This window comes from Saccharothrix sp. 6-C (assembly GCF_016695385.1).
Lineage (GTDB): Bacteria > Actinomycetota > Actinomycetes > Mycobacteriales > Pseudonocardiaceae > Actinosynnema > Actinosynnema texasense.
Window position 1 is genome coordinate 8,641,298 of sequence record NZ_CP064192.1, and the last position, 55,812, is coordinate 8,697,109.

The following is a 55,812-nucleotide window of genomic DNA, read 5'->3' on the forward strand; positions in this document are numbered from 1 at the left end:
ACGTAACCTGGTGTCCTGTCCCACCGCCACCGCCACCGCCACCGCTGGTCGAAGGGCCGGGCACCTCGCGAGGTGCCCGGCCCTTTGCCATGTCGTCCAGTCGTCGTCTCAGTTGTACGTTCCAGGCTCGTCCAAGCGGTCCCTGCGGCATCTCCCAGACGTTCCGTCGGATGACCACGGCGTGGTTTCGACGGTGTCGGGCATCGCGCCGATCAGGCCGATGAATCGGCAGAGACGGGCAGGTTTTCGTCGATGGCGGGTGTCGACGAATACCAAGTGGTGGTGTGTCGAGTTCGGCGGGATGGTGTGACTCCGCGGTGCCGCCTTCCTCTGATCGCTGTACGAAGCTGAGGGTGGTTGGCGGTGGCTATTGTGGGTTGATGCGTGAAACACCTGAAGAACTCGATGAGCTCCAGGCACTGCTCGACGCCTCCCTGTCCCGCTCCACCGATCACCTCCGGTCGATCGTCGCCGAGCGCACTGCGACCGCCGAGCAGCTCACCCGGGTCCTGGTCGGCATGTGCACCCTCGCGCTGTCCACCGTGACGGCGAAGGGGGAGCCGCGGATCAGCGGTGTGGACGGGCACTTCCTGCACGGCAAGTGGCACTTCGGCACGGCTCGCAGCGCCGCCAAGGCCCGTCACCTCGCGGCCCGGCCCGCCGCCAGCGCCGCGCACATGCGCGGCGAGGAGCTGGGGGTGTTCACGCACGGCACGGTGGAGATCCTCAACCCCGAGGACGGCGAGCCGGCCGCGGACTGGCCGGACCTGCTCACGTACTTCAAGGACTTCTACGGCGATCACACCGAGTGGGAGAAGGACGTTTTCTACTACCGGCTGCGTCCGCACTGGATGACCGTCTACGCCCCCGACGCTGCGAAACTCATCGCCGAATGACTGCCGGCTCGTGGAGGTCCGTATGGGTCAGTGGGGAGAATTGATCGCTGCCCGCGAATTCGCTTGAGGAATCGCGGTAGAAGAAGGGCTTGTCATTGGCACGGCGGGTGGGGCTCTCGGTGCTCGACGCGCACGGGCGCCGATCCGGGCCTCGTCAGGTCCGGGCCGGCGCCCCTGTTGTGCATGTCGTGTCCGCGCCGGCGCTGGGAGGGCCACCGGAGGGCACGGCCATGACCCTACCCTACGTTCGAACACACGTTCGAGGGCGGGCGATGGTCAACCGTTAGTGACGGTGTCTTCCGCCGTTCACTCGATCCGGGGAGGATGCGCGCACCCGCCAATTACCGGAGGACCCGTTGAGACCTACCCCGCTCCGCGTCGGGCTGGCGGTCACCGCCGCCTCGGCCGTGACGTTCGCCCTCGCCACGCCGATCCACGCGGCCCCGAGCCAGGACGCCCTGATCGCCGAGGTCTACGGCGGTGGCGGCAACTCCGGTGCCACGTTGACCCAGGACTTCGTCGAGCTGGCCAACGCGGGCGCCGCGCCGGTCGCCGTCGACGGCTGGAGCGTGCAGTACCTCCCGGCGAGCGCGAGCGCGTCCAGCCAGTGGCAGGTCACCCCGCTGACCGGCTCGATCGCCCCGGGCGGGCGGTTCCTCGTCGGGCAGGCGAAGGGCGCCGGCGGCACGGTGGAGCTGCCCGCGCCGGACGCCACCGGCACGACCGCGATGGGCGGCTCCGGCGGCACGATCGCCCTGGTCACCGCGACCTCCGCGCTGACCTGCAAGACCGCCGCCGACTGCGCCGCCGACGCGCGCGTGCGCGACCTGGTCGGCTACGGCACGTCGACCGTCGTCCGCGAGACCACGCCGACCGCCAACCCGGGCAACGCCACCTCGGCCGCCCGCACCGCGTTGACCGACACCGACGACAACGCCGCCGACTTCGCCATCGGCGCGCCGACCCCGGTCAACGCCAAGGGCCAGGGCCCCGGCGACCCCGATCCCGACCCGGAGCCCGAGCCCGGCGACAAGCGCGTCCGCGACATCCAGGGCACGACCCGCGTCTCGCCGCTGCTCGGCCAGAAGGTCGCGGGCGTCCCCGGTGTCGTCACCGCGACGCGGGCCGTCGGCGACCGCGGCTTCTGGCTCCAGGACACCGCGCCGGACGCCGACCCGCGCACCAGCGAGGGCGTGTTCGTCTACACCGCGGCCCTGGCCCCGACCGTCGAGCCCGGTGACGAGGTGCTGGTCTCCGGCACCGTCGCCGAGTACCGGCCGGGCGGTGACGCGGCGAGCAACTCCAACCAGACGCTCACCGAGATCACCGGCGCCACGGTCACCGTGAAGTCCAAGGGCAACGCCCTGCCGACCCCGGAGACGCTGAACCCGCCGGCGGGCTACCTGCCCACCGCGAACGGCGGCAGCATCGAGGGCCTCCCGCTCGACCCGGCGACCTACGGCCAGGACTACTACGAGTCCCGCGAGGGCATGTACGTCCAGGTGACCGACGCCCGCGTGGTCGGACCCACGAACAGCTTCGGCGAGACGTGGATCACCACCGTCCCCACCCAGAACCCGACCGCGCGCGGCGGCACGATCTACCTCGGCTACGACCAGCCCAACAGCGGCCGGATCAAGGTCAAGCCGGGCGCCGCCGCGCCGCAGACCAGCAACGTCGGCGACGTGTGGCGCGGCGCGACGGTCGGCAACGTCGAGTACACCAACTTCGGCGGCTACACCCTGGCTGCGAAGACCGTCGGCGAGCACGTGTCGGGCGGCATCAAGCCCGAGGTCACGGACGCGCAGCGGTCCTACGAGCTGTCGGTCGCCACGTACAACGTGGAGAACCTGGCCGCCACCAACGACCAGGCCAAGTTCGACCGGCTCGCCGCCGCGGTGGTGCGGAACCTGAGGAACCCGGACGTCGTGGTGCTGGAGGAGATCCAGGACGACAACGGCGCCACCGACGACGGCACGGTGACGGCGGGCGCGACGTTCACCAAGTTCACCGACGCCATCGCCGCCGCGGGCGGTCCGCGCTACCAGTGGCGCCAGGTCGACCCGGTGAACAAGGCCGACGGCGGCGAGCCGGGCGGCAACATCCGGGTGGCGTTCCTGTTCAACCCGGCCCGGGTGTCCTTCGTGGACCGCGCGGGCGGCGACGCCACCACGCCGGTGTCCGTCGTGAAGCAGCACGGCCGCGCCGCGCTGTCGGTGTCGCCGGGCCGCGTCGCGCCCGCCGACCCGGCGTGGAACAGCAGCCGCAAGCCGCTGGCCGGCGAGTTCAAGTTCCGCGGCCGCACGGTGTTCGTGGTCGCGAACCACTTCAACTCCAAGGGCGGCGACCAGGCCATGCACGGCCGCTACCAGGAGCCGGTGCGCAGCTCCGAGCAGCAGCGCGTCCAGCAGGCCGCGTTGCTGCGCGGTTTCGTCGACCAGGTCAAGGCCGTCGACAAGGGCGCCAACGTGGTCCTCGCGGGCGACATCAACGACTACCAGTTCTCCCCGGCGGTCGGCACGCTGACCGGCAACGGCGACGTGGTGGCCCTGATCGGCACCCTGCCCCCGGCCGAGCGGTACAGCTACGTGTTCGAGGGCAACTCGCAGACCCTCGACCACATCCTGATCAGCGCGAACATCACCCGGTACCGCTACGACGTGGTGCACGTCAACGCGGAGTTCGCCGACCAGGCCAGCGACCACGACCCGCAGGTCGTGAAGCTGCGCCCGAGCACCGGCAACGCCAACGTCGACCAGCTGGTGTTCCTGCTGGAGGACATCGTGGAGTACCTGCCCAGGCACTGACCGGCGGCAGTGGGAAGGCCCCCTCGGACGCGTCGTCCGAGGGGGCCTTCGCCTGTCAGCCCCGGGCGGGCTCGGCCCTGGTCGTGGTCACGAAGGTGGTGGTCGGGGTGGACGGCCTCGTGGTCGAGGTCAGGTCGGCGGTGGTCGTGGGCGCCGGCCGCGTCGTGGTGGTCTGGCCGGGGGTGGTCGTCGGCATGGGCCGCGTGGTGGTCGACGGTGGCGTGCTGGTGGGGTCCGGCCTGGTGGTGGTCGGCTTCGGGGTGGTGGTGGGCGGCTGCGGCGCGTCGGCGCACCGCGCGTCCTGCGGCAGGTTCGCGTACTCGTCCCCGGCGAAGTAGATGGCGCTGGACCACTGCGTGCCGCCGTCCTGCCGGCCGATGTTGAGCCACACGTCGTTCGTGTAACCGAAGTCCGTGACCGACTCGCCGTGCACCCAGCAGTAGACGCCGACCGTCCAGCCGGCCAGGACCGGGCTGCCCGGCGCCTGCGTGCACGACGTCGACGGGCAGTGCCGCACGTTGACGTCGTGCCACGCGGTGGCGGAGTACTGCGGCGGCCCGCCGGCCGCGACCTCGGCCGAGGCCGTGGCGATCCCGCCGGCGAGCAGTCCCGCCCCGGCGGCGGCCACGGCGACGGCGGTCGTGAAGATCCTCATGCGTGTCCTCCCAGTGATCACGGTCGATCACTGGTTAAACGCGGTTGGTGACCTCCGGCGTTGCACCGCGCCGGAGAACGAAGGCCACGAGGACGATCGCCGGGAGAACCAGCAGAGCCCCGACCACCTGACGGTGACCGGGGCTCTGGTCTGCGGAGGATACGGGATTTGAACCCGTGAGGGGGTTAACCCAACACGATTTCCAGTTCCGTTGCCGACCGTTCGCGGGGGTGTGCAGAGGTCCGTTTACGCTGCTCAGCGCTATTGCTGCAACAGTTCGGACGGGGCCGGACGGGGCCGGACTGAGACCCACTCCGAGACCCTGCGGCCTGCTCTTCTAGGTCTAGGCCGTCGCATCCGACATCGTGGCGGGGAGCCTCCGTGCCCCTGGCCCGCCCCACTGGCACCCACCCTCACCCGTGGGGCTGAGTCACTCTCGGAGTATCGGACTCCGGGTACTCGATCCAACCGTCACCCTCTCGAACAGCCCTAGCGCGGACCGCCCTGGTGGTGACTGCCTCGGTTAGCGCCCTTCAACGCCGTAGGACTACGGCGCTCAATTCAAGGAACCAGCCGCTGTTATCTACCCACCATACGAATCTGCCTCTTCGCGCTTTGGCTCGCCGTCGTCGTAGTGGTCCATCGGCTCGATCTCGTCAGCCTTGTCTTCAGGCTTGGGCTTGGCCATGAAGATTCCCTTCCCATTCTGTGGTTGGCATCTGGTTAGGGCTGGCGCACTAAGACCCACTTGGGACGTTGTGCTACCGACACCACTTTCCCGCCTTGCAGGCATACGTGGCCATCCCCTGGCCGGGTGTCAGCCGTTCGGGTTGTCAGCCAAGGGCCGCTAGCGGCTCTAGGCCTAGACCCTGCCCCCTCTAGACCTAGACCCCCGTCTAGAGCCCCGAAGGGCGTCTGAGCTGGCCCCTAGGCCCTAGACCCCGGCAGGGAAGCAGCCAGGGAAGGACCGGGAGGCAGGGATTTTCCCCTGACCGCTTCCCTGGCCTGGTTCCCTGTGCCTACCTCGGACGATGTCCGGCAGGGAAGATCATCGGGGGTTCGCGGTGGCCGTCGAAACCGCCCTCTACGCGCGGTGTTCCTCCCCTGCGCCCGTCCTCCCTGACGAGTTAGGTCCGGCGGGGCGAGTTAGGTTTCTAACTCGCCCTGCGGTAAGGGCTCCGAGGGCGGTGAGCTGCGACGAGTTAGGTGGTTAGCCGAGTTAGGTCGGTGCGGATCGGCCCTGTTCGAGGCCGGTATCCGCGCCAACGGTGTCGACTCGACGGACCTAACTCGCCGTGACGGAAGCGACCGGGGCGGAACCGTCACAAGCGGCTGGACCACTCCCTCATGTCCAGCGGGGTTGGGCGACGTCGTGCCGCGCCGGTCTGCTGTCCCGGGCCTGTGGCGCACCGCCACTGTTCGCCCCGACTCGACCTGGACATAAGCGTCCAGCCGCTTGTGTCTTACGCCTGTTAAGCGCTGGTCACAGAAGGGACGTGACCGTTTTAGTCACCATGCACGAGCCGGTTGTAGCCGCGTTGACCGTCCAAGTCGAGCCAGTCCTCAGGAGCGGCGGCCGGAGTGATTCCGAGGTTGCGTAGCAGCATGCTCGCCGCCGTCTTACGCTCCATGGCACTGCCGCTCTCAGGACTGGGTTGCAAGCCGCGCTCAGCAAGAAGCGCGGACACATCTTCAATGAGACGGCGCGGGTCGTAGGTCTGAATTTTTTCCGACATTACGCAGGCTCCTTGCTTGTCCACTGGTTGCCGGTAATTCGCTCGTACACCTCAATGTAGCGCGCACGGGTTGCCCGCACGATCTCTTCCGGCATTTCCGGCCCGGGTGGAGTCTTGTCCCACCCGGTGGTCAATGACCAATCTCGCACGAATTGCTTATCGAAAGCATGTTGCGAACGTCCGGGCTCCCATTCGTCGGCAGGCCAGAACCGGGAGGAATCTGAAGTCAGCACTTCGTCGCCTAGGGTCAGGGTGCCGTCTTTGTCAAGGCCGAATTCTAGTTTGGTGTCGGCAATGATGATGCCGTTTTGCGCGGCATGCTCAGCGCCCTTGGTGTAGATTTCGATTGTCAGTTCTCGGAGCTGCTCGGCAGTCTCGCGTCCGATGTCGTTTACCACGTCGTCAAAGGTGATGAACTCATCATGACCCGTGTCGGATACCTTCGTGGTCGGCGTGAAGATGGGCTCAGGTAGGCGGCTACCCTCCAGCAAGCCTGAAGGTAGCGGAACACCAGACACAGCGCCGGTCGCTCGATACTCGCGCAATCCGAGTCCCGCCAAGTAGCCGCGTGCGATGCACTCCACCTGAATCATCTTCAGAGGCTTGCAGCGAACCGCCCGCCCCTGGAATTCTTCGGGGACATCATCGGTCGAGATGACGTGATTCGGCACAACGGAGCTAAGTTTATCGAACCACCATGTCGATAGCTGCGTGAGAAGTACACCTTTGTCGGGCACTGGAGTGGGTAGGGAAACGTCATATACGGAAACCCTGTCAGTTGCGACCAGTAGGATATCGCCGTCGATTTCGTAGAGGTCGCGTACCTTGCCACTGTGGATGTGCTTCATTCGGCTTCCTCGTTGGTGTACTCGTAAAATACCCAGTGGTCAGGCAGCGCTGTTGATTCTCCATATTCGAGAACCAAGCCCTCACTGTCCACATACCTGTTACGACTGGTAAGCACAGCCGATTCCGCCAGTACGCACAACTCGGCGGCGTCATCCTCGGTAGCGAAACCAGCGGCATGTTGAACGTATGTCATTACCGCTTTCCGTCCGGTCTGTTCTTCTACGTACCGGGCGGTGCCTTGCATGATGCGCTCAGTAGACAGCAGCAACGGGCAGCTGGCGGCTAGCGCGCCGTCAAACCATGACACCGAGGTGGACACCGGGGTGTCCTCTGCGGTGTACGTCGTTCGCTGGCGTCGAATGGCCGGTGCTCCCTCCTGGATGCCCAGCGCATCGGCCACCAGACCGGGCGCGGGGCTGAGGGTGGCTGTGCGAATCCTGGCGTAATGGCCAGGTGGGTAGATCTTGCCTGTGCGGTGGATCGCTACGCTGCGGTCACGGGCGGAGTGGTGAAGTGCCCCCTTCGTCTGGACAACAGTGCCTACGCCGCTCACGGCGCGAGTCAAGCCCTCTGAGCGCAGAGTCGCCAGCGCCTTTGTGGCGGTTGCCAAGGCAACACCCCAGGTGCGCGCAATCTCTCGTGCCGAGGGCACCAGGTCGCCATCCTTCAGCGCCCCGGCCTTGATCTGTTCGCGGATGTGTCGGGCGACCTGCAAGTACGGAGGTTCCGCACGTTCGATGGTGGGCACTGCTGACTCCTCTACGGACGGACCGCGTCCTAGCACGCGCACTGTATCAGCACACCATCACAGCAGGTCAGAAGCGATCTTCGAAGCTGTACTATGACACCACTTGCAGGTGTACTAGGACGCTGCTACTGTTCCTCGTGTCGCACCGGTTGCACGGACTGCGGCAGACAGCAGAAAGCCCCGGCGGTGTTGGCGCACCGGCCGGGGCGGTGGATCACATCGAGCCTTGGAAGGGCCACACGATGCAGACCGAGGGTACCCGGATGTTCCGGGTCAAGGCAGTGGCGGAGATGTTCGACGTGCACCCGGCCACGATCTACCGGGCGATCAAGGCCGGTGAGCTGGACGCCTACAAGGTGGGCGGTTCGATCCGTATCCCGGAGTGGTCGTTGCGGGTGTTCCGGGAGGCGTGCGCGGAGGCCGCGTACCAGGAGTTCGTGGTCGAGGGGGCCGACCCGGCGGCGGCGGACAACGCCGCTGGTGAGGGTGGGGACGTGACCGTTGCGACGGTCACGCCGATCACCGCCCGGCCGCAGGGTGCGGAGGCGGTCCGATGAGCGCCCCGACCCGCACCACGCCCACCGTTCCCGCCGTCCGTACCGCTCGTGAGGAGTCCGTCGTGACCGCGTTCGCCGTCCCCGCCGTCTCGACCAGCCCGGCCGCGTCGGTCAACGGCGTTCCGGTCGCCGGTTTCCTGACTTCCACCCGCAGCAACCACCCCGACCACCCCGCCCCGGCGACGGCGGCCACCATCACGGTGTCGGTGCCGATGGGTCGTGACGAGCTGGTCGCGGCGCTGTTCTACTGGGACTACGTCGACGCCGAGGACCTGGCCGATGCCGACCACGTCCGGCTGCTGGTGACCGAATCGGCGGTCAACGTCGGCATGGGCCGCATCGCAGAGCTGGTCGGAGAGATCGCGACAGGCGACCTGGGGGAGGACGGCCGCGCGTGGTTGGCCGACTGCCGCGCCACCATCGACACCCACTTCGGTCCGGCCGCGCCGGTCGGTGCGATCCCGGTCCAGCGTCCGGCGCTGCGCCTGGTCGCCACCGACACCCCGGCGGTGACCCTCGGACCGTTGGCCGGTAGGGAGCTGCGCGAGGTGACGGCCGGTCTGTACTTCTCCGACTACCAGCCCGGCGACCTCAACCGGTTCGGCCTGGAAGCGGTCGAGACCCACGCCCTGATCGGCATGGACGGGCTCACCCCGGCGCACGTGGATTGGGTCCACAACACCGCCCCGGACCGCGCCCGGATGACCGACTGCCGCGCCACCGCGCGCACCCTGCTCGACGCCCAGTAGGCCCACCCGGCGGGGGCTACCGGGAGGGTTACCGGCCCGAAGTAGAGGGCGGACACCCTCCCCCACTACCCCCGCCGACAGGGGCGGCTAGTAGGGCAGGCAGTAGCCCTGACTGCCCGATCGTTCAGGGCGAACGCTCCCGGTCCGGCCGGTCCACTTCCGGCCGCCGCGCCTCCCGCCAAGACCGCACCCAGCCCCACCGGGCGCGCGTCAGGCGCGGTGAAGAACCACCGGCCGGACCGGGCACCACCCACCCCGCGCGGCGGGTCCGGCGCGCACCTGCCGGGAAGACGTTTCCCCTTTTCCCGGCCGGTGTGCGCCCACCCGGACCCGCCCCGTTCCCGCTCTTCCCGACCGGTGCGCGCCGCTACCGCGTGACGTAAGCGCCCAGGGCGCAACCGTCACAACGCGCACACCGCGCGCACGCCGCGCCGGACCCGTTCCCGCTGTTCCCGACCCGTGCGGACCCACCCACTCAGACCCGCTTGGAGACCACGCCCGTGAAGCACCGCCACCCCCACCGCAGCGACCGCCGCGCCACCCCGCGCACTACGACGGCGCACCCGGTCGACCTGGACACCGTCACCACCCTGATCTACCTCGCCGGGATGGACCCGGCCCTGTGGGAGCAGGTCGGACCCGAGCGCGTGGCGCAGATGGTCCGGCGCAGCTGCGCCGACCCGCGCGTGCGCGTCCCCGAGCTGGTCGCCCTCGTGCGCACCGCCCGCGCCGCCGGACACGTGCTGACCGACTACTACGACCAGGCCGCCGCGTTCGCCCCCGCCGTCCTGGCCGCCCTCACCACCACCGCCGCCGCGACCACGACCGCCGCCCACTAGCCACCGGGGGAACCGCTCGTGACCCACATCAGCACCACCCCGCACCCGGCCCGCCGGTTGCACGCGGTCCCCACTGCGCCCACCGACAAGGACCAGGACCGAAAGGAGCCCTACGGGCCGACCCTTGGCGACACGGCCCCCAGCCCTGCCGCACTCGCGTCGGTCACCGCCGGAACCGTTGCGCCACAACAGGAAGGGGACGTGACCATGCCGACCGCCGCGCCCGACACGTCCGCGCTCGACCACGGCAGGACGGCTGTAGTCGCAGGCGGGCAAGGGGACGTGACCACGCCCGGTGCCGCCCCCGGCGACTACAGCACAACGGCTGGAACCGGGCGGGGCAACGGTTCCGCGCCCCCCTCCGGCTTCAGCGTCGTTGAGGTCGCGGAGCTGGACCGGTTGCACGCCGCCGCCGCCGACCAGGTGGCCCGCGCCCGCCAATGGCTCCCGGTGGTCGACCCGGCCGCGTTCGCCTGCTACCTCGGCAACCTGGCCCAACGCATCGACCCCCACACCGAAGGCGACCCGGTCGGCGTGCTGGCCACCCTCGTCGGCGCGGCCGGTGTGCACCTCGGCCCCAACCCCCACGTCCAACTCGGGTTCGGTGAACGGCATCCGTTGCTGATCTGGCCGATCCTGATCGGCGCGACCGGCATCGGTCGCAAGGGCACCGCCACCAACGCCGCCCTGGCGCTGTTCGGCGCGGCGGACCCGTACTTCCGGGCGGAGAACGTCCACTCCGGCCTGTCCAGCGGCGAGGGCCTGGCCGCCGCGTTCGCCACCGACGACGGCGACACCACCGGTGAAGCCGCGGGCAAGTCCGGGAAGTCCCCGCGGCTTCTGCCCGAGGGTGACTGCCGGCTCTTGGCGCTGGAGACCGAGTGGGCATCGGTCATGGCCCGGATGAAGCGCGAGGGCAACACGTTGGGCGCGCTGCTCCGCCAGGCGTGGGAGGGCGGCAACCTCTCCACGCTCAACGTCCAAGCCCGCATGGCCGCCCGCTCCCACCTCGGCATCGTCGCGCACATCACCCCTAAGGAGTTCAGCGCCAAGGTGAGCGCGGCCGACCTGGCGGGCGGCACCTACAACCGGTTCCTGCCGGTCGCGGTCGCCCAGTCCAAGCACTTCCCCACCGACCCGGACCCGGCGCTCATGGAAGAGTTGGCCGCGTCGCTCTCCGCCCGGCTGACCCGCGCGGGTGGCTTCGACGCCCTCGGGTTCACCCCGGCCGCGCACGTGGCGTGGCAGCGCCTCCAGGTCGAGTTCAACGGCCACCTCGGAGCCGACGGCCCGGTAGAGGAGTTCATCAGCCGCGCCGCCGCCAACTGCGTCCGCATCGCCGCCCTCTACGCCGCACTCGACCGCACCGACCACATCACCCCCGACCACATGACAGCCGCCGCCGCCCTCGTCCGCTACTCCATCGACTCCGCCCGCGCCATCGTCGGCAACGCCACCAACAGCAAGCTCAACGCCCTGGCCAAGTTCATCGCCGACGCCGGACCCATCGGCCGCACCAAGAAGGAGATCACCACCGACCACTTCAAGAACAAGGGCAGCGCGGACGACCGTGACGCCCTGCTAGCCCAGCTCGCCAACGACGGCCGCGTCATCGTCACCCAACGACCGCGCGCCGACGGCCGAACCAGCGGCCGGACGGCTGAGGTCTACCTGGCCGTCAACGCCTAGCGCGGCGACCTTGGCGAACTTTCGAACTTAGGCGCTGACCAGGGCAAACGCCGATCCCAAAGTTCGCCGCCGCGAACTTTGGAATCAGGAAAACCGCAGGTCAGGCCAAAAGTTCGAAAGTTCGCCAAGGTCGCCCGGACACGAGGCGCACCGTCACGGAACCCACCGGCGACCCCGTGACGCAACCCCGTCGACCGGCAACCGTCACCACCCACCGGCTAGCGGCACACCCCGCTAGACCTAGCACCCCCGCTAGCGCCCCACACCGCACCCGACCAGCGGACTAGCGCCTAGCAGCACCCCAGCCACACACCCCGCACGGAGCCGACACGGCACCCGGCGCACCCCCGCACGCCCCGAACCAGCCCGACCACCACCGCACGGAAGGACCACCCGGCATGGCCACCGACCCGACCAACCAGGCCCGACACCTGCTCAGCGTGGAAGACGCCGCGCGGGCACTGTCCATCGGCCGCACCACCATGTTCAACCTCATCAAAACCGGCGCTATCGCATCCGTCCAAATCGGACGACTCCGCCGCATCCCGCTGACCGCTATCGCGGAATTCACCGCACGCCTCACCAGCGAGCAGCCCGCCGCCTAACCGCTGTTACAGCCGTCCTGTCACGTCCTCTGTCCTGGTCAGCCAGGGGACGTGACAGGGCACCGACCCTCACGGAGTACACCGCATGCCACGCAAGAAACGACCCGAAGGCACCCGCGCACCCAACGGCGCAGGAAGCATCTACCTCGGCGCTGACGGCAAATGGCACGGACGCGTCACCATGGGCGTGAAAGACGACGGCACACCCGACCGGCGACACGTCAAACGCGCCACCGAAAAGGAGGTGATCGACGCGGTACGGGAACTCGAACGGCAACGTGACAGCGGACGAGTCCGTAAAGCCGGGCGGGTGTGGACGGTTGAGAAGTGGCTGACACACTGGGTCGAAAACATCGCTGCGCCGACCGTTCGGCCAACCACGATGGTTGGCTATCGAGCATCGGTTTACAAACACCTCATCCCCGGTGTGGGTGCACACCGCCTCGACCGGCTACAGCCCGAACACCTCGAAAAGCTGTACGCCCGAATGGTTGGAGACGGTCTAAAGCCGGGTACAGCGCACCTGGTACACCGTACGGTGCGTGCCGCGCTCAATGAGGCCGTACGGCGTCGGCACATTATTGAGAATCCGGCGAAGGTCGCCAAGGCTCCGCGCGTTGAAGAAGAGGAGATCGTTCCTTTCACGGTCGATGAGGCGCAGCGGATCATGACGACGGCGGCGGATCTGCGCAACGGTGCGCGGTTCATCGTTGCCCTGACCCTTGGGCTACGTCGTGGTGAGGCGTTGGGTTTGCGGTGGTCCGACCTCACCGTGAAGTGGCGGCACGGGTGCGAGAAGAGTGCCAAGTGCGGGAAACGGCGCGCTCCCGAGGAATGCGCCAAGCGGCATCCCGAATCCGGAACACTGACCATCAAACGCGCGATCCAGCAACACGTGTGGCGTCATGGTTGTCCTGAGAAACGACCTTGCGGGAAACGTTACGGTGCGCACTGCCCGCAGAGGCACGGCGGGGGAGTGGTGGTAACCGACGTCAAGTCGCGCGCTGGCCGCCGTGTAATCGGCGTTCCCCTCCCGCTTATCGAGGCGTTGGCCAAGCATCGGGAGGCACAGAAGGTCGAACGCGACAAAGCGGGCGAACTGTGGGACGAAGGTGACTGGATGTTCGCCAACCATGTTGGCCGTCCGGTGCACCCGACCGTCGATCACGAGAACTGGAAAATGCTGCTCCGTAGTGCCAAAGTGCGGGATGCGCGCTTGCACGATGCCCGGCACACTGCCGCGACGATGTTGCTTGTTCTTAAGGTGCCGCCACGGGCAATCATGAGCGTGATGGGCTGGTCTGAGCACGCCATGTTGACGCGGTACCTGCACATTCCGCACGAACTCATGGACGACATTGCCGCCCAGGTCGGTGGGCTGATGTGGGCAGCGCCGACCGCAGTAGACGACTCCGACGACGAGGGGGAGGAGCTGACCGACGAGCAACGGGCCGCGCTGCTCACGCTTGCAGCTGCGCTGCCGGAGAGCTGGCGGCAGCGGCTCACCGAGGGACTGACGAACGACGATGACGACGGCCCAGCCGGAGCGCTCGTTCCGGCTTGATCAACAGGGCTACTGAGCCCCGAACTGAGACCCGTCAACGACAGGGCCCCGGTCACCTGATGGTGACCGGGGCCCTGACCTGCGGAGGATACGGGATTTGAACCCGTGAGGGGGTTAACCCAACACGATTTCCAGTCGTGCGCACTAGGCCACTATGCGAATCCTCCGTGGCGGAGTCTAACGGAGGGTCGGCGCGTCGCCCAAAACGGGTGGTCGAAGGGGTGGACGCATCGGTCACCAATAGGTTCGGTTAGGCTTGCCTAATGAAGCGTGGTCTTGTGGTCGCCCTGTCCGCCCTGCTCCTGGCCGCCTGCGGGGGAGGGGGCGGCGACGCCGCGCCGACCTCGTCGGGGGTCACGGTCGACACCCGGTTCGGGCCCGTGACGATCGAGGAGCCGCCGACCCGGGTCGTGGCGCTGGGCTGGTCGGACGCCGAGACCGCCCTCGCGCTCGGCGTGCAGCCGGTCGGGGCGAGCGACTGGCTGGCGTTCGGCGGCAAGGGCGTCGGGCCGTGGGCCGAAGGGCTCTACCAGCAGGCGCCGACGCTGCTGGGCACCACCGAGATCGACTACGAGGCCGTCGCCGCGCTCCAGCCCGACCTCATCCTCAACACCCGGTCGGACAACGACGAGAAGAAGCACGAGACGCTGTCCAAGATCGCGCCCACGATCGGCGCGCCGAAGGACGTCATCCCGTACGGCACGTCGTGGCGGCAGCAGGTCGAGCTGGTCGCGAAGGCCCTGGGCAAGGTGTCCGAGGGCGAGGAGGTCGTCGCCGCCCTCGACGCCAAGTTCGCCGCGAACGAGAAGTTCGACGGCAGGACCGCCGTGGTCGGCGCGTACTTCGACGGCAAGTTCGGCGCCTACGTCTCCGGCGACCCGCGCGCGGACTTCCTCAAGGCCCTCGGCTTCACGCTCCGCGAGGACGTCGAGGCCCTCGCCTCCGGCTCGTTCTACGTCGACATCTCCACCGAGCGGCTGGACCTGCTGACCGCCGACCTGAGCGTGCTGTTCCCCATCGGCGGCGACGCGACCGCGCTCAAGGCCAACCCGCTGGTGCCGGAGAAGGCGTTGATCCTGGAGGACGAGGCCCTGGTCAACGCCTTCTCCAGCGGTTCGGCGCTCGGCACGGCCTACGCGCTGGACCACGCCGTGCCGCTGTTCACGACCGCGCTGGGCTAGCGGAACCAGCCGTCGGCGACGCCCTGAGGGCGACCGGCTACACTGGTCTCGGACCTCGTGCGGCACACATCTCGCGAACCTCCCCAGGGCCGGAAGGCAGCAAGGATAAGCGGGCTCTGGTGGGTGCACGGGGTCCCCTTTCTTTGTCGGACCCTCCCGGTAAGGTCCCCGACGTGGCGCTCGCCCTCTACCGCAAGTACCGTCCGGCGACCTTCGGCGAGGTCGTCGGCCAGGAGCACGTCACCGAACCGCTGCGCACCGCCCTGGCGGCCGGTCGGGTCAACCACGCGTACCTGTTCTCCGGGCCGCGCGGGTGTGGCAAGACGTCCAGCGCCCGGATCATGGCGCGCTCGCTGAACTGCGTGCAGGGCCCGACACCCGACCCGTGCGGCGAGTGCAACTCGTGCGTGGGCCTGGCGCCCAACGGTCCGGGCAGCGTGGACGTGGTCGAGCTGGACGCGGCCAGCCACGGCGGTGTGGACGACGCGCGCGAGCTGCGGGACAAGGCGTTCTACGCGCCGGCCGAGTCGCGGTACCGGGTGTTCATCATCGACGAGGCGCACATGGTCACCACGCAGGGCTTCAACGCCCTGCTGAAGATCGTGGAGGAGCCGCCCGAGCACCTGATCTTCATCTTCGCCACCACCGAGCCGGACAAGGTGCTGCCCACCATCCGCTCGCGCACGCACCACTACCCGTTCCGGCTGATCCCGCCGAGCTCGATGCGGGCGCTGCTGGAGCGCAACTGCGCGGCCGAGGGCGTGACCGTCGACCCGTCGGTGTTCCCGCTGGTGATCCGCGCGGGCGGTGGGTCGGCGCGGGACACGCAGTCGGTGATGGACCAGCTGCTGTCCGGCGCGGGCCCCCAAGGGGTGCGCTACGACCGGGCGATCTCGCTGCTCGGCGTGACCGACGTGGCGTTGATCGACGACGTGGTGGACGGCCTGGCGAACGGCGACGGCTCGGCGGTGTTCGGCACCGTCGACCGCCTGGTCGAGGCCGGGCACGACCCGCGCCGGTTCGCGTCCGACCTGCTCGACCGGCTGCGCGACCTGGTGCTGCTGCACGCCGTGCCGGACGCGGCGGCCCGCGGCCTGGTGTCCGCGCCGGACGACGAGCTGGCCAAGATGGTCGCGCAGCGCGACGCGACCCGGCCCGCGACGATCACCCGCTGGGCGGAGATCCTGCACCAGGGGCTGACCGAGATGCGCGGCTCGACCGCGCCCCGCCTGCTGCTCGAACTCGTGACGGCGCGGATGCTCCTGCCGTCCGTCGGCGACCTCGAGTCCGGTCTGCTGCAACGCGTAGAACAGCTGGAACGCCACGGCCCGCCGGTCGGCGGCGCCCCGGCGGGTCCCGCGGAGACCCGCTTCCAGCGCCCGTCGCAGCGCGCCGCCGAACCCGCCGCGCCGCCGGCCCAGGCCGCGCCGGCCGCCCAAGCCGCGCCGGCCGTCAAGCCCGTCGACCCAGCGCCCCAGACCGCGGCTCCGGACACCGCACCGCCGACCGCACCCCCGGCCCCCGCGGCGCAGGCCGCGCCTCCCGGACCGCCGACCCCGCCGGTGCTGCGGTCGGCGGCGATGAGGTCCGCGGGCGCGGCCGAGAGCACGCCGGTCCCGGCGAGTCCCGCGCCCGGCCTGCCCGCGCCGTCGGTGCTGCGCTCGGCCGCGATGAGGTCCGCCGCCGGTGACCCGGGTGCCGCCGACAGCACGCCCGCCGCACCGGACGTGGACCAGCGTGCCGCCGTGCCGCCGCACGCCGCCGTCCCGGACGTTCCGCAGGTCGCCGACCTGGCCGTCCCGCCTGCCGCAGGCCCGCCGGCCACCCCGGTCGCACGGGGCGGTGTCGACGCGGTCGAGGTGCGTCGGCGCTGGTCGGAGCTGTTGGGCGTGGTCCGCGGCACGAGCCGGAGCACCGAGGCGATGCTCACCAACGCCACGGTCGCCGACGTCGACGGCACCACGGTCACCCTCACCCACACCTCCGCCCCGCTCGCCCGCCGGCTCGCCGAGCCGCGCAACGCCGACGCCATCGCCGCCGCGTTCGCGCAGGTCCTCGGCGGCACGTGGCAGGTGCGGTGCGTGCACGGCGACGCGGCCGCGGCGCCCGCCCGGCAGGCGGCGCAGAAGCCGCAGCGCCCCGCGGTGACCAGGCCGAGCCAGGCCCAGCAGCCCGGCCAGAACCGGCAGCCCGAGCCGTCGCGCCCGGCGGCGTCCGGCCGGCCCCCGGTCGACGACGTGCCGCCGCCCCCCGAGCCGCCGGAGCCCGATGAGCCCCTCCCGCCGGAGCCGGTGGACGAAGAGGAGATGATGGCCGAGGCGGCCCTCCCCGGCGACGCGGACGACCAGCGGCTCGACCCGGAGGCCGTGGTGCTCAAGCTCCTCGCCGACGAGCTTGGCGCTCGGCCGTTGAAGGGCTGATCGACGCGACTACGCTGGTGAACGGCGGCAGACCCCGAAGAGAGGAACCCGCGGTGCAACCCGGTGGGCCCAACATGCAGCAAATCCTCCAGCAGGCGCAGAAGATGCAGCAGCAGCTCGCGGAAGCCCAGCAGGAGCTGGCCGAGGCCGAGGTCACCGGCACCGCCGGCGGCGGTCTGGTCACCGCCGTCGTCTCCGGTGGCGGCGAGCTCAAGAGCCTGACCATCGACCCGAAGGCGGTCGACCCGGACGACGTCGAGACGCTGTCGGACCTGGTCGTCGCCGCCGTGCGCGACGCCAACCGCGCCGCGCAGGAGCTGGCGGCCCAGAAGATGGGCCCGCTGGCCAGCGGCATGGGCGGCATGGACGACCTCGGTGGTCTCGGGAAGCTGTTCGGCTGATGTACGAAGGGCCCGTCCAGGACTTGATCGACGAGCTCGGCAGGCTGCCGGGCGTCGGTCCGAAGAGCGCGCAGCGCATCGCCTTCCACCTGCTCGCCGCGGACCCGGCCGACATCGGCCGGCTCCAGGACGCGTTGCAGAAGGTCAAGGACGGCGTGGTGTTCTGCGACGTGTGCGGCAACGTCTCGGCCGAGGCGACCTGCCGCATCTGTCGCGACCCGCGCCGCGACCTGACCCTGATCTGCGTGGTGGAGGAGCCGAAGGACGTGCTGGCGGTCGAGCGGACCCGCGAGTTCAAGGGCCGCTACCACGTCCTGGGCGGCGCGCTCGACCCGTTGTCGGGTGTCGGGCCGGACCAGCTGCGGATCAGGCAGCTGCTCACCCGGATCGGCACGGACGTGTCGGAGATCATCATCGCCACGGACCCGAACACGGAGGGCGAGGCGACCGCGACGTACCTGGTGCGGATGCTGCGCGACTTCCCGGGCCTCACCGTCACCAGGCTCGCGTCCGGCCTGCCGATGGGCGGCGACCTGGAGTTCGCCGACGAGCTCACCCTCGGCCGGGCGCTGTCCGGCCGGCGCAGCATGTGAGGCTCGTCGCGGTGGACGGGCCCTCGGGCTCGGGCAAGTCGACGTTCGCGGCGCGCCTGGCGGTGGAGCTGGGCGCGACCGTGGTGCCGACCGACCACTTCGCCACCTGGACCGACCCGGTGTCGTGGTGGCCGCGCCTGGTCGCCGACGTCCTCGACCCGCTGCGGCACGGCCGCGAGGCCCGCTACCGGCGCGTGGAGTGGCCGGGCGGTGTGCCGCGCCTCGGCGACGAGGTGCACGTGCCGGTGCCGGACGTGCTGGTCGTCGAGGGCGTGTCGGCGGCCCGGCGGTCGATCGCGCCGCACCTGGACGAGGCGATCTGGGTCGAGGTGCCGGACGCGGAGGAGCGGCTGCGCCGGGCCGTCGGGCGGGACGGGGAGGCGAGCCGCGCGCACCTGCGGCGCTGGCAGGCGTTCGAGCGGGGCTGGTTCGCGGTGGACGGCACGAGGGCCCGCGCCGACCGGATCGTGACGCCCGACTGAGCGGCGCCGGGCCGGCCGACGCCCGCCGGGTCACGCGTCGAGCGACGCCCGCACCACGTCCGCGTCCGGCGACCCGACGGCGGTGAACCACTCCAGCGCCGTCCGCCAGTGCCGGCGCGCCTCGGCGTCGTGGCCGGTGGCGGCCAGGACGTCGCCGGCCAGGTGCGAGGCCCGCGAGTGCACGCACCGCTGGCCCGTGGCGGCGCTCAGCTCCAGGCACCGCCGCGCCAGGTCGAGCGCCTGCGCCGCGTCGCCCTGGTCGAACCTGATCCGCCCGAGCACGGCCAGCACGTCCACCTCGGCGATCCGCAGCCGGTAGCGGACCGCGCTGTCCAGCGCCTGGCTCGCCGAGTAGCGCGCCTCGTCCAGCCTGCCCGCCGCGCGGTGGGTCAGCGCCAGGCTGCGCCGGGCCGCGCAGATGCCCAACGGGTAGCCGGTCTCCTCGGCGATCCGCAGCGCCTCCGTCGTGCGCTCGACCGCTTCGTCGAGCCGGCCCAGCCCGCACAACGCCTCGCCCCAGGCGTTCTTCGCGTCGCACAGCCCTTTCAGGTTGCCCAGCTCCTCCGCGATGCCGACCGCCCGCCCGGCCTCGCGCGCGGCGTCGGCCCAGCGGCCCCGCATCACGTGCGCCAACGCCAGGCCCTCGTGGGAGAAGTGCGCGAACCGGCGCGCGCCGGCCCGTTCGTACAGCTCACCGCACTTCTCGTACAGCTCGGCGGCCCGGTGCGGCCGGCCCAGGAACAGGTGCGCCTCGGCCAGCGCCCGGTGGCTGTCGGCCTGCGTCATCCACGCGCCGAGCCGGTTGCCGACGTCCAGCGCGCCCTCGAACGACGACACGGCCCGGTCCAGCTGCCCGAGCTGCATGTAGACGCCGCCGAGGTTGAGCTGGGCGATGCCCTCCTGCTGCAACGCGCCGATCGCCCGGGTGATCACCAGGGCCCGCTCCAGGTGCTCCGCGGCCTGCTCCAGCTCGCCCACCTCGATGTAGACGGTGCCCAGGTTGGACAGCACGGCCGCCTCGACCGCGGGCGCGGCCCCAGTGCGCTGCTGGATCGGGATCGCCCGCCGGAAGTAGTCGACGGCCACCAGGTGCTGCCCGATCGCCCAGTGCAGCGTGCCCAGCGACGACAGCATCGCCACCTCGCCGACCGCGTCCTGGGAGCCCTGCGCGACCGCGAGCCCCGCCTTGGCCGTCGCGAGCCACTCGGCCGGTAGCCCGATCGTGTAGAAGTACCGGCGCAGCGCGTCGGCCAGCTGCCAGACGTCGCGGTCGGGCTGCCGGTCGGCGGCGTGCACGACGAGCCCGACCAGGTTGCCGCGCTCGGCGTCCAGCCAGGCCAGGGCCTCGGCCGAGGTGGTGAACAGGCGCGGTGTCACGCCCGCCACGACGTCGGTGCGCGGCAGCCGCAGCAACGTGCTCTTGAACGCGTCCGTGGCGTTGTCCACCGACCGGATCGACCAGTCCAGCAGCCGCCGCGACGCCTGCGCGCTCTCCGCCGGGTCGTCCTCGATGCCGCGCCGCTCGGTCGCGTAGTCCCGCAGCAGGTCGTGGAACTGGTAGCGGCCGGGCGCGTGGTTGTCCACGAGGTTCGCCGTGGCCAGCCGGTCGAGCCGCCGCCGCGCGTCCTGCGTGGTCAGCCCGCCCAACGCGGCCGCCACGTCCGGCGTGATGTCGCCCGGCGCCAGCGACAGCAGCCGGAACAGCGACGCCAGCTCCGGCTTCAACGCCGTGTACGACAGGTCGAACGCCGCGTGCACGGCGGCCCGCTCGTCACCTTCCACGGCCAGCGCCGCGAGCCGGTTGCCGGCCCGCAGCTCCTCCACGTAGGACGCGATGGTGATCTCCGGCCGGGACAGCAGGTTGGCCGCCGCGATCCGCAGCGCCAGCGGCAGGTGCGCGCACAGCTCGGCCAGCTCGTCGGCCGCATCGGACTGCGCCGCCACCACCTCGTCGCCGAGCATCCCGGCGAGCAGCGCCCGCGTCTCGGACCGGTCGAGCACGTCGAGCCGCACGTTGGACGCGGCGTGGCTGACCGCCAGCCCGCGCAGGGTGTCGCGGCTGGTCACGAGCACCGCGCACCCCGGCGAGCCGGGCAGCAGCGGTCGGATCTGCTCGGCGTTGGCCGCGTTGTCCAGCACCAGCAGCACCTGCTGGTCGGTCAGCCGCGACCGGAACATCGCCTCCTGCTCGTCCTGGTCCAGCGGCACGGACTCCGGCGGCACGCCCTGCGCCCGCAGGAACCGCGGCAGCACGTCCACCGCGCTCAGCGGCGGCCCCTGGGCGTAGCCGCGCAGGTTGACGTACAGCTGGCCGTCGGGGAAGAAGTGCCTCATCTTGTGCGCCGCGTGCACGGCCAGCGCCGTCTTGCCGACGCCGGGCGGCCCGGCCAGCGTGACGACCGGCACGCCCTGCGCGGTCCGCAGCAGCGCCTCGATCAGCTGAACGGCCTGCTCGCGGCCCACGAAGTCGCCGATGTCGGCGGGCAGCTGCGAGGGCACCACCCGGTCGCGCCGCGCGGCGGGCGCGCTCTGCCCCAGGTCGAGCGCCGGCGAGCCGCCGAGCACCTGCTGGTGCACGCGGCGCAGCTCGTCGCCGGGGTCGATGCCGAGCTGCTCGGCCAGCAGCCCGCCGACCCGCCGGTACGCGCCGAGCGCGTCGGCCTGCCGCCCGGACCGGTACAGCGCGATCATCAGCTGCGCCCACAGCCGCTCGCGCAGCGGGTGCTCGCTGGTCAGCCGGGACAGCTCGGGGATCAGCCGGTCGTGCCGGCCCAGTTCGAGGTCGACCTCGACCCGGCGCTCCTCCACGTGCAGCCGCCGTTCGCCCAGGCGGGGCACCTCGTCGCGGTGCAGCACCTCCGACGGCACGTCGACCATCGCGGGCCCGCGCCACAGCGCCAGCGCGGCGGTGAAGATCGCCGACGCCGACTCGAGCCTGCCCGCGGCCCGCTCGCGCTCGCCCTCCTCGACGAGCTGCTCGAACCGCATCACGTCGATGGTGCGCTCGTCGACGTCGATCAGGTAGCCGTCGGGCACGGTCCGGATGGGCACCGCCGGTCCGAGCACCTGCCGAAGCCGCATCACGTAGGTCTGCAACGTGCCGCGCGCCCGCGCGGGAGGATCGGCGCCCCAGATGTGCTCCGCCAGCTCGTCCACCGAGACGCCGGCGCCGGCGCGCATGAGAAGAGACACAAGCAGCGCCCGCTGACGGCCCGCCCGCACCACGACCTGCTCGCCGTCGACCAGCACCTGCAACGGGCCGAGGACGCGGAACTCGACCACGGGGCTCACCAGCGACCTCCTTCCGCGCGTGTGCGGTTTCTGTTGTCCGTTGTACAGCGTAAGAGGGCGTTCGCCGGATCCGCCGTGGTCACGTTGGGTCAGCGAAGGTGTGCGAGACGTGTGTTAATGCTGATTCACGTGGCCGGATCGTGACCTCGGACGAGTCGGAAGGGTTGTGGTGACCGGTTAGGGTCCGTGACCACACCGTGAGATCCCGGATTTCCCTAGGGGTGTGTCAAATGCTTCAATCTCGAACGGCCCGGCGCCGATGGTTGGCCGCGATCGGCCTGACCGGCGTCGCGGCACTGGCACTGTCGGCCTGTGCCCAATCCGAGCGCGGCGACGACTCGGGGTCCGGCAAGGTCGGCGGCACGATGGTCTTCGGCGCCGCGGGCGAGCCGAAGAACTTCGACCCGATCTTCAACGACGACGGTGAGAGCTTCCGGCCCATCCGCCAGATGTTCGACACGCTGGTCACCTACAAGCGGGGCACCGCCGACCTCGCGCCGGGTCTCGCGGAGAAGTGGACGCCGAGCGAAGACGGCAAGTCCTGGACGTTCGACCTGCGCAAGGGCGTCAAGTTCCACGACGGCACGCCGTTCGACGCCGCGGCCGTCTGCTTCAACATGGACCGCTGGTTCAACATGAAGGGCGCGGGCGCCCAGAGCCAGATGATCTACTACGGCGACGTGTTCGAGGGCTTCGCCAAGAACGAGGGCGACGCGGCCGGCGACCCGGTCTACAAGTCGTGCGAGGTCAAGGACGAGCACACCGCCGTGCTGAACCTCAACAAGTACAAGGGCGCCTTCCCGGCCGCCTTCGGTTTGACCGCGCTGTCCATCTCCAGCCCCGAGGCGCTGAAGAAGTACGACGCGGACAACGTCGTGCAGTCCGGCGACTCGTTCACCTATCCGGCTTACGCGACCGAGCACCCGACCGGTACCGGCGCGTTCAAGCTGGAGAAGTTCGACAAGGCCAACAAGACGATCACCCTGGTCCGCAACGACGACTACTGGGGCGAGAAGGCCAAGCTCGACAAGCTGATCTTCAAGATCATCCCGGATGAGAACGCGCGCAAGCAGGAGCTCAAGGCCGGCACGATCGACGGCTACGACTTCCCGAGCCCGGCGGACTACAACTCGCTGAAGACCGACGGCTTCAACGTCACGCCGCGGCCCGCGTTCAACATCCTGTACCTGGGCCTCAACGGCGCGAACAACCCGGCGCTGAAGGACCTGCGGGTCCGCCAGGCCATCGCCTACGCGGTGAACCGCGACCAGCTGGTCAAGACCAAGCTGCCGCTGGGCGCCGAGGTGGCGACGCAGTTCATGCCGAAGACCGTGGCCGGCTACGCCGACGACGTGCAGCAGTACCCGTACGACCTGGCCAAGGCCAAGGACCTGCTCGCGCAGGCCGGCGCGTCGAACCTGAGCCTCAAGTTCTACGTGCCCACCGAGGTCAGCCGGCCGTACATGCCGAACCCGTCCGAGATCGCGGCGGTCATCGCCGACGACCTGAAGGCCGCGGGCATCACCGCCGAGATCGTGTCCCGCCCGTGGAACGGCGGGTACAAGGACGACGTGCAGAAGCTCGGCAAGCACGACATGCACCTGCTCGGCTGGACCGGCGACTACAACGACGCCGGCAACTTCGTGGGCACCTTCTTCGGTCGTGAGAAGAAGGAGTTCGGCTTCGGCGACCAGGCGATGTTCGACGCCATCGCCGCCGCCGACGGCGTGGTCGACCAGACCAAGCACGCGGACGCCTACAAGCAGGTGAGCCGCGACATCATGAGCAAGTACCTGCCCGCGATCCCGGTGTCCCACTCGCCGCCGGCGATCGTGGTCAGCAGCAAGATCTCGGGCCTCGTCCCCAGCCCGCTGACCGACGAGCGCTTCGACACGGTGAGCAAGGGCTGAGCCGAACGGTGGGCGGGTGGTGGCGTCCGTGACCCGGGCGTCACCACCCGTGCTGTCCAGAGGGTTTCCACATGCTGCGATTCATAGTCCGTCGCCTGCTCCAGGCGATCCCCACACTGCTGATCCTGTCGCTGCTGGTCTTCGTCTGGCTGCGGTCGCTGCCCGGCGGCCCGGCCGGGGCGCTGCTCGGCGACAAGGCGACCCCGGAGAAGATCGAGGCGCTCAACAAGGTCCTCGGCCTCGACCAGCCGATCTTCATCCAGTACTTCAAGTTCCTGGGCCGCATCCTCAGCGGTGACTTCGGCAGCTCGTTGATCAGCGGCGAGCCGGTGGTGGCCGAGATCGGCCGCGCGCTGCCCGCCACCATCGAGCTCGGCCTGGCCGCGCTGCTGTTCGCCATCGTGCTGGGCATCCCGCTCGGCTACCTGGCGGCCAGCTACCGGGGGCGGTTCCTGGACAACGCCACGGTCATCGGCACGCTGGTCGGCGTCGCCGTGCCCGTGTTCTTCCTCGGCATCCTGCTCAAGCAGCTGTTCGCGCAGGACCTGGCGCTGTTCCCGCCGTCGGGCAGGCAGGACGTCACCATCGACCCGACGCACGTGACGAACTTCGCCGTGCTCGACGGGCTGCTGACCCAGGAGTGGGACGTCGCGGCCGACGCGCTGTGGCACCTCGTGCTGCCCGCGATCGCGCTGGGCACCATCCCGCTCGCGGTCATCGTGCGGATCACCCGCGCCTCGGTGCTCGACGTGCTCAACGAGGACTTCGTCCGCACGGCCAACGCCAAGGGCCTGCAGGCGACGCTCGTCCGCCGCCGGCACGTGCTGCGCAACGCGATGCTGCCGGTGTCCACCACGATCGGTCTCCAGACCGGCCTGCTGCTGGGTGGCGCGGTGCTCACCGAGCGGGTGTTCGTGTGGGGCGGGCTGGGATCGTTGCTGGCCCAGGGGATCGAGCGCCGGGACTACCCGCGCCTGCAGGCGCTGCTGCTGCTCGCGGCGGTGGTCTACGTGCTCGTCAACCTGCTGGTCGACATCTCCTACGCGATCATCGACCCGAGGGTGCGGGCATCATGACCAGTCTCCTCAAGCGCAAGCGGCAGCGGGTGGACGCGCTGGCCGAGTCGGCGGGCACGAGCCTCGCCGCCGACGCGGTCCGGCGGATGCTCCGCAGCCCGGTCGCCCTGCTGGGCGCGTTCCTCGTGCTCCTGTTCGTGGTGCTGGCGATCATCGCGCCGTTCATCGCGCCGAAGGACCCCTACCACCGCTACCCGGAGCTGCTGGAGGACCTGCGGCCGGACCACATCCCGGGCGCGCTGCCCGGGTTCGTGCTCGGCGGCGACGAGCTGGGCCGCGACTTCTTCAGCCGGCTGCTCGTCGGCGCGCAGCAGTCGCTGGTCGTCGGCGTCGGCGCCACGTTGATCGGTCTGGTCCTCGGCATGCTCATCGGCGGCGCGGCCGGCGCGTTCGGCGGCTGGGTGGACAGCTGGCTGATGCGGTTCACCGACATCATGCTGTCGATCCCGAGCCTGCTGCTGGCCATCTCGATCGCGGCGCTGGCGAGCCGGGGCAGCCAGACCACGGTGATCATCGCGGTCGCGGTGACCACCGTGCCGATCTTCGCCCGGCTGCTGCGCGGCGCCATGCTCGCGCAACGGCACAGCGACCACGTGCTCGCCGCGACGGCCCTGGGCGTGCGGCGGCGGACCGTCGTGTTCCGGCACATGCTGCCGAACTCGCTGGGCCCGGTCATCGTGCAGTCGACGCTGACCCTGGCGACGGCGATCATCGAGGCGGCGTCGCTGTCGTTCCTCGGCCTCGGCGACCCGGACCCGTCCCGCGCCGAGTGGGGCCTGATGCTCGGCAACTCGCAGCGCTACATCGACGTCAAGCCGGAGCTGGCGTTCTACCCGGCCATCGCCATCATCATCGTCGCGCTGGGCTTCACGCTGCTCGGCGAGTCGTTGCGCGAGGCGCTCGACCCGAAGAACCGGAGGTGAACCGCGATGGCGTTGCTCGAAGTGCGTGATCTGCGGGTGGTCTTCCAGCGCAAGGGCACCGAGCCCTTCACCGCCGTGGACGGCGTCTCCTTCGACGTCGACCCCGGCCAGACGGTCGGCCTGGTCGGCGAGTCCGGCTGCGGCAAGTCCGTGACGTCGTTGGCGATCATGGGCCTGCTGCCCTCGCGGGGCAACAAGGTCACCGGCTCGGTCCGGTTCGAGGGCACCGACCTGCTCACCCTGAACGACAGGGAGATGCGCAACCGGCGCGGCCGCGACCTGGGCATGGTGTTCCAGGACCCGCTGTCGTCGCTCAACCCGGTGATCCCGATCGGGTTGCAGGTCACCGAGGTGCTGGAACGGCACCGCGGCATGTCCCGCAAGGCGGCGATGGTGGAGGCGGCCGACCTGCTGGGCCGGGTCGGCATCCCCGACCCGCAGCGCAGGCTGAGCGAGTACCCCCACCAGCTGTCCGGCGGCATGCGGCAGCGCGCGCTGATCGCGATCGCGCTGGCGTGCCGGCCCCGGCTGCTCATCGCCGACGAGCCGACCACGGCGCTGGACGTGACGATCCAGGCGCAGATCCTCGCCCTGCTCAAGGAGCTGGTGCGGGACATGGGCACGGCGCTGATCATGATCACGCACGACCTGGGCGTCGTGGCGGGGCTGTGCGACGAGGTCAACGTGCTCTACGGCGGCCGGGTCGTGGAGAAGGCGGCGCGGTACCCGCTGTTCGCCGAGCCGCGGCACCCGTACACGCACGGCCTGCTGGCGTCGATCCCGAGGCTCGACGGCGCGCGTGGCGAGAAGCTGGTCCCCATCAAGGGCTCGGTCGCCGACAACATCCCGTGGGACCACGGGTGCGCGTTCGCCCCCCGTTGTCCCAACGCGCTGGCGGTGTGCCGCGAGGTCACGCCCGAGCTGGAGGCCGGTGACGTGCGGTCGCTGCGCTGCCACAACCCGGTGCTGCCCGGAACGCCCGCCGCCCAGGAGGTGCCCGCATGACCGCCGCTGTCGAACCGGCCGCCGCCGACGCCCCCGCGGGCGACACCCTGGTGTCGGTCGAGGGCCTGAAGATCCACTTCCCGATCAAGCGGGGCCTGCTGGTCGACCGCACGGTCGGCCACGTGTACGCGGTCGACGGCGTGGACCTGCGGATCAACCGCGGTGAGACCTACGGCCTGGTCGGCGAGTCCGGCTGCGGCAAGTCGACGCTGGGTCGCGGGATGCTGCGGCTGGTCGAGCCGACGGACGGCCGCGTGCTGTTCGACGGCACGGACCTGGTCGGGCTCAAGGGCGAGGAACTGCGCCGGATGCGCCGCCGGATGCAGATGGTGTTCCAGGACCCCATGTCGTCCCTGGACCCCCGGCAGTCGGTGGAGTCGCTGCTGGTCGAGGGCCTGCGGGCGCACGGCCTGGACAAGGGCCGCGAGGAGACGGGCAAGCGCTTGCGCGGGCTGCTGACGGCGGTCGGGCTGCCGTCCACGTCGCTGCGCAAGTACCCGCACGAGTTCTCCGGCGGCCAGCGGCAGCGCATCGGCATCGCGCGGGCGCTGGCGGTCGAGCCGGACCTGATCATCGCCGACGAGCCGGTGTCCGCGCTCGACGTGTCGGTGCAGGCGCAGGTGGTCAACCTGCTGGAGGACCTGCAGGAGGAGTTCGGCCTCACCTACCTGGTGATCGCGCACGACCTCGCCGTGGTGCGGCACATCTCCGACCGGGTCGGCGTGATGTACCTGGGCGGCCTGGTGGAGGAGGCGACCTCGGACGACCTCTACGCCGAGCCGCTGCACCCGTACACCAAGGCTCTGCTGTCGGCGATCCCCGTGCCGGACCCGGTGGTGGAGGACGAGCGGGAGCGGATCCTGCTCACCGGCGACCTGCCGTCGCCCGCCAACCCGCCGACGGGCTGCCGCTTCCACACGCGCTGCCCGTGGAAGCAGGCGACCCGGTGCGACACCGAGCGGCCCGCGCTGCGCGAGGTGCTGCCGGGGCACAAGGTGGCGTGCCACTGGGCGGAGGACATCCGGTCGGGCCGCATCCGGCCGCACGAGGTCGAGGCCGTGCTGGTGGAGGAGGGCGGCATCTCGCCGGACATCCCCCTGGTCGGGCCCGCCTCGATGACGGAGGCGCTGAACCCGTGAGCCGCGGGTCCGGGGGCGTCGGGCGACGCCCCCGGACCGGTGCTCAGACCACGTTCGGGTAGAGGGTGCGCGGGTCGGCGGACATCGCGGCCTTCAGGTCCACGACGCTCTGGTCGGCCAGCACCTCGACGAGGTCGGCTTCGACCCCGTCCAGGGCGGCGCGCACGACGTCCGCCGGGTCGTTCTTCGGCACGTCCAGCCCGGCGGTCATGTCGGTGTCCGTCGGGCCCAGCATCAGGCCGGTGACGAGCGTGCCCTGGGCCGCGAGCTCCACCCGGGCGCCGTTGGTGAGGCTCCACTGCGCCGCCTTGGCCGCGCTGTAGGCGGTGGCGAAGTCCCAGGACACCCAGGACATCGCCGACAGCACGTTCAAGACCGCGCCGCCTCCGTTGGCCGCGAGGACCGGCGCGAACGCCCGGATCATCTCCAACGGGCCGTAGAAGTGCGTTTCCATCTCCAGCCGGATCGCGGCCGGGTCTCCGGTGACCAGGTTCGCACCGGTGATGATGCCCGCGTTGTTGACCAGCAGGGTGACGTCGCGGGCGGCGTCGGCCGCGGCGGCGACGGCGGCCGGGTCGGTGATGTCCAGCGTCAGGACCTCGACGCCCGGCAGGTCGATCGAGCCGGCGTCGCGCGCGGTGGCGTAGACCTTCGCCGCGCCGCGCTCCAGTAACTGCCGCGCGAAGTGGCGGCCGAGGCCGCGGTTGGCCCCCGTGACCAGGGCTACCGAGTTGGCGATCTTCATGGAGGGTTCTCCCAGGGGTGAGTTGGCAATTCCAACCTAGACTGGCTGGATTGGAATGCACAACCGAGCCATACTGTGGCCGTGACGCCACCGGACGGGAACTGCTCCTTGGTCAAGGCGGTGGACCTCGTCGGTGAGCGCTGGACGTTCCTCGTCCTGTGCGAGGCCCTCGCCGGCGCGACCCGCTTCTCGGAGTTCCGCGCACGTCTGGGCATCGCCTCGGACGTGCTCGCGGCCCGGCTCGCGAAACTGGTCGACAGCGGCCTGCTGGCCAGGCAGACCTACCGGGAGCCGGGGCAGCGCCCGCGTGACGGCTACTGCCTCACCGACGCGGGCCGGAAGATGAACGTCGTGCTGAGCGCGTTGCAGGAGTGGGGTGGCGCGCACCTGTCGGAGACCGCGCCCACGGTCGCCTACCGCACCGGCGACGGACGGCCGGTTCAGGTGCGGTTCGTGGACGGCGAGGGCGCGGTGGTGCCGTCCGGCGACGTTCGCTCGGAGCGCGTCTGACGGCTCGCGGGCCGGTAGAGCAGCCGCACGACCGCGAGGCAGACGGCCTGGCCGCCCAGCGCGATCAGGGCGTGCACGAGCCACGCGCCGGCGAGCGCGGGTCCGCCCCACGCGTTCGCGAGGCCGGGGTCGGCGGTGAACGGGTGCCCGATCGCGCCGATCGTGTCCGGCCAGAACGGGTAGAACCAGCCGCGCGCCGCCAGGTGGAGGGCGAGCAGCGCGGGGATCGCGGCCACCAGGGCGCGGACGACGCCGGGCCTCGGGTGGATGCCGAATGTCCTCATCGCGCGAACGCTAAGCGCGGCGCGGACGCGGGTCGTCACCCCGCGGAGCCATCCCCGGCGTGGTACCGGGGTAGCGGGTCGGGGGCGCCTCCCCCTGTGGCGGCGCCCCCGACCCGGTCCTCACGCGGGCCAGCTCGGCGAGCGGCCGAGCAGCCCGATGAGGCGGTCGGTGATCGGCGCGTCCTCCGGCACGTCGACCGGCATCGCGAACGCCGCGCCCGGCCCGCGCACGTCCGGCGTGGACGGGTAGTGCCGCGCCATCCGGTAGGCGGCCGTGGCGAAGTCGGGGTCGAGGGTGCTGTCGACGCCGATCGCGCGGCACAGGTCCCAGGCGTGCACCAGGTTGTCCACGAAGTGCGCGGCCACCAGGTGGCTGCCCGGTCGGCGGCCGTAGCCGGGGAACTCGGCCTCGCGCTCCAGCACGCCGTCCAGCCGGAACGCCTCGGTGGCCGCGTCGGTGGCGACCCGGTAGGCGGTGGCCATGTCGTCGCTCGCGGGCGCCTCGACGGCCGTGCGGCGGATGGCCGCGGTGAACGCCAGCGTCTGCTCGACCTGGTGGCGCAGCAGCTCGTAGACGGTCCAGCCGGCGCACGGCGTGGCCAGGTCCAGGTGCGCCTCCTCCAGGTCGGCCATGAGCTTCAGGTTGAGGTCGAGCGCCGACCGGTTCAGGTCCAGGAGATCCATGTGTTCATCCACCCCTCAAGTTGTACGAACGATCGTACAATTAGTTTGCGGATGGTCAAGGGGGCTAGCGTGGTGGGCGTGAAGGTCGACGGACGGGTGGAGCGCGGCGAGCAGACGCGGCGGCAGATCCTGCGGCGGGCGGCGGAGATCGCCTCGGTGGAGGGCCTGGAGGGCCTGTCGATCGGGCGGCTGGCCACCGAGCTGGAGGTCAGCAAGAGCGGCGTGTTCGCGCACTTCGGGTCGAAGGAGGAGCTTCAGCTCTCGACCGTGCGCGCGGCGGCGGCGATCTTCGCGCGCGAGGTCGTCGAGCCGGTGACCGAGCCGCCGGGCGTGGCCCGGGTGGCGGCGCTGCTGGACCGCTGGCTGGCGTACTCGGAGCGCCGCACGTTCCCCGGCGGGTGCTTCTTCTACGCCGTGCAGGCCGAGTTCGACGCCCGGCCGGGGCGGGTGCGCGACGCGATCGCCGGGTACGGGCGCGAGTGGAACTCCTACGTCCGCGAGACCGTCGCCGCGATCCCGGAGGTCGCCGACCCGGACCAGCTGACCTTCGAGCTGATCGCGTTCCTGGAGATGGCCAACGCCCAGTCCGTGCTGCACGACGACCCGCGCGCGTACGAGCGGGCCCGGGTCGCGGTGCGGAACCGGTTGGCTCAGGCGGCCGCGGCGGCGTCCACGACCCGGCGCTGAGCGGCCCGGACCGCCATCCCGATCGGCACGCCGACCAGCGTGGCCACCGCGAACGAGACCAGCGCGGCCACCACCGGGTCGGTGAAGACCTGGCCGCCGAAGTAGCCGAGCGCGGCCGTGTAGGCGCTCCACAGCGTGGCGCCCACCACCGCGATCGGCGCGAACCGCCGCACCGGCCACCGCAGCGACCCGGCCAGGACCGCGCCCACCAGCCCGCCGCCGGGCACGAACCGCACCGCGACCAGGATCGACTCGCCCCGGGTGGCCAGCTTGTCCGCCGTCCACGCGACCACCGCCCGCGGCCCGGGCCGCCGCCCGACCCGCTCCAGCGCCCGCAACCCGAGCCTGCGCCCGACGCCGAAGTTGACGAAGTCCGACAGGGTGCAGCCCAGCGCCGCCACGGCGATCACGGCGATCAACGACAGCTCGCCGGAGGCGGCCAGCACGCCGCAGCCGATCAGCACGGCCTCGGTCGGCGCCAGGGGCACCACGGCGACGACGAACAGCACCACGAACGCGGTCATGACCGGGGAACGCCGAGGAGTTCCCGATCATCTCCGACCGGGCGATGTCTTCAGGAAGTCGTCAGCGGGAGACGAGGTCGGCGGCGAGCCGTCCGCCTCGCCGGCGCGGCGCCGGCGAGGCGGACGTCGACTACCGGTTGGCGCGGTTGATCGCCGAGACCAGGGCGCGCAGCGACGCGGCCACCGTGGAGCTGTCGATGCCGACGCCCCACAGCACGCGGTCGGACACGGCGCACTCCAGGTAGGCCGCGGCGCGGGCGTCGTCGCCCGACGACATGGCGTGCTCGAAGTAGTCCAGCACGCGCACGTCGTAGCCGACGGTGGCCAGGGCGTCTACGAACGCGGCGATCGGGCCGTTGCCGCCGCCGGTGATCTCCTGCGTCTCGCCGTCGACGACGACCACGGCCTTGATCGTCTCGTGGCCGCTGCCGTCGCCGGACACCTTCTGGCGCAGCAGCTTCAACGGCACGGCGCCGTCCAGGTACTCCTCGGAGAAGGCGTCCCACATGTCCTTGGGGCCGATCTCGCCGCCCCTGGTGTCGGTGACCTCCTGGATGACCTTGGAGAACTCCACCTGCAACCGGCGCGGCAGGTCCAGGTGGTGCTCGGTCTTCATCAGGTACGCCACGCCGCCCTTGCCGGACTGCGAGTTCACCCGGATCACGGCCTCGTAGTTGCGGCCGACGTCCTTCGGGTCGATCGGCAGGTACGGGACGTCCCACTGGAACTCGTCCACGTGCTGCCCGGCGGCCTTGGCGGCGTCCTCCAGGGCCTCGAAGCCCTTCTTGATCGCGTCCTGGTGCGAGCCGGAGAACGCGGTGAACACCAGGTCGCCGCCGTAGGGGTGCCGCTCGGGGACGGGCAGCTGGTTGCAGTACTCGACCGTGCGCCGGATCTCGTCGATGTCGGAGAAGTCGACCTGCGGGTCGACGCCCTGGCTGAACATGTTCATGCCCAGCGTCACCAGGCACACGTTGCCGGTGCGCTCGCCGTTGCCGAACAGGCAGCCCTCGATGCGGTCGGCGCCCGCGAGGTAGCCCAGCTCGGCGGCGGCCACCCCGGTGCCCCGGTCGTTGTGCGGGTGCAGCGACAGGATGATCGAGTCGCGGCGCGCCAGGTTGCGCGACATCCACTCGATGGAGTCGGCGTAGACGTTCGGCGTGGCCATCTCCACCGTCGCCGGCAGGTTGACGATCAGCGGCTTCTCCGGCGTGGGCCGGATGACCGCCGACACGGCGTCGCAGACCTCCAGCGCGTAGGAGAGCTCGGTGCCGGTGTAGGACTCGGGCGAGTACTCGTAGCGGAACTCGGTCTCCGGGTAGAGCTTCTCCTGCTCCAGCGCGAACGCGGCGGCGTCCGTGGCGATCTTCTTGATGCCCTCGCGGTCGGACTTGAACACGACCCGGCGCTGCAGGATGGACGTCGAGTTGTAGAAGTGCACGATCGCCTTGCCCGCGCCGCGCAGCGACTCGAACGTGCGGGTGATCAGCTCCGGGCGGCACTGGGTCAGCACCTGGATGGTGACGTCGGGCGGGATCGCGCCGTCCTCGATGATCTCGCGGACGAAGTCGAAGTCGGTCTGCGAGGCGGCCGGGAAGCCGACCTCGATCTCCTTGTAGCCCATCCGCACCAGCAGGTCGAACATCTTGCGCTTGCGCGCGGGCGACATGGGGTCGATCAGGGCCTGGTTGCCGTCACGCAGGTCGACCGCGCACCACAGCGGCGCCTTGGTGATCCGCTTGCTCGGCCAGGTGCGGTCGGGCACGTCGACCGCCTCCACCTGCTCGTGGAACGGCCGGTAGCGGTGCACGGGCATCGACGTGCCGCGCTGCGGGTTCCAGACCGGCTGGTCGGGCACGGGGCGGGCCGGCGGTCGGATGCGGCTGGTGCCTGAGGTGTAGGCGTCGTGACTGGCGCTCATGATCGGAATGCTCCTGCGGGTGCCGGTGGAGGGACGACCGGCGGGCAGTGCTCGTCCCGCGACGGGGGGCCGGTCTGATCAGACCCCGTCACGGCGGCGAAGCAGGAGGGCGCGTGCCATGACGGACAGGTTAACCGGATTTCGCGTCGAGGTGGAACCGAGCGCCCAGATGGTGGAACTTCACCCGGTCGAGTTTCACTCGATCGTGGCTTGGGCATCTTCTCGACATGTCCAGATGGCGAACCTCAACGCGCAGCGGCAGCTACACCGCTGCCCGAGTGATCCGCGGTGTCGGTGCCGTTTTCGCGGGCATCGAGGTGTTGTACATCCTCATGCTCCTCATCGGGGTGAACACGGCCAACGCGTTCTTCCGCTTCATCCAGCAGCTCGCCGAGCCGCTGGCGCTGTTCTTCCCAGGGCTGTTCCAGACCGGCAACGTGAACGTCGACGTGATCCTGAACTACGGTCTCGCGGCGGTGTTCTGGCTCGTCGTCGCAGGTCTGCTGGCTCGCGTCGTGGCGCGCTAGCCCTCTTTCGACCCGGTCCCCGCCGTCCTCCCCCCTGCGGCGGGGGCCGGGTGCTCGTCCGAGAACGCAGGCCGGCCCCACGTGCCGGTGAAGACCGTCTCGCTCAGCGGCTTGCGCACCCGCGGCCGCCGTTCCCTGGCCCGCAGGTCCTCCGGCAGCTCCTCGTCGTCGCCGAGCAGCCCGACCGCGATCACGACCACCGGTCGCACGTGCTCGGGCAGGGCGAACGCCTCGCGCACCGCGTCCGGTGCGAAGCCGCCCATCTGGTGCGTGACCAGGCCCAGCTCGACGGCCCGCAGCACCAGGTTCTGCACCGCGAGCCCCAGCCCGAACTCGGTGTTCGGCACCGGACCGCGCTCGTCGGCCTCGGCCACCGCGCCGACGAGCAGCACCGACGCCCGGCCCGCCCACGCCTGGTTGCCCGGCCGCAACGCGGCGAAGATTCGCCCGAACGTGTCGTCGCCGCGGTAGCCGACCAGGAACCGGGCGGGCTGGGTGTTGCCGTGCGAGGCCGCCCACCGGGCCGCTTCCAGCAGCGCGCGCACGGTCTCCGGCGGCACCTCGGCCGTGCCGTCGAACGCCCGCGGGCTCCACCGCCGCATGATCACGTCGTCGCCGTCCACCACCACATACTTCTCGATCAGATCGCGTACGGCCAGGCCGTGATGGCGTACGCGCCGAACCAGGCGCTGAACACCGACACGCCCGCCAGCACCGCCACCGCGGTGCTCGTCCGCCGCCGGGCCAGCGCCAGCGCGATCGGCACCAGCAGCGTGAACGCGGGCAGCAGCAGCCGCGCCTTCGAGTTCATCAGCCCGTTCGACCCCAGGTCCATGACGAGCACGCCGGCGCCGTAGACGACCAGCGGCCACTCCAGCCCGCGCCGGAAGCTCAGCACGACCAGGGCCAGCGCCACCACCAGCAGCCACACCGTGGCCAGCTCCAGCACCGACCGGGGCTCGCCGAGGATGAGCAGCGCGAACTTCCAGGTGGCCGCGCCGCCGTCGAACCGCGAGTCCCAGCCGATCTGCTGCACGGCGAACCAGCCGTCCCAGCGACCGGTGCGCACCGCGACGTACCCGAGGTAGCCGAGCAGCCCGAGCGGCGCGACCAGCGCGCCCACCCACGGCCGCCAGTCGTCCCGGCGCCGCCACGCCGCGACCAGAGCCGCCGCGCACACCGCCAGGACCAGCGCCGCCGCCGTCGGCCGCACCAGCCCGGCCGCCGCGCAGCACGCGCCGGCGAGCAGCCAGCGCCGTTCCACCACGCCCACCAGCGACCACACGGCGAGCGCGCAGAACGTCGCCTCGGAGTACGTCATCGACAGCACCACGGCCATCGGCGACGCCGCGAACAGCACCACGAGCACGACGCCGGCCCGGCGCGACCCGCCGGTCACCCGCGCGCCCAGCCGGGCCAGCCCGTAGGCGCACAGCACGCCGCTGACCAGGCTCACCGCGAACGCGGCGCCCACCGTCGGCACGCCGGGCAGCCCGTCCACCCACCGCACCAGCGTCGGGTAGCCGGGGAAGAAGGCCAGCGGCGTCTCGTCCGTCCGCCGCCCGAACGCGTCCACCAGCCACGTCGGCACGTTCGCGTAGCCGCCCTCGGCGATGCCCAGGAACCACTGCCCGTCCCACGACGTGAGCGTCCGCGTGACGTCCTTGTCCCACCGCGCGGCCATCAGCTGCAGCGCGATCAGGCCGAGCTCCCGCACGGCCAGGAAGAGCAGCGCGGGCGCCAGCGCCGCGGTGACCCGGTGTCTGGCCACGCGCGCCAACCGCCCACGCCCGCTGGGCGCGTCCTCCGGCTCCACGCGAACGGCCTCCAGGGTCGACACGGGGTCGAGAGTAGTGGGCGTCACGGCGGCCGCTGTCCACTCCTTGGGCCAGGTAGGGTGCCTGACAAGCTGGGCTTTAAGCACCTGGGAGGAGTGGGTCTGTGGCGCTCGTCGTCCAGAAGTACGGCGGTTCCTCGGTCGGGAGCGCCGAGCGGATCAAACGGGTGGCCGAGCGCGTCGTCGCGACCCGCAAAGCGGGCAACGAGGTCGTCGTCGCCGTGTCCGCGATGGGCGACACCACCGACGAGCTGCTCGACCTCGCGCGCCAGGTGTCCCCGGTGCCGCCCGCCCGCGAGATGGACATGCTCCTCACGTCCGGTGAGCGCATCTCCATGTCGCTGCTGGCGATGGCGATCAGCTCGCTGGGCGCCGAGGCGCGCTCCTACACCGGCTCGCAGGCCGGCGTGATCACCACGTCCGTGCACGGCAAGGCGCGCATCATCGACGTGACGCCGAGCCGCATCCAGGACGCGCTCGCGGAGGGCGCCATCGCGATCGTCGCGGGCTTCCAGGGCGTCAGCCAGGACAGCAAGGAGATCACCACGCTCGGCCGCGGCGGCACCGACACCACCGCGGTGGCGCTGGCGGCGGCGCTGAAGGCCGACGTCTGCGAGATCTACACCGATGTCGACGGCGTGTTCACCGCCGACCCGCGCATCGTGCCGAACGCCAAGCGGCTGGAGACCATCACCTACGAGGAGATGCTCGAGATGGCGGCGTGCGGGGCCAAGGTGCTCATGCTGCGCTGCGTCGAGTACGCCCGCCGCTACGGCGTCCCGGTGCACGTCCGATCTTCGTTCAGCAACAAGCCCGGGACCATCGTGTCCGGGTCAGTGGAGGACCTTCCCGTGGAACAGGCGATGATCACCGGCGTCGCGCACGACCGGTCCGAGGCCAAGGTCACCGTGACGGCGGTGCCCGACCTGCCCGGCATGGCGGCGCGGATCTTCCGCGTCGTGGCCCAGGCGGAACTCGACATCGACATGGTCGTGCAGAACGTCTCCCAGGCCGTGTCCGGCCGCACCGACGTCACGTTCACCCTGCCGAAGGACGACGGGCCGCGCGCGGTCGCCGCGCTGGAGAAGTCGCGCGAGGAGATCGGCTTCGACCAGGTGCTCTACGACGAGCACGTGGGCAAGGTGTCGCTGGTCGGCGCGGGCATGCGCTCGCACCCCGGCGTGACCGCGCAGTTCTGCGAGGCGCTGGCCGCGGCCGGCGTCAACATCGAGATCATCTCCACCTCGGAGATCCGGATCTCGGTCATCTGCCGCGACACGCAGCTCGACGACGCCGTGCGCGCCCTGCACGATGCGTTCGAGCTCGGCGGCGACGAAGAAGCCGTTGTGTACGCGGGGAGTGGACGATGAGCGGCCCTGTCCTGGCCCTTGTGGGGGCCACCGGTGCCGTCGGCACCGTCATGATCGACATCATCAACGGCCGGGAGTCCGTGCCGTGGGGCGAGGTCCGGCTGATCGCGTCCGCGCGCTCGGCGGGCAAGAAGATCACCGTGCGCGGCGAAGAGCTGACCGTGGTGGCCCTGTCGCCGGAGGCGTTCGACGGCGTGGACATCGCGATGTTCGACGTGCCGGACGAGGTGTCGGCCGAGTGGGCGCCGATCGCCGCGTCGAAGGGCGCGGTCGCGGTGGACAACTCGGGCGCGTTCCGGATGGACCCGGACGTGCCGCTGGTGGTGCCGGAGGTGAACGCCGACCAGATCGGCGCGCGCCCCAAGGGGATCATCGCGAACCCGAACTGCACGACGTTGTCGATGATGGCCGCGCTGGGCGCCCTGCACCGGGAGTTCGAGCTGCGCGAGCTGGTCGTCGCGTCCTACCAGGCCGCGTCGGGCGGCGGGCAGGCGGCGATCGACCGGCTGTACGCGGAGGTCTCGGCGTTGGCGGGCAAGGAGGTCGGGGTGCGCGCGGGCGACGTGCGCGAGACGCTGGAGGCCGCCGGCCTGCCGGTGTCGGACTCGCCGTTCCCCGCGCCGCTGGCGTTCAACGTGGTGCCGTGGGCGGGTTCCCTGAAGGACGAGGGGTGGACCAGCGAGGAGCTGAAGGTCCGCAACGAGTCGCGCAAGATCCTCGGCATCCCGGACCTGAAGGTGTCGGCGACCTGCGTGCGCGTGCCCGTGGTGACCACGCACTCGCTGGCGGTGCACGCGACGTTCGCCCGCGAGGTGACCGTCGAGCAGGCGCACAAGCTCTTCGAGGCGCAGCCGTCCCTCGTGCTGGTGGACGACCCGGCGGCGAAGCGGTTCCCCACGCCGGCGGACGTGGTCGGCGGCGACCCGACCTACGTGGGCCGGGTGCGGCAGGCGTTGGACTTCCCGAACACGCTGGACTTCTTCGTGTGCGGCGACAACCTGCGCAAGGGTGCGGCGCTGAACACCTACGAGATCGCCGAGGAGCTGGCCGCACGGCTGTAGGTTCACCCCTATGGCTGAGGTAGTGCTCGCGATCGACCTGGGGACGACGTCGACCAAGGTCATCGCGGTGGACCGGGACGCGGGCGTGGTGGCATCGGCGGAGCACGGCTACCCGATGCGCACCACGCCCTCCGGCGAGGCGACCCACGACCCGGTGGAGGTGTGGGGCGCGGCGCTGCGGGCGTTGCGCGAGGTCGCCGCGCAAGGGCTCGCCGTGCGGGCGCTGTCGTTGACCGGCGCGATGCACACCCTGCTCGGGCTGGACGCCTCGGGCACGCCCGTCACGCCGTCGTTGTCGTGGGCGGACAACCGCGCCCTGGCGCAGACGGCGCGGCTGCGCGGCACGGCCGACGGGATCGCGCTGCACCGCGCGACCGGCACCCCGATCCACACCATGTCGCCGCTGGTGAAGCTGGCGTGGTTCCACGAGCAGGGCTTCTCCGCCGCCCGGTGGTGCGGGCTCAAGGACTTCGTCGCGTTCAAGCTGACCGGTGAGCTGGCGACCGAGCACTCGTCGGCGTCCGCGACCGGTCTGATGGACCTGGTGTCGCTGGACTGGCACCCGGACGCGCTGACCTTCGCGGGCGTGCGGGCCGGGCAGTTGCCGTCGCTGCACGCGCCGGTCGACTCGCTGCCGCTGGCGCTGGACGTGCCGGGTCTGCCCGCCGGCCTGCCGGTGGTGCTGGGCGGTGGCGACGGGCCGATGGCGAACCTCGGCGTGGGCGCGGTCGTGCCCGGTGTCGCGGCGGTGTCGCTGGGCACGAGCGGCGCGCTGCGGGTGGTGCGCTCGTCACCGACCGTGGACGAGCAGGGGCGGGTGTTCTGCTACGCCGTCGCCGAAGGGCTGTGGGTGCTCGGCGGCGCGGTCAGCAACGGCGGTGTGGTGGCGCAGTGGGCCGCCGAGACGTTCGGCGTGGACGTGGGCGACCTGCTCGACGAGGCCTCGGGGGCGCCGGTCGGGTCGGCGGGCGTGACCGCGCTGCCGTACCTGCTGGGTGAGCGCGCGCCGTGGTGGGACGCGGACGCGACGTCGGCGTTGATCGGGCTGCGGCGCGAGCACGGGCGGGCGGAGATCACGCGCGCGCTGGTCGAGGGCGTCGCGCAGCAGTTGGCGCTGGTGCTGGACGCGGTGCGGTCGGTGGCGGACGTGCACGCGGTCCGGGTGACCGGCGGCGCGTTCCGCAGCGACCTGTGGGCGACCGTCCTGGCGTCCGCGCTGGGCCTTGACCTGGAACTGGCCGACGACAGCGAGGGCTCCGGCGTCGGCGCCGCCCTGGTCGCCTGGCGGGCGCTGGGCGAGCTCCCGTCGCTGACCGTCGCCGCCGACCTGGTCAAGCCGGTGAAGACGATCTCGCCGGACCCGGACGCCGTCGCCCACTACGCCCGGGCCCGCCCCGCCATCGACCGCCTCTACCACGCGCTGCGCGAGCTGGTGTGAGCACGAGCGGTCATCGTCGGCGCAACGTGGTGCGCCGGACCCGCACCGAGTAGGTCTTCCCCTCCGCCGCCGACCACCTGCTTCCCCATCCCCGGCTGGTGGCGACGTCCCAGCCCTGCTGCTCACCCATCTGGCGGGCGAACGTGGCGAGGTCGTCGATGACGAACATGTCGCTGGACCACTGGCCCGGCCACACGGCGAACAACGGGGACTCGCCGGAGCGGGCGCGTTCGCAGGCGTCGCCGTCGTGCCCGTAGCGGACGGTGCTGTCCTGGTGGACCTCGACGTCGCACATCCTGGTGCGAGCCGCTGGGCCTAGCGCGCCCGCAGCAGGAAGCCGTGCTCGACCAGGCTCGTCAGGCCGAGCTTCTCGACCATCCGGTGCTCCGGCCTCGGCTCCGCGGCCACGTGCTCGACGTCGAACGCGGCCCCGAAGCGCTCGACGACCTCCTCGGGGCCGACGGAGAACGGCGGCGACGGCAGCCTCGGGTGGTACTCCAGGGTGTTGATGAAGTACCTGGTCCCGGGCCGCACGAGCCGGGTGATCGTGTCGGCGTAGCGCTGCCGCATGTCGTCCGGGAACGCGATCAGCGACGCCCGGTCGTACACCAGGTCCACCGGCCCGATCTGCGCCGGCCCCAGCCGGAAGACGTCCTGGCGGCGGATCACGAGGTTGCCGCTGCGGAACACGTCGGGCTCCTCCTCGACCGGGTCCAGGCCGTTCTCGGCGAAGAACTCGGCGACGGCCCTGGGCACCAGCTCGACCCCGACGACCTCCGCGGCCGTCTCGGCGAAGAACCGCAGGTCGGTCGTCTTGCCGCACAGCGGCACCAGGACCCGGGCGCCGGCCACCAGGCCGAGCCGGGCCAGCATCCGCGCGTGCTCGTGCACGTCCCGCAGGTGGAAGCTGGTCTTCGTGCCGCCCTGTTCCCAGGAGTCGAACCAGAACTCGGATTCCATAGTGGAGTAGAGGTGCGCGCAGCGTGGTGGAGACGGGTCCGATCGGGTGATGTCCGACCTCGGTCAGCCCACCGAGGCCGCCGCGGTGCGCCTGCCGAGCACCACCGTGCCGGCGGCGATCACGACCGCGCCGACGCCCGCCACCGCGAAACCCCACGCCGGCGACGAGTGGTCGATCACGAATCCGGTGACCGGCGCGCCCAGCGCCACGCCCAGGGTGAACGCCGAGCTCTGCAGGCCCATCGCCACGCCGCGCGCGGACGCCGGCGCGTGCTTCGTGATCAGCTCGCCCGTCGCGGTGATCGTCGGCGCGCACAGGAAGTTCGTCGGCACCAGCGCCAGCGCCAGCCACCACGGCGACCAGCCGAACAAGCCGATCGGCACGGCCAGCACCCCCATGCCGCCCATCAACGCCCACAACGGCGGCACGCGCGTCAGGCCGCCGTAGAGGAAGCCGCCCGCCAACGACGCCACGCACATCACCACGACCATCGCGCCGGTCCACCCGGTCAGCCCGAGCCCGCGCATCGACGCCACCACCGACACCTCGACCCCCGACAGCACGAACGTCGCGCCGCCCGCGCTGATCAGCACGCCGAGCAGCCGGCCGTCCAGCCACTCGCGCCGGGGCACGCGGGCGCCGGTGGTCTCGCCCTCGTGCCGCACCGGCGGGTTCACCGCGTAGAGGATCGCGCCGATCAGGACCATGGACGCGCCGATCGACCACATCGCCGTCCGGCTCGACGCCTGCGTGGTGAGCGCCACGCCCAACGCGGGTCCGGCCATGAACGAGAGCTCGACGGCCATCGAGTCCATGGCCAGCGCGGTGCGCCTGCGGTCCTCCGGCACGAGCGCGGTCAGGATCTGCCGGCCGAGCGACATCACGGGCATCACGGTGATGCCGGTGACGAAGCACGTGACGAGCAGCACCTCGTAGGACAGCAGCGGGGCGACGAACCAGAAGACGCCCTCGGTGACCATCGACAGCACCAGCATCGCGCGCAGGCCGCGCCGGTCGACCAGGTGGCCCATCAGCGGCGAGCCCAGCGCGATGCCGACCGTGCTGACCGCCCCGACCAGGCCCGCCGCGCCGTAACCTCGGTCCAGGGCGAGGAGGACGTGCATCGTGATCGTCATGCCCGCCGCCGTCGGGGGCACGCGTGCCAGCAGCATCAGCAGCATGAAGCCGGGCACGCGCGGCGTTCGGAGGACGGCCAGGTAGTGGGAGACGTTCACGTGCCCATCTTCACCCGCCGGGGCAACACGTTTAACCGTTCGTTTTCTTGACCTGTTCCAGAAAGCGTGGTGGAGTGGTGGAGCCATGACCCCAGGACCTCGCGAGCTGCTCAAGGACGCCGGGCTGCGCGTCACCGCGCCCCGGATCGCGGTGCTCGACTGGCTCGCCGAGCACCCCCACGCCACGGCCGACTCGGTCGCCGAGGGCGTGCGGGCCAGGTTGGGGTCCGTGTCGACGCAGGCCGTCTACGACGTGCTGCACGCGTGCGAGCGGACCGGGTTGCTGCGCCGGATCGAACCCGCCGGTCACCCGGCGCGGTACGAGACGCGGACCGGCGACAACCACCACCACCTCGTGTGCCGGGGCTGCGGCCGGACCGAGGACGTCGACTGCGTCCACGGCGCCGCGCCCTGCCTGGAGCCCTCGGACGCGGTCGGCTTCGCCGTGGACGAGGCGGAGGTCCTGTTCTGGGGACTCTGCCCGGACTGTCATGGGCACTGACTGCCGACCCCCCGAGAAGGAGCTACCAGCGTGACGGAAGCGCGTGCCACCACCAACAACGCGGGCATACCGGTCGCGAGCGACGACCACTCGCTGACCCTCGGCGCCAACGGCCCGATCCTGCTCCAGGACCACTACCTGATCGAGAAGAACGCCCAGTTCAACCGGGAACGGGTGCCCGAGCGGGTCGTGCACGCCAAGGGTGGCGGCGCGTTCGGCCACTTCGAGACGACCGAGGACGTCAGCCGCTTCACCAAGGCCGCGCTCTTCCAGCCCGGCGTGAAGACCGAGACGCTGCTGCGCTTCTCGACCGTCGCCGGCGAGCTCGGCTCGCCCGACACCTGGCGCGACCCGCGCGGCTTCGCGCTGAAGTTCTACACCACGCAGGGCAACTACGACCTCGTCGGCAACAACACCCCGGTGTTCTTCCTGCGCGACCCGATCAAGTTCCCGGACTTCATCCGCTCGCAGAAGCGCCGCGCCGACACCGGCCGCCGCGACCACGACATGCAGTGGGACTTCTGGACGTTGCAGCCGCAGACCGCGCACCAGGTGACGTGGCTGATGGGCGACCGGGGCATCCCGAAGACCTGGCGCCACCAGAACGGCTACGGCTCGCACACGTACCTGTGGGAGAACGCCGCCGGCGAGCGCTTCTGGGTGAAGTACCACTTCAAGACCGACCAGGGCATCGAGACCCTGACGTCGGAGGAGGCCGCTCGGATCGCCGGCGAGGACGCCGACGCGCACCGCGCCGACCTGTGGCACGCCATCGAGCGCGGCGAGTTCCCGTCGTGGACGCTGCACGTCCAGGTGATGCCCTACGCGGACGCCGCGACGTACCGCTTCAACCCGTTCGACCTGACCAAGGTGTGGCCGCACGCCGACTACCCGCTGGTCAAGGTGGGCAGGCTGGTGCTGGACCGCAACCCGGCGGACTACTTCGCGCAGATCGAGCAGGCCGCGTTCGAGCCCACGAACCTGGTGCCCGGCATCGGCACGTCGCCGGACCGGATGCTGATCGGCCGGATCTTCTCCTACCCCGACGCCCACCGGTACCGGATCGGCGCGAACTACAACGAGCTGCCGGTGAACCGGCCCAAGTCGCCGGTCGACTCGTACTCCAAGGACGGCGCGATGCGGTTCGCGAACGCCGTCGACCCGGTGTACGCGCCGAACTCCTACGGCGGCCCGCACGCGTCCGCCGAGGCGGCCGGCGAGGTGGCGTCGTCCTACGGCGTCGAGGACGTGGTCACCCGTTCGGCTTACAGGCTGCACGCGGAGGACGACGACTTCGGGCAGGCGGGCACCCTGATCCGCGAGGTGATGGACGAGGGCCAGCGCGAGCGCCTCGTGCGGACCGTGATCGGGCACGCGTCCAACGGCGTGTCCGAGCCGGTGCTGGAGCGCGTGTTCGAGTACTGGCGCAGCATCGACAAGGAGACCGGCGACAAGATCGCCGCCGCTTTCGGCCGGTGACCGCGCCACCCCGGTTTGTGCACCCCTGACAGTGCACATCCCGACAGGGCCGTCCGATCAGCCCCGGGCGGCCCTGTCCCTCTCCCCGCCCGGTCACCCGCCCGGTCGCCCGGGCGGGTGACCGGGCCTGTCGTCACGCGGTCTCGGGGATGTCCTGCCGAGTGTTGGCCAACGCCAACCCGGTGCGCAGCGACCCGACCGCCTCCGCCACCGCCTCCCGGAACACGCCGCCGACGCCGAGGATGTTCGCGTAACCGTGGAACAGCCCCTCGTACCGCCGCAGCACCACCGGCACGCCCTGCTCCGCCAGCTTCTCGGCGAACGCCTCGCCCTCGTCCCGCAACGGGTCGAACCCGGCGGTCGCCAGGTACGTCGGCGGCAGCCCGCTCAGGTCCTCCGCCAGCAGCACCGACAGCCGGGGGTCGGTGTGCGCGTCGCGTGAGGGCGCGTAGTGGTCGAGGAACCAGTCCATCTTCTGGTCGGTGAGGAAGAACCCGTTGCCGAACAGCTCCCGCGACCGCCGCCGCACCGACGCGTCCACCGCCGGGTAGAACAGCAGCAGGAACACCGGCTTCACCTCGCCCGCGTGCAACGCGGTCACCGCGGCCAGGTTGCCGCCCGCGCTGTCACCGCCCAGCGCGATCCGCCGAGGGTCGACCCGCAGCTCGTCGGCGTGCGCCACCGCGTACTCGAACGCCGCCTGCGCGTCGTCCGCCGCCGCCGGGAACGGGTGCTCCGGCGCGAGCCGGTAGTCGGCCGACAGCACCCGCACCCCGCCCTGCACGGCGAGGAACCGGCACAGGTTGTCGTGGCTGTCCAGGTCGCCGCTGACCCACCCGCCACCGTGGTAGAAGACCAGCAGCGGCGAACCGGCGGCCAACCCGGTCGGCTCGTAGAACCGCCCGGCGAGGCCGTCCATGGACAGCGGGCGCACCGCCACGCCGCCGATGACGGGACCGCACACCAGCGCGCTGCTGCGGGTCAGCGCCAAGCGGTTCGCGGCGGGCGTGGTCGTCTGCCAGTCCTCGCCGCTGAGCTGCTGCAACCGCAGCAGCAGCTGGGCTTCCGGGTGCAGGCGCTGGCCGTCCACCGTCACCGGAGGACCGGCGAGCAGCCTGCGCAGCGGCGCGGGCAGGCCGAACGCGAAGCGCAGCGCGCCGGCCAGGACGCGGGGAGGGATCGACTCGGCGAGCTTCGACATGAGACGTACGTTACTCGCCGGTAGTAGGCGCGGCGAGCGAGTGGACCTCCAGTTAGGTCCAGGTGGCAGGATCGGACACCATGACGGTCACCGTGGTGGGCATCGGCGGATCCCTCCGCCCCAACTCGCAGTCCGAGCGCGCGATGAGGATCGCCCTGGAAGGCGCCGTGGACGCGGGTGCGAAGGTCGTCGAGGTCTCCGGGCCCGACCTGGTGCTCCCGTTCTACGACCCGGCCATCCCCGACCGCACGGACCACGCGCGCCGGCTCGTCGAGGCGCTGCGCGGCGCGGACGGCGTCGTGCTGGTCTCGCCCGGCTACCACGGCACGGTGTCCGGCCTGGTCAAGAACGCCCTGGACTACGTCGAGGACCTGCGCGGCGACGAGCGCCCCTACCTGGATGGCCGCGCGGTCGGCTGCGTGGCCACGGCCCAGGGCTGGCAGGCGTCGGTGACCACGCTGACCGCGTTGCGCTCGATCGTGCACGCCCTGCGCGGCTGGCCCACGCCGTTGGGCGTGGCGGTCAACTCGCGCGAGGTCGAGTTCGACCTCGAAGGCGGCTGCACGGTGCCGTCCGTCGCCGACCAACTCCGCACGATCGGGCGACAGGTGGCCGAGTTCGCCGTGTCGAGGGCGGGCTGAGCGGGTAAATGTGAGGGGCGTGAGCTGCCACACCACCTGGTGTGGTTCGGCGTCGGCCGGGTGTTGAGCTGATCGACGGGCTCGACCACCAGCTCGAAGGAGAGCGTTCACATGCAGGTGCTCTACACCGCGGAAGCCATCGCAGTCGGGGACGGTCGCAACGGCGAGGTCCGCTCCTCCGACGGGGTGATCGACGAGCAGCTCTCCACCCCCAAGGAGCTGGGCGGCCCCGGCGGCGAGATGACCAACCCCGAGCAGCTGTTCGCGGCCGGGTACGCGGCGTGCTTCCACAGCGCGCTGAAGGTCGCCGCCCGGCAGGCCAAGGTCCAGATCGGTGAGACGTCGGTGACCGCGAAGGTCGACCTCGGCCCGAACGGCAGCGGCGGTTTCCAGCTGGGCGTGGAGCTGGCGACGCACATCCCGGGCGTCGAGCAGGCCGTGGCCGAGCAGCTGACGGCCGCCGCGCACCAGCTCTGCCCGTACTCCAACGCCACGCGAGGCAACATCGAGGTGGCCCTCACGACCACCGTTTGAGGAGGCGTCAGACCCATGAGCAAGTCTCAGAAGTCTCCGATCAGCAGCCCGCTGTCCGACGCGGACAAGGCGGCGGTCGGGGCGGTGCTGCAGTCCACCCTGGTCGACCTGGTCGACCTGTCCCTGGTCGCCAAGCAGGCGCACTGGAACGTCGTCGGCAAGAACTTCCGCAGCGTCCACCTGCAACTGGACGACCTCGTCACGACCGCCCGCACCTACACCGACGAGGTGGCCGAACGGGCCGCCGCGCTCGGCATCTCGCCGGACGGCAAGGCGAAGACCGTGGCGGCGGGCTCGGGCGTGCCGGAGTTCCCCGGCGGCTGGCTGAAGGAGGACGAGGTCGTCGCCGCCGTCGTCACCGCGCTGGGCGAGCTGATCGGCCGGCTGCGCAAGCGGATCGACGAGACCGACAAGTCCGACCTCGTCACCCAGGACCTGCTGATCGAGATCACGAAGAACTTCGAGCAGGCCCACTGGATGTGGCAGGCCCAGCAGGCCTGACCAGCCCGGACCGCGACCTCGCGGGGGCCACTGGACATCCGGTGGCCCCCGAAAATGTCGTACCCCGCCGGTAGAATCACAACCAGGGGTCCCCTGGGCGGGGACTCCTGCGCAGCACTGCCTGCGCAGCACTGCATGAGCGGGCCGGCCTGAGCGGCATCGCCTGCGCAGCGCGGCCCCGCGGCTTCCCCTGCCGCGGGCGCCGGCACCGCCGCTCCCGCCGCTCCGCCTCGCCGCGGGCGCCGGCCCGGCCACCCGCTTCGCAGCGAGCGCCGGTCCCGACGCCTCCCGCTCCGCCTCCCGGCGAGCGCGGCCCTCCACGACCCCCGGCCGCCCCTAGACGAGTAATGCGTAAGTCGGGGCGGTGTCCGGAGACGGACGAAGGGTGTTCAAGATCCGTTTGTGACGACAGACCTGAACACCCTTCTGACCGCACTCTACGTCAAGATCGACGATCACCTGGCGGGCAGGACCCGCGTGGGCAGACCGCCGAAGTTGACCGACGCGGAGCTGGTCACCCTCGCGGTCGCCCAGGCGCTGCTCGGGTTCACCTCCGAGGCCCGGTGGCTGCGGTTCCTGCCCGTCCGGATGCCCGGCGCGTTCCGGTACCTGCCCGGCCAGTCCGGCTACAACCGCCGACTGCGCGCCGCGTTACCACTGGTCAAGCAGGTCATGCGCTGGTTGGCGGCCGACACCGACCTGTGGACCGACACCACCTGGATCGTGGACTCCACCCCGGTCGAATGCGGACGCTCCCTGCCCACCGTGAAGCGCTCTGAGCTGGCCGGCTGGGCGAAGTACGGCTTCTGCCGCTCGCACTCACGCTGGTTCTGGGGCCTGCGGCTGCACCTGGTCTGCACCCCGGCCGGTTTGCCGATCGCCTGGGCACTGGCCGATCCGAAGATCGACGAGCGCCAGGTGCTCATGGCGCTCTGCGACCACGAACCCCACCTGCTCACCGACCGACCCGGTCTGCTGATCATCGCCGACAAGGGCTACGTCTCCGCCGAACTCGACCACTACCTCACCGAACGCGGGGTCCGGTTGATCCGGCCGTCCTACCGCAACCGGACTCCGCACCCCGGCGAGCCGCTGCTCAAAGCCGTCCGCCAGCTCATCGAGTCGGTCAACGACACGCTCAAAGGCCAACTCGACCTGGAACAGCATGGCGGACGCACCATCGAGGGCGTCGGTGTCCGCATCGCCCAACGGCTCTTGGCACTCACGGCCGCCATCTGGCACAACCGCGCCACCGGCCGACCCGTCACCCGGTCCCTGACCGCCTACGACCACTGACCGACTTACGCATTACTCGTCTAGAGGACGCGCTGCACGAACGCGACCTCGGCGGCGGTCTGGCGGATCGTCTCCGCGACCACCAGCGACCCGTGCCCGGCGTCGTACCGGTACACCTCGTACGCCGCCCCGCGCGCCGCCAGCCGCTCCAGGTAGTTGTCGATCTGCCGAATCGGGCAGCGCGGGTCGTTCTCCCCGGCCAGCACGAGCACGGGCGCGCGCACCGCGTCCACGTAAGTCAACGGCGAGCACTCGCGGTACCGGTCGGGCACCTCCTCCGGCGACCCGCCGAACAACGCCCGGTCGAACGCGCGCAGCGGCTCCATCTCGTCCTCGTAGGCGGCCAGGTAGTCCGCCACCGGCACGCCCGCGACCCCCGCCGCCCACCGCTCCGGCTGCGTGCCCAGCGCCAGCAGCGACAGGTACCCGCCCCACGACGCGCCGTTGACCACGCACTTCGCCGGGTCGGCGAACCCGGACCCGACGGCCCACTCGTGCACCGCCGCCACGTCCTCCAGCTCGGTCAACCCCGGCCGGCCCTCGATCGCGTCCCGCCACTTCGACCCGTACCCGGTGGACCCGCGGTAGTTCACGTGCACCACGGCGAACCCGGCGTCCAGCCACACCGCGCGGTACGCGGAGAACCGGTCCTCGTCCGCCGAGTGCGGCCCGCCGTGCAGGTGGAACACCGTCGGCAGCGGACCGTCGGGCGCGCCGGCCGGACGCGCGACCAGGGCGTGCACGTCGCCCACGAACACGTCGGTGAGGTCGACCGACGGCGGCGCCTTGTGGCCGGGCGGCTCCAGCAGCACGCGCTCGTCGCCGTCCCCGTCCAGCACCCGCACCACGCCCGGCTGCCCGCCCGAGGACCACGAGTACTCCACCGCGCCGTCCGGCCGCACGTTCGCGCCGCCGACCGTGCCGTGCGGGGTGTCAAGCGTCGACAGGACGCCGGTGGCCAGGTCGTAGCGGTGCAGGGTGTTGCGTGCCCGGAACGTGTGCAGGACCAGCAGCGACCGCGCGTCCGGGTACCAGTCGGCGCTGATCTCGCCGGGCAGGTCGATCACGACCTCGGTCTCGGTGTCGGCGGCGACGTCCCAGATCAGCAGCTCTTCCCTGCCGCGCCGCTCGTGCCCCACCAGCAGCCGGTTGTCGCCGCGCACCGGGCTGAACGCGATCGCGTCCAGGCCCTTGCCCGGGCCGTCCCACTTCTCGGTGACCTTCTCACCTGACGGGGTGACCACGCGCAGCGCCGCGTGCCGGTTGTCGCCGTGCTCGGAGTGCGACAGCACGACCAGCGTCTCGTCCTTGGACAACGCCGACACGCCGCCGTCGTTCTCGTGCGCGTAGATCACCTCGGCCGGGCCGCCGCCGCGCGCCACGTACACGGTGGTGCCGTCGTCGGTGGACGTGCCGACCGCGACGACCTCGTGCCCGATCTCCAACCCGGCCGGGTAGCCCGCCCGCACGCCCTCCACCGCGGGCTTCGGGCCGTCACCCGGCTCGAACGGCTCGCTGACCCACGTGCCGAACTCGTCGCCGTCGGTGTCGGCGAACCACCAGATCGCGGCGCCGTCGGGGCTGAGCGCGCCGTGGGACGTGCCGTTCGGGCGGTCGGTCACCTTGCGGTGGGTGTCGCTCGCGCGGTCCCAGGCGTAGATCTCCCACACGCCGCTGGAGTTCGACAGGTACAGGCTGCGGTCGGGCGCGTCGTCGGCCCACCCCGGCAGGCTCACGCGCGGTGCCGTGAAGCGGGCCCGCCAGCGGGCTTCGGCCTCGGCGTCGGCGAACAGCGGGTCGGGCACTTCGGCGGTCGGGTGCGTCGTCACGCACCCGATCCTGCCGGCTTCCGCGCGGTGACCAGGTAGTAGTCCACGAGACCCCGCTCGGCGGCGCGCAACCAGTTGCGGTCCCAGTGCTCGGGGCGCGGCCCCAGTTCCAGCCACCGGTCCAGGCCACGCCACACGTGCTCGCCGATGGCGCGCGCGGTGACGTCGGCGAACCCGGCGCCCCTCAGGTCGCGCACGACGTCGTCGACGCGGTGGGCGCGGTCGAGGCCGGAGGCGAACGTCTCCAGCAGCTCGGCCAGCCGCGCCCCCGCGTCATCCGTCCTGGTGAAGAACGTGGTGACGGCCAACCGGCCGCCCGGCGCGAGCACGCGGGCGCTCTCGCGCGCGAACCCCGCGACGTCGTCGAAGTGCTGCGCCGCCTCCACGGACAGCAGCGCGTCGAACGACGCGTCGGCGAACGGGAGGTCGTCGCACGCGCCCTGGACGAACGCCACGCGCGGGTCGTCGTTGGCCGCCGCGGCCCGTGCGACCTGCTCCGGCACCAGGTCCACCCCGCGGACGAGCGCGGGCCCGCGGGCCAGGACGCGGCGCGCGCCCAGGCCGCGTCCCGAGCCGACCTCGATCACCCGGTCGCCGGGCCCGATCCCGAGCGCGGCCACGACCAGGTCGTACAGGGCCCGCTGGGAGGCGATCCGCTGCTCGACGGTCAGCTCGCCGTCCAGCGGGATGCCCGCCCAGTAGCCGAAGTTGATGAACCCGCCGGCGAACACCGGTAACGCCGCCAGGTCGCCCACCCCGTACACGCGCCGCACGTCTCGCATGTCCACGATCATGCCGCGCGTTCACGGTGCGTGAGGTGGTCCGGGACACGGAGGGTCACGGGGTGGGGCGGTCCGGCGGGTCGAGCTCCTCGGCCATGATCCGGTCCAGCTTGCGCGACGCCCGGACCAGGGCGCGGCAGGCGAGGACGGTCGGCGCGGCCACCGCGCCGACGACGACGGCCGCGGCCGGCGAGGCCAGAACCCCGACCAGGCCGACTGATCCGAGCGTGACCTGGGTCCACGCGACGACGGGGACCCAGCTCTTGGGGGCGGTGCTGGTCGTCATGGTGTCTCTCCCTGCCGGCGGTGGCGGACGCCAAGCGGACTTGTTGACTCGTCGTCGTACAGCTCTCCATGATCGTTACTCAACGTCACCTAAATCGGCGACCTTCACTCGATCGGGTTAACGGAACGTGACTGGCCCTCACGACACGCCGGGTGGGACGAATTAAGCAACAGCGAGGAGTAGTTCGTAACGTCCGCGTTGGTCCGAACGAATCACGGGTTACACGGGTGGCAGCGCAGGGAGGTCTGACCGATGATCGAGAACACGGTTCGGCAGGGCGGTCGCGTCGGGTGCGTCGACGCCCTGGGTCGTCGGCGGACGCTGGAGGTGTCGCTCACCGAAGAGGGCAACGTCTGCATCCACACCCCGCCCGGCGAGTCCGCGAAGCTCGACTGGAACGAGGTCGGCGAACTCCTCCGGCGCCTCGCGGAGCTGCGACCGCACGTGAAGTGACGTCCGGTCGACGCGGCCGGGAGGAACAGCGGACCTCCCGGCCGCCCCCGGACCCGAAATCCGTTCGCCGCCCCGTCGGCCGAACCGCTCCAATGGGCACATGATCGACCACACGGAGCTCAACCGCCGTCACTGGGAAGACACCGCCGCCGCCGCGCACGGCCCCCTGGCCCGCGAGCACTGGGCCAGGACCGAACCGCACTGGGGCCTGTGGGCCACCCCCGAGTCCGAGGTCTCCGTCCTGCCACCGGACGTGTCCGGGATGGACGTCGTCGAACTGGGCTGCGGCACCGCCTACGTGTCGGCCTGGCTGGCCAGGCTGGGCGCCCGCCCGGTCGGCGTCGACATTTCGTCCCGCCAGCTCGACACCGCCCGCGAGATGCAGGCCGAGTTCGGCCTCGACTTCCCCCTGGTCCTCGGCGACGCCCAACGAGTGCCGCGCGAGGACGACTCGTTCGACCTGGCCATCAGCGAGTACGGCGCCTCCCTCTGGTGCGACCCCCACCGCTGGATCCCCGAAGCCGCCCGCCTGCTGCGCCCCGGCGGCCACCTCGTCTTCCTCCACCGCTCACCGCTGTTCGCCCTCTGCGCCCAGGACGGCACGACCGCGTCCACCTCGCTCGTGCGCCCGCAGTTCGGCCTCCGACGCGTCGACTACGACACGTCCACCGAGTTCACCCTCCCGCACGGCGAGATGCTGCGACTCCTGCGCTCAGCCGGCTTCACCGTGGACGACCTGATCGAAATCCAAGCCCCGACCCCCGCCCACCGCGAGTACCACGAGGTGTCGTCCACGTGGGCCCGCCAGTGGCCGAGCGAGGAAATCTGGAAGGCCCGCCTGACCGGGCACTGAAACGAGATGGGCAAGCCTCGCGATGCCACGAGAGCGATCCCAACCGAGGAGGTACGCCATGTCGTCTCCCGAGCGTGGCCCACAACAGCGGTTACGGGACGCGATGGCGCTCGCCCGCAGCCAAGCGTTGCGAATGGACGGCCTGGAGGAAGGGCAGCGCTCAGCCGACTGGTTGAGGTTCCTCAGCGGCAGCGCGCTCGCCCAGCCCGAAATCGACGAGGACGTGGCCGTCCCGCGGCGCCTGGCTACCCCCGAGGGTGAGGTCGCGCTATCCGACCTGCTGCCCTGGATCACCTCACGGCGAGGCAGAGTGGTGTTCCTGCGAGCCGACGCGGGTGAGGGCAAGACGACGTACTTGCACCTGGTCTCCTCGGCACTGCGGGACTCGGCGGTGGTGATGTCCTGGAACACCAACGTCGAACTCGTCATGGACGAAGTGCTCGACATCACCGGACCCGTGCGCTCGACCGGTGACCCCTCCGCCGCTGAGCCGCTCCCTGTAGTCGTGCTCGCCGAACTGCTCCCGATCATGAACGAGAACGTCACCAAGTCGATCCTGGCGACGTTGTGGGACCACGAGAACCGGGCCGACGACACGGTGTTCGTCATCGCCGGTCGCCCGGCCCAGGTGGACCTCCTCTCCGGCCGTGTCGGGGGTGCCGAACTCTGCGGCCTGGCTCCCGTCGACGCCGTCGAGGTGGCCGCTCTCTGCGAGCGCATCCAGCGAGCCCACGACGAGGTCGGCAAGACCAGGTCCGCGACACAGGTCGCCGACCTCTTCCCCAACCTGTCCACGTTCCTGTCCCTGTCACCGGAAGACCGGGCGGCTCACTTCGCGGTCGCCGATCAACCGTTGATCATCGGCTTCCTCAAAGCCGTCTACGGTCCCGACTTCGTCCAGCGACTTGTCGCCGAGTACAAAGAGCTCGACGAGGCCGCAGACAGGCGCGCCTACCTCCACGTCTGCTTAGCGGACGTCTCCGGGGCGGAGCTGCCGGAGTACGTGCTGCACGCCCTGGTGCCCGAGGCTGACCTGGACGCCCACTCCAGGAACAACCCGTGGGTGCGCACCGACCGGGATCATCACATCGCCCGTCACGCCGTGATCGCGCAGGCTGTGATCGAGGGCTGTCTGGACTACTTCGCCCTGGAACGGTGCTTCGAGGACTGGGTCGAGCTGACCCGCCGCCGGGCTGACATGATGCCGCTGTTCTTCCACGTGGCGGCCGGGACCACCCACCTCAAGCCGTTGACGACACGTGACAAGCGGATCATCGCGAAGATCCGCCACAGGCTCATGCTGGTGCTCGGGAACGACAAGACACTGCAGGCCAGGATCGCCGCTGAAAGCAGAAGCAGCGCGCTGCGGCTCCTGAGCTGGACCCGACTGCTGCGAGGCGTTCTCCCCGAGGACTTGGACGAGGCCTGCGTTCCACTGCTGACCGTGGTCGTCGAATTGACGGAGAGCGCGTTGCGGCTCGCCACCGATCGTACGGTGACCGAGCAGATCGAGTACCACCGCGACCGTGCGCGTCGGGACCTGGCTGTGGCAATGGGCGTCGACGAATCGCTCGACGATGTGGAAGACAGGATGATCCGGTGGCGCGACTTCATGGGCCGGGATTGGGCCAACGCGCAGTTCTTCGCCGAACTCTTCGACACCTCGCGGAAGCTGGCTCTGGAACTCACGACGAAGCGGGTGGTGGAGCGTGACTCCGACGCCATCTACCGGGCTTACCTCATCGGTGCGCTGGCCTACGTCCGCCTCTGGGCGACCGGCGTGAAGAGCTACGTGAACTCACGTTTCTCCGAATCCGGCGAGCTGGTTAACCGCTATCTTCACTACGCGCTTCCGGAGCGCCACTTGGACGTGCTCGAGCAGGCTTGGGTACTGTCCCGCGAACTGCAGAGCACCCTGGGGCAGAACGGAGTGCTGTACGCGCACGCGCTGCTGGAGTCACGCGACCCGGCCGATCCGGGGAACAGGAAGCGAGTCGACGAGGCGATCAGTGTGCTCGAGGAAACGCTCCAGCACGAACCCAACACCAGCGAAGCGATCTACCTGTTGGCGGACCTGTCGACGAAGCGACCGGAACTCATTCCGTTCGTACGGGACGTCATCGGTCGGAACACCTCCGACAGCCTGGTGGACGAGGCGATCCTGAATGGAGCGGCGGCACTGGTCGAACAAGACGGTGACGCTCGTCGCCGACACTTGGAGCAGGCGGTCGACGCGTACGCGAAACTGACGTGGAACCACTATCTGTGGACGAGACTGGGGAGACGGTGGGAAGCGAACTGCTCCGAGCTGCGTCGGCTCGGCGGAGGCTCGTCGGCATGTGGTCGACTTCTGGCCAAGGCGCGGTCGAAACACGGGACGCCTAGGCGCTGATTTCTGACGTCTTCTCCGCAAGTGCGACCCGTGCGACATCCAGGGCGGCGCGGGTGTCCGAGAGGACTTCGCGCAGCCTGGGCAACGTCTGATCACGAGCGGCGCGCAGGCCGGGGCCGCCTCGAGCCAGATCACCGGTGTACTGCTCCAGGACTCGGCGGCATCTGTGCACCAGCGCATATGCCTCTGACAGGCTTGTCGCCACCATGCCGCCGACTGCCATCGCCTCGGTGCCGTGGGCACTCCACGCGTCCGTCATCGGCGCCCGGTCGGTCTGCAGTCCCGTGGTGAGGTCGCCCATGACCGCTTCGATCTCGCGGCTGTTCCACTCCAGTTCGCGCCCGATCAGCTTGAGCGTTTCCCGTAGGCGATCGGCCTGGGCAGCCCGCTCGCGCTCGCTCGCGCGGTCCCTGCTCGCCCTGTCCAAGCGCAGAGCCGTCCAAAGCGCCAGCGCCGCGCCGGTGAAGGTGGCCACCCACTCCGGAACCATCTGCGACCAGTCAGGCGGCCATAGCGCTTTGTCGTCGCTCCCTGACGGCGAAACCTTGTCGACTCCGCTCGTCGTCGGAGGGGCCGAGCTGGGCTGCTGGGAACTCGTCGACACCGGCTCCGGGCTCGTTGTCGTCGTCGGTTGTGCACCGGCCGCGTCGAATGAACAGACGAGGCAGACCGCGTAGGACGCGACGAGCATGGTCAAGGTCCGTGCCACCGTGGTTCTCGACATCCACCGAACCCTAGACAGCTGGAGGCGGCGGCCACCAGCCGTCCTCCACCACGCTCAACGCCGGCGGCTCGAAACCAGGTCACGCGTACTGGTCTAACCATCCGGGACATCGGCACATGGGTTCTACGACTGCCAACCCGTCTCGAGTAGGAGCCATGTGCCGCTCAATGGCAGCTACCTGCACAGCTGCCACTGCAGGGCGAGTGCATGTGAGCTTTACTCGTTTATCGTCTTGATTTCCCTTCTTGCGTGTCACTGTCCGAGAACTGCTGAGTGCCGCGCTAGTATGCACGATACTGGCCATGATGCGGTTACTGCAGGAGATGAAATGGTGAAGAATGCTCTGCCTACTCCCAACGAAATTCTTCTGCTTGACACTCGCCTCCGAAAGCAGAAAAAGGAAACTTATCCTGATCTAACGGATGACGAGTACTTTTTGG

The 55,812-nt window shown here is 70.7% G+C and carries 55 protein-coding genes, 1 tRNA gene and 1 other RNA gene (1 of these 57 running past the window's edge); 36 read left to right on the forward strand and 21 right to left on the reverse strand.

Annotated elements, in window-relative coordinates:
* Positions 1-380 precede the first annotated feature (380 nt).
* Positions 381-896 carry a pyridoxamine 5'-phosphate oxidase family protein gene (locus IOD16_RS37845; RefSeq protein WP_201438147.1) on the forward strand — a complete coding sequence of 172 codons (516 nt, stop codon included), beginning with the start codon at positions 381-383 and terminating at the stop codon, positions 894-896.
* 356 nt (positions 897-1,252) lie between these two features.
* Positions 1,253-3,703 carry an endonuclease/exonuclease/phosphatase family protein gene (locus IOD16_RS37850; protein WP_201438148.1) on the forward strand — a complete coding sequence of 817 codons (2,451 nt, stop codon included), beginning with the start codon at positions 1,253-1,255 and terminating at the stop codon, positions 3,701-3,703.
* Positions 3,704-3,758: 55 nt separating this feature from the next.
* Here IOD16_RS37850 and IOD16_RS37855 read toward each other — a convergent pair whose 3' ends face one another.
* The gene (locus IOD16_RS37855; protein ID WP_201438149.1) at positions 3,759-4,358 is read right to left on the reverse strand and encodes a hypothetical protein; all 600 of its coding nucleotides are present in this window, start codon (positions 4,356-4,358) and stop codon (positions 3,759-3,761) included.
* Positions 4,359-4,868: 510 nt separating this feature from the next.
* On the opposite strand from IOD16_RS37855, the gene IOD16_RS41615 reads away from it, so the two are divergent.
* Positions 4,869-5,048, forward strand: coding sequence for a hypothetical protein (locus IOD16_RS41615; RefSeq protein WP_442978083.1), 180 nt, complete (start codon positions 4,869-4,871; stop codon positions 5,046-5,048).
* 815 nt (positions 5,049-5,863) lie between these two features.
* Here the strand turns inward: IOD16_RS41615 and IOD16_RS37860 are convergent.
* The 3 genes from IOD16_RS37860 to IOD16_RS37870 are packed head-to-tail and all read right to left on the reverse strand — an operon-like array spanning position 5,864 to position 7,691.
* Positions 5,864-6,094, reverse strand: coding sequence for a hypothetical protein (locus tag IOD16_RS37860; RefSeq protein WP_201438150.1), 231 nt, complete (start codon positions 6,092-6,094; stop codon positions 5,864-5,866).
* Positions 6,094-6,942 (reverse strand): phosphoribosylaminoimidazolesuccinocarboxamide synthase, encoded by an 849-nt coding sequence (locus tag IOD16_RS37865; protein ID WP_201438151.1) that lies wholly within the window; start codon positions 6,940-6,942, stop codon positions 6,094-6,096. Before IOD16_RS37865 ends, IOD16_RS37860 begins: the two co-directional genes overlap by 1 nt.
* Positions 6,939-7,691, reverse strand: a complete 753-nt coding sequence (locus IOD16_RS37870; protein ID WP_201438152.1) for a GntR family transcriptional regulator — start codon at positions 7,689-7,691, stop codon at positions 6,939-6,941. Before IOD16_RS37870 ends, IOD16_RS37865 begins: the two co-directional genes overlap by 4 nt.
* 242 nt (positions 7,692-7,933) lie before the next feature.
* Here IOD16_RS37870 and IOD16_RS37875 point away from each other — a divergent pair, with 242 nt between their 5' ends.
* The 6 genes from IOD16_RS37875 to IOD16_RS37900 all read left to right on the forward strand — a co-directional run bounded on the left by IOD16_RS37875 (position 7,934) and on the right by IOD16_RS37900 (position 13,694).
* Entirely contained in the window at positions 7,934-8,248 is a 315-nt protein-coding gene (locus tag IOD16_RS37875) for a helix-turn-helix domain-containing protein (RefSeq protein WP_236594613.1), read from the forward strand.
* Positions 8,249-8,310: 62 nt separating this feature from the next.
* Complete coding sequence (locus tag IOD16_RS37880) at positions 8,311-8,997, forward strand: hypothetical protein (RefSeq protein ID WP_201438153.1); 687 nt, start codon at positions 8,311-8,313, stop codon at positions 8,995-8,997.
* 485 nt (positions 8,998-9,482) lie between these two features.
* Positions 9,483-9,836: a hypothetical protein gene (locus IOD16_RS37885; RefSeq protein ID WP_201438154.1), complete on the forward strand. Its 354-nt coding sequence runs from the start codon at positions 9,483-9,485 to the stop codon at positions 9,834-9,836.
* A gap of 207 nt (positions 9,837-10,043) precedes the next feature.
* Positions 10,044-11,525: a DUF3987 domain-containing protein gene (locus tag IOD16_RS37890; RefSeq protein ID WP_201441743.1), complete on the forward strand. Its 1,482-nt coding sequence runs from the start codon at positions 10,044-10,046 to the stop codon at positions 11,523-11,525.
* A 398-nt stretch (positions 11,526-11,923) separates the two neighbouring features.
* On the forward strand, positions 11,924-12,130 hold the full coding sequence (locus tag IOD16_RS37895) for a helix-turn-helix domain-containing protein (RefSeq protein ID WP_201438155.1): 207 nt from the start codon (positions 11,924-11,926) through the stop codon (positions 12,128-12,130).
* Between the two features lie 85 nt (positions 12,131-12,215).
* A complete protein-coding gene (locus tag IOD16_RS37900) occupies positions 12,216-13,694 on the forward strand; it encodes a tyrosine-type recombinase/integrase (protein ID WP_201438156.1) in 1,479 nt (492 codons plus the stop codon).
* An 82-nt stretch (positions 13,695-13,776) separates the two neighbouring features.
* On the opposite strand, the gene IOD16_RS37905 is transcribed toward IOD16_RS37900, so the two are convergent.
* Positions 13,777-13,861: transfer RNA gene (locus tag IOD16_RS37905), tRNA-Ser, on the reverse strand.
* A 96-nt stretch (positions 13,862-13,957) separates the two neighbouring features.
* On the opposite strand from IOD16_RS37905, the gene IOD16_RS37910 reads away from it, so the two are divergent.
* From IOD16_RS37910 to IOD16_RS37935, 6 genes are all read left to right on the forward strand, one after another.
* Positions 13,958-14,875, forward strand: coding sequence for an iron-siderophore ABC transporter substrate-binding protein (locus IOD16_RS37910; RefSeq protein ID WP_201438157.1), 918 nt, complete (start codon positions 13,958-13,960; stop codon positions 14,873-14,875).
* A gap of 46 nt (positions 14,876-14,921) precedes the next feature.
* Positions 14,922-15,018: signal recognition particle sRNA small type (gene ffs, locus IOD16_RS37915), an RNA gene on the forward strand.
* Positions 15,019-15,048: 30 nt separating this feature from the next.
* Positions 15,049-17,295 carry a DNA polymerase III subunit gamma and tau gene (locus IOD16_RS37920; protein ID WP_201438158.1) on the forward strand — a complete coding sequence of 749 codons (2,247 nt, stop codon included), beginning with the start codon at positions 15,049-15,051 and terminating at the stop codon, positions 17,293-17,295.
* A gap of 74 nt (positions 17,296-17,369) precedes the next feature.
* Positions 17,370-17,696, forward strand: coding sequence for a YbaB/EbfC family nucleoid-associated protein (locus tag IOD16_RS37925; protein ID WP_236594614.1), 327 nt, complete (start codon positions 17,370-17,372; stop codon positions 17,694-17,696).
* A complete protein-coding gene (gene recR / locus IOD16_RS37930) occupies positions 17,696-18,289 on the forward strand; it encodes a recombination mediator RecR (RefSeq protein WP_123744628.1) in 594 nt (197 codons plus the stop codon). The genes IOD16_RS37925 and recR overlap by 1 nt, the downstream gene beginning before the upstream one ends.
* The gene (locus IOD16_RS37935; protein ID WP_201438159.1) at positions 18,286-18,771 is read left to right on the forward strand and encodes a uridine kinase family protein; all 486 of its coding nucleotides are present in this window, start codon (positions 18,286-18,288) and stop codon (positions 18,769-18,771) included. The genes recR and IOD16_RS37935 overlap by 4 nt, the downstream gene beginning before the upstream one ends.
* Before the next feature lie 30 nt (positions 18,772-18,801).
* Here IOD16_RS37935 and IOD16_RS37940 read toward each other — a convergent pair whose 3' ends face one another.
* A complete protein-coding gene (locus IOD16_RS37940) occupies positions 18,802-22,062 on the reverse strand; it encodes an AfsR/SARP family transcriptional regulator (protein ID WP_123744626.1) in 3,261 nt (1,086 codons plus the stop codon).
* A 230-nt stretch (positions 22,063-22,292) separates the two neighbouring features.
* On the opposite strand from IOD16_RS37940, the gene IOD16_RS37945 reads away from it, so the two are divergent.
* The 5 genes from IOD16_RS37945 to IOD16_RS37965 all read left to right on the forward strand — a co-directional run bounded on the left by IOD16_RS37945 (position 22,293) and on the right by IOD16_RS37965 (position 28,115).
* A complete protein-coding gene (locus tag IOD16_RS37945; RefSeq protein WP_201438160.1) occupies positions 22,293-23,972 on the forward strand; it encodes an ABC transporter substrate-binding protein in 1,680 nt (559 codons plus the stop codon).
* A 71-nt stretch (positions 23,973-24,043) separates the two neighbouring features.
* A complete protein-coding gene (locus IOD16_RS37950) occupies positions 24,044-25,048 on the forward strand; it encodes an ABC transporter permease (protein WP_123744624.1) in 1,005 nt (334 codons plus the stop codon).
* Positions 25,045-25,971 (forward strand): ABC transporter permease, encoded by a 927-nt coding sequence (locus IOD16_RS37955; protein WP_123744623.1) that lies wholly within the window; start codon positions 25,045-25,047, stop codon positions 25,969-25,971. Before IOD16_RS37950 ends, IOD16_RS37955 begins: the two co-directional genes overlap by 4 nt.
* A gap of 6 nt (positions 25,972-25,977) precedes the next feature.
* On the forward strand, positions 25,978-26,976 hold the full coding sequence (locus IOD16_RS37960; RefSeq protein ID WP_123744622.1) for an ABC transporter ATP-binding protein: 999 nt from the start codon (positions 25,978-25,980) through the stop codon (positions 26,974-26,976).
* A complete protein-coding gene (locus tag IOD16_RS37965) occupies positions 26,973-28,115 on the forward strand; it encodes an ABC transporter ATP-binding protein (RefSeq protein ID WP_201438161.1) in 1,143 nt (380 codons plus the stop codon). Before IOD16_RS37960 ends, IOD16_RS37965 begins: the two co-directional genes overlap by 4 nt.
* A 43-nt stretch (positions 28,116-28,158) precedes the next feature.
* Here IOD16_RS37965 and IOD16_RS37970 read toward each other — a convergent pair whose 3' ends face one another.
* Positions 28,159-28,860, reverse strand: a complete 702-nt coding sequence (locus IOD16_RS37970; RefSeq protein ID WP_201438162.1) for an SDR family oxidoreductase — start codon at positions 28,858-28,860, stop codon at positions 28,159-28,161.
* Positions 28,861-28,941: 81 nt separating this feature from the next.
* Here IOD16_RS37970 and IOD16_RS37975 point away from each other — a divergent pair, with 81 nt between their 5' ends.
* The gene (locus tag IOD16_RS37975) at positions 28,942-29,370 is read left to right on the forward strand and encodes a winged helix-turn-helix transcriptional regulator (protein WP_201438163.1); all 429 of its coding nucleotides are present in this window, start codon (positions 28,942-28,944) and stop codon (positions 29,368-29,370) included.
* Here IOD16_RS37975 and IOD16_RS37980 read toward each other — a convergent pair.
* Positions 29,301-29,654: a hypothetical protein gene (locus tag IOD16_RS37980; RefSeq protein WP_201438164.1), complete on the reverse strand. Its 354-nt coding sequence runs from the start codon at positions 29,652-29,654 to the stop codon at positions 29,301-29,303. The two genes, IOD16_RS37975 and IOD16_RS37980, sit on opposite strands and share 70 nt — an antisense overlap.
* Positions 29,655-29,774: 120 nt before the next feature.
* Complete coding sequence (locus IOD16_RS37985; RefSeq protein ID WP_123744618.1) at positions 29,775-30,338, reverse strand: TIGR03086 family metal-binding protein; 564 nt, start codon at positions 30,336-30,338, stop codon at positions 29,775-29,777.
* 78 nt (positions 30,339-30,416) lie between these two features.
* On the opposite strand from IOD16_RS37985, the gene IOD16_RS37990 reads away from it, so the two are divergent.
* The gene (locus IOD16_RS37990) at positions 30,417-31,025 is read left to right on the forward strand and encodes a TetR/AcrR family transcriptional regulator (RefSeq protein ID WP_236594615.1); all 609 of its coding nucleotides are present in this window, start codon (positions 30,417-30,419) and stop codon (positions 31,023-31,025) included.
* Here IOD16_RS37990 and IOD16_RS37995 read toward each other — a convergent pair.
* Both IOD16_RS37995 and leuA read right to left on the reverse strand, forming a co-directional pair.
* On the reverse strand, positions 30,989-31,549 hold the full coding sequence (locus IOD16_RS37995; RefSeq protein WP_201438166.1) for a DedA family protein: 561 nt from the start codon (positions 31,547-31,549) through the stop codon (positions 30,989-30,991). The two genes, IOD16_RS37990 and IOD16_RS37995, sit on opposite strands and share 37 nt — an antisense overlap.
* Before the next feature lie 130 nt (positions 31,550-31,679).
* Complete coding sequence (gene leuA / locus IOD16_RS38000; RefSeq protein WP_201438167.1) at positions 31,680-33,470, reverse strand: 2-isopropylmalate synthase; 1,791 nt, start codon at positions 33,468-33,470, stop codon at positions 31,680-31,682.
* 227 nt (positions 33,471-33,697) lie between these two features.
* Here leuA and IOD16_RS38005 point away from each other — a divergent pair, with 227 nt between their 5' ends.
* Positions 33,698-33,997: a hypothetical protein gene (locus tag IOD16_RS38005; protein ID WP_123744614.1), complete on the forward strand. Its 300-nt coding sequence runs from the start codon at positions 33,698-33,700 to the stop codon at positions 33,995-33,997.
* Here the strand turns inward: IOD16_RS38005 and IOD16_RS38010 are convergent.
* Entirely contained in the window at positions 33,994-34,599 is a 606-nt protein-coding gene (locus IOD16_RS38010; RefSeq protein ID WP_201441744.1) for a nitroreductase family protein, read from the reverse strand. The two genes, IOD16_RS38005 and IOD16_RS38010, sit on opposite strands and share 4 nt — an antisense overlap.
* A 38-nt stretch (positions 34,600-34,637) precedes the next feature.
* Positions 34,638-35,837, reverse strand: coding sequence for a hypothetical protein (locus IOD16_RS38015; RefSeq protein ID WP_236594616.1), 1,200 nt, complete (start codon positions 35,835-35,837; stop codon positions 34,638-34,640).
* 101 nt (positions 35,838-35,938) lie between these two features.
* On the opposite strand from IOD16_RS38015, the gene IOD16_RS38020 reads away from it, so the two are divergent.
* Genes IOD16_RS38020 through IOD16_RS38030 form a run of 3 tightly spaced genes read left to right on the forward strand, consistent with a single transcriptional unit; the run spans position 35,939 to position 39,703 of the window.
* Positions 35,939-37,204 (forward strand): aspartate kinase, encoded by a 1,266-nt coding sequence (locus IOD16_RS38020; RefSeq protein ID WP_123744612.1) that lies wholly within the window; start codon positions 35,939-35,941, stop codon positions 37,202-37,204.
* A complete protein-coding gene (locus tag IOD16_RS38025; RefSeq protein WP_201438169.1) occupies positions 37,201-38,265 on the forward strand; it encodes an aspartate-semialdehyde dehydrogenase in 1,065 nt (354 codons plus the stop codon). The genes IOD16_RS38020 and IOD16_RS38025 overlap by 4 nt, the downstream gene beginning before the upstream one ends.
* A 10-nt stretch (positions 38,266-38,275) precedes the next feature.
* Positions 38,276-39,703: a gluconokinase gene (locus tag IOD16_RS38030; RefSeq protein ID WP_201438170.1), complete on the forward strand. Its 1,428-nt coding sequence runs from the start codon at positions 38,276-38,278 to the stop codon at positions 39,701-39,703.
* Between the two features lie 10 nt (positions 39,704-39,713).
* Here the strand turns inward: IOD16_RS38030 and IOD16_RS38035 are convergent, their stop codons facing one another.
* The 3 genes from IOD16_RS38035 to IOD16_RS38045 form a co-directional block, all read right to left on the reverse strand.
* The gene (locus IOD16_RS38035; RefSeq protein ID WP_201438171.1) at positions 39,714-39,998 is read right to left on the reverse strand and encodes a hypothetical protein; all 285 of its coding nucleotides are present in this window, start codon (positions 39,996-39,998) and stop codon (positions 39,714-39,716) included.
* Between the two features lie 20 nt (positions 39,999-40,018).
* Positions 40,019-40,663 carry a thiopurine S-methyltransferase gene (locus IOD16_RS38040; protein WP_201438172.1) on the reverse strand — a complete coding sequence of 215 codons (645 nt, stop codon included), beginning with the start codon at positions 40,661-40,663 and terminating at the stop codon, positions 40,019-40,021.
* 63 nt (positions 40,664-40,726) lie between these two features.
* Positions 40,727-41,899, reverse strand: a complete 1,173-nt coding sequence (locus tag IOD16_RS38045) for an MFS transporter (protein WP_201438173.1) — start codon at positions 41,897-41,899, stop codon at positions 40,727-40,729.
* Positions 41,900-41,984: 85 nt separating this feature from the next.
* Between IOD16_RS38045 and IOD16_RS38050 the strand changes: the two genes are divergently transcribed.
* Both IOD16_RS38050 and IOD16_RS38055 read left to right on the forward strand, forming a co-directional pair.
* Positions 41,985-42,401: a Fur family transcriptional regulator gene (locus IOD16_RS38050; RefSeq protein WP_123744606.1), complete on the forward strand. Its 417-nt coding sequence runs from the start codon at positions 41,985-41,987 to the stop codon at positions 42,399-42,401.
* 30 nt (positions 42,402-42,431) lie between these two features.
* Positions 42,432-43,880: a catalase gene (locus IOD16_RS38055; protein WP_123744605.1), complete on the forward strand. Its 1,449-nt coding sequence runs from the start codon at positions 42,432-42,434 to the stop codon at positions 43,878-43,880.
* Between the two features lie 133 nt (positions 43,881-44,013).
* Here IOD16_RS38055 and IOD16_RS38060 read toward each other — a convergent pair whose 3' ends face one another.
* Positions 44,014-45,081: an alpha/beta hydrolase gene (locus IOD16_RS38060; RefSeq protein ID WP_201438174.1), complete on the reverse strand. Its 1,068-nt coding sequence runs from the start codon at positions 45,079-45,081 to the stop codon at positions 44,014-44,016.
* Positions 45,082-45,161: 80 nt separating this feature from the next.
* Here IOD16_RS38060 and IOD16_RS38065 point away from each other — a divergent pair, with 80 nt between their 5' ends.
* From IOD16_RS38065 to IOD16_RS38080, 4 genes are all read left to right on the forward strand, one after another.
* Complete coding sequence (locus tag IOD16_RS38065) at positions 45,162-45,722, forward strand: NADPH-dependent FMN reductase (protein ID WP_123744603.1); 561 nt, start codon at positions 45,162-45,164, stop codon at positions 45,720-45,722.
* 111 nt (positions 45,723-45,833) lie between these two features.
* Complete coding sequence (locus IOD16_RS38070) at positions 45,834-46,256, forward strand: organic hydroperoxide resistance protein (RefSeq protein WP_201438175.1); 423 nt, start codon at positions 45,834-45,836, stop codon at positions 46,254-46,256.
* Positions 46,257-46,271: 15 nt separating this feature from the next.
* Complete coding sequence (locus IOD16_RS38075; RefSeq protein ID WP_201438176.1) at positions 46,272-46,757, forward strand: Dps family protein; 486 nt, start codon at positions 46,272-46,274, stop codon at positions 46,755-46,757.
* Between the two features lie 402 nt (positions 46,758-47,159).
* Positions 47,160-48,053 carry an IS982 family transposase gene (locus IOD16_RS38080; protein ID WP_201436820.1) on the forward strand — a complete coding sequence of 298 codons (894 nt, stop codon included), beginning with the start codon at positions 47,160-47,162 and terminating at the stop codon, positions 48,051-48,053.
* A gap of 20 nt (positions 48,054-48,073) precedes the next feature.
* Here the strand turns inward: IOD16_RS38080 and IOD16_RS38085 are convergent, their stop codons facing one another.
* From IOD16_RS38085 to IOD16_RS38095, 3 genes are read right to left on the reverse strand one after another with little or no spacing between them, the layout of a single operon-like run.
* Positions 48,074-49,882, reverse strand: coding sequence for a S9 family peptidase (locus IOD16_RS38085; protein ID WP_201438177.1), 1,809 nt, complete (start codon positions 49,880-49,882; stop codon positions 48,074-48,076).
* The gene (locus IOD16_RS38090; protein ID WP_236594617.1) at positions 49,879-50,664 is read right to left on the reverse strand and encodes a class I SAM-dependent methyltransferase; all 786 of its coding nucleotides are present in this window, start codon (positions 50,662-50,664) and stop codon (positions 49,879-49,881) included. Before IOD16_RS38090 ends, IOD16_RS38085 begins: the two co-directional genes overlap by 4 nt.
* Before the next feature lie 55 nt (positions 50,665-50,719).
* Positions 50,720-50,950 (reverse strand): hypothetical protein, encoded by a 231-nt coding sequence (locus IOD16_RS38095; protein WP_201438179.1) that lies wholly within the window; start codon positions 50,948-50,950, stop codon positions 50,720-50,722.
* Between the two features lie 252 nt (positions 50,951-51,202).
* On the opposite strand from IOD16_RS38095, the gene IOD16_RS38100 reads away from it, so the two are divergent.
* The 3 genes from IOD16_RS38100 (at position 51,203) to IOD16_RS38110 (ending at position 54,648) form a co-directional block, all read left to right on the forward strand.
* A complete protein-coding gene (locus tag IOD16_RS38100) occupies positions 51,203-51,403 on the forward strand; it encodes a hypothetical protein (protein WP_073897285.1) in 201 nt (66 codons plus the stop codon).
* A gap of 100 nt (positions 51,404-51,503) precedes the next feature.
* Positions 51,504-52,256, forward strand: a complete 753-nt coding sequence (locus IOD16_RS38105; RefSeq protein WP_123744597.1) for a class I SAM-dependent methyltransferase — start codon at positions 51,504-51,506, stop codon at positions 52,254-52,256.
* A 58-nt stretch (positions 52,257-52,314) separates the two neighbouring features.
* Positions 52,315-54,648 (forward strand): hypothetical protein, encoded by a 2,334-nt coding sequence (locus tag IOD16_RS38110; protein WP_201438180.1) that lies wholly within the window; start codon positions 52,315-52,317, stop codon positions 54,646-54,648.
* Here IOD16_RS38110 and IOD16_RS38115 read toward each other — a convergent pair.
* Entirely contained in the window at positions 54,638-55,372 is a 735-nt protein-coding gene (locus IOD16_RS38115; RefSeq protein ID WP_201438181.1) for a hypothetical protein, read from the reverse strand. The two genes, IOD16_RS38110 and IOD16_RS38115, sit on opposite strands and share 11 nt — an antisense overlap.
* A 328-nt stretch (positions 55,373-55,700) precedes the next feature.
* Between IOD16_RS38115 and IOD16_RS38120 the strand changes: the two genes are divergently transcribed.
* On the forward strand, positions 55,701-55,812 hold the 5' end (the start) of the coding sequence (locus tag IOD16_RS38120) for an AIPR family protein (RefSeq protein WP_201438182.1). 1,673 nt of this gene lie beyond the right edge of the window; only the first 112 of its 1,785 coding nucleotides appear in the window; it begins with the start codon at positions 55,701-55,703; the stop codon falls past the right edge of the window.

Excerpts from the sequence above, each read along its gene's own strand:
- IOD16_RS37950 (WP_123744624.1), top strand. The coding sequence starts at position 24,044 with ATGCTGCGATTCATAGTCCGTCGCCTGCTCCAGGCGATCCCCACACTG.
- IOD16_RS38005 (WP_123744614.1), top strand. The coding sequence starts at position 33,698 with ATGTCCAGATGGCGAACCTCAACGCGCAGCGGCAGCTACACCGCTGCC.
- IOD16_RS37960 (WP_123744622.1), top strand. The coding sequence starts at position 25,978 with ATGGCGTTGCTCGAAGTGCGTGATCTGCGGGTGGTCTTCCAGCGCAAG.
- IOD16_RS37980 (WP_201438164.1), bottom strand. The coding sequence starts at position 29,654 with ATGAGGACATTCGGCATCCACCCGAGGCCCGGCGTCGTCCGCGCCCTG.
- IOD16_RS37955 (WP_123744623.1), top strand. The coding sequence starts at position 25,045 with ATGACCAGTCTCCTCAAGCGCAAGCGGCAGCGGGTGGACGCGCTGGCC.
- IOD16_RS38065 (WP_123744603.1), top strand. The coding sequence starts at position 45,162 with ATGACGGTCACCGTGGTGGGCATCGGCGGATCCCTCCGCCCCAACTCG.
- IOD16_RS37970 (WP_201438162.1), bottom strand. The coding sequence starts at position 28,860 with ATGAAGATCGCCAACTCGGTAGCCCTGGTCACGGGGGCCAACCGCGGC.
- IOD16_RS38070 (WP_201438175.1), top strand. The coding sequence starts at position 45,834 with ATGCAGGTGCTCTACACCGCGGAAGCCATCGCAGTCGGGGACGGTCGC.
- IOD16_RS37900 (WP_201438156.1), top strand. The coding sequence starts at position 12,216 with ATGCCACGCAAGAAACGACCCGAAGGCACCCGCGCACCCAACGGCGCA.
- IOD16_RS37895 (WP_201438155.1), top strand. The coding sequence starts at position 11,924 with ATGGCCACCGACCCGACCAACCAGGCCCGACACCTGCTCAGCGTGGAA.
- IOD16_RS37985 (WP_123744618.1), bottom strand. The coding sequence starts at position 30,338 with ATGGATCTCCTGGACCTGAACCGGTCGGCGCTCGACCTCAACCTGAAG.
- IOD16_RS37860 (WP_201438150.1), bottom strand. The coding sequence starts at position 6,094 with ATGTCGGAAAAAATTCAGACCTACGACCCGCGCCGTCTCATTGAAGAT.
- IOD16_RS37965 (WP_201438161.1), top strand. The coding sequence starts at position 26,973 with ATGACCGCCGCTGTCGAACCGGCCGCCGCCGACGCCCCCGCGGGCGAC.
- IOD16_RS38115 (WP_201438181.1), bottom strand. The coding sequence starts at position 55,372 with ATGTCGAGAACCACGGTGGCACGGACCTTGACCATGCTCGTCGCGTCC.
- IOD16_RS37925 (WP_236594614.1), top strand. The coding sequence starts at position 17,370 with ATGCAGCAAATCCTCCAGCAGGCGCAGAAGATGCAGCAGCAGCTCGCG.
- IOD16_RS38105 (WP_123744597.1), top strand. The coding sequence starts at position 51,504 with ATGATCGACCACACGGAGCTCAACCGCCGTCACTGGGAAGACACCGCC.
- IOD16_RS38090 (WP_236594617.1), bottom strand. The coding sequence starts at position 50,664 with ATGCGAGACGTGCGGCGCGTGTACGGGGTGGGCGACCTGGCGGCGTTA.
- IOD16_RS37945 (WP_201438160.1), top strand. The coding sequence starts at position 22,293 with ATGCTTCAATCTCGAACGGCCCGGCGCCGATGGTTGGCCGCGATCGGC.
- IOD16_RS38095 (WP_201438179.1), bottom strand. The coding sequence starts at position 50,950 with ATGACGACCAGCACCGCCCCCAAGAGCTGGGTCCCCGTCGTCGCGTGG.
- IOD16_RS37910 (WP_201438157.1), top strand. The coding sequence starts at position 13,958 with ATGAAGCGTGGTCTTGTGGTCGCCCTGTCCGCCCTGCTCCTGGCCGCC.
- IOD16_RS37875 (WP_236594613.1), top strand. The coding sequence starts at position 7,934 with ATGCAGACCGAGGGTACCCGGATGTTCCGGGTCAAGGCAGTGGCGGAG.
- IOD16_RS38030 (WP_201438170.1), top strand. The coding sequence starts at position 38,276 with ATGGCTGAGGTAGTGCTCGCGATCGACCTGGGGACGACGTCGACCAAG.
- IOD16_RS38050 (WP_123744606.1), top strand. The coding sequence starts at position 41,985 with ATGACCCCAGGACCTCGCGAGCTGCTCAAGGACGCCGGGCTGCGCGTC.
- IOD16_RS38075 (WP_201438176.1), top strand. The coding sequence starts at position 46,272 with ATGAGCAAGTCTCAGAAGTCTCCGATCAGCAGCCCGCTGTCCGACGCG.
- leuA (WP_201438167.1), bottom strand. The coding sequence starts at position 33,470 with ATGAGCGCCAGTCACGACGCCTACACCTCAGGCACCAGCCGCATCCGA.
- IOD16_RS37855 (WP_201438149.1), bottom strand. The coding sequence starts at position 4,358 with ATGAGGATCTTCACGACCGCCGTCGCCGTGGCCGCCGCCGGGGCGGGA.
- IOD16_RS37865 (WP_201438151.1), bottom strand. The coding sequence starts at position 6,942 with ATGAAGCACATCCACAGTGGCAAGGTACGCGACCTCTACGAAATCGAC.
- IOD16_RS38060 (WP_201438174.1), bottom strand. The coding sequence starts at position 45,081 with ATGTCGAAGCTCGCCGAGTCGATCCCTCCCCGCGTCCTGGCCGGCGCG.
- IOD16_RS38110 (WP_201438180.1), top strand. The coding sequence starts at position 52,315 with ATGTCGTCTCCCGAGCGTGGCCCACAACAGCGGTTACGGGACGCGATG.
- IOD16_RS38010 (WP_201441744.1), bottom strand. The coding sequence starts at position 34,599 with ATGCGGCGGTGGAGCCCGCGGGCGTTCGACGGCACGGCCGAGGTGCCG.
- IOD16_RS38100 (WP_073897285.1), top strand. The coding sequence starts at position 51,203 with ATGATCGAGAACACGGTTCGGCAGGGCGGTCGCGTCGGGTGCGTCGAC.
- IOD16_RS38035 (WP_201438171.1), bottom strand. The coding sequence starts at position 39,998 with ATGTGCGACGTCGAGGTCCACCAGGACAGCACCGTCCGCTACGGGCAC.
- IOD16_RS37845 (WP_201438147.1), top strand. The coding sequence starts at position 381 with ATGCGTGAAACACCTGAAGAACTCGATGAGCTCCAGGCACTGCTCGAC.
- IOD16_RS38040 (WP_201438172.1), bottom strand. The coding sequence starts at position 40,663 with ATGGAATCCGAGTTCTGGTTCGACTCCTGGGAACAGGGCGGCACGAAG.
- IOD16_RS38025 (WP_201438169.1), top strand. The coding sequence starts at position 37,201 with ATGAGCGGCCCTGTCCTGGCCCTTGTGGGGGCCACCGGTGCCGTCGGC.
- IOD16_RS37995 (WP_201438166.1), bottom strand. The coding sequence starts at position 31,549 with ATGACCGCGTTCGTGGTGCTGTTCGTCGTCGCCGTGGTGCCCCTGGCG.
- IOD16_RS37890 (WP_201441743.1), top strand. The coding sequence starts at position 10,044 with ATGCCGACCGCCGCGCCCGACACGTCCGCGCTCGACCACGGCAGGACG.
- recR (WP_123744628.1), top strand. The coding sequence starts at position 17,696 with ATGTACGAAGGGCCCGTCCAGGACTTGATCGACGAGCTCGGCAGGCTG.